Below are 43,109 nucleotides of genomic sequence, written 5' to 3' on the forward strand. Positions count from 1 at the left end.
GGATGTGCTTGTCGGCGAGATCGCCAAGGACCTGACAGGGCATTCGGTGGAAGAAGTCGAGAAGGCGATCGCCGCGGCCTAGGCGACGCCCCGCTTCCCGCACGCGCCTGTGCGGTCGTAAGGAACAGGGTTGCGTACCACACTGCTCGGGGTGCTCCTCGCTGTTTGCCTCGACGCAAAGCGCCTTAGGTAAAGCGTCCGCCTTTCGAGGGTCGCCGAGCCGCAATATTCTTTCCCGAAGCCTATTGCTGTCCGGGCATCTCCGAATTTTGCTGCGGATCTTTATTCACGCCCGGCGAAGGCGAGGTCTCTTCCGGAGCATTGGTGCCCTGGTTCTGTTCGGGGGCTCGCTTCAGCGGCTCGGTACGCCAGGAAGGCGCAAACACAAAGAACGCCAGTAGGCCCAGGAACAACAATGCGACTATCGCTATGCCCCACTTCAGGAGCTTCGCCGTACCTCTTTGTTCCTGGCTGCGCGGGAGGTCTTGAGCCATAACATCGTCTTTCTGTTGTGGATGCCGAAAGTGACACCTCAACTTTGGATCGCGGATGATGTTCCGTCGCACTGTTTAAGCAGAACGCGTGTTCCCTGCGTGGTTCGCTCCTAGGCAAGCAAGCAAGTGGGGCCTCTCCGGGGAGAAGGTGCGCAGATCATCGGCGGGGCTCGCGTCCAGCCCCCGTTGCGCACCCCTCCCGACCAAATCAAGGAACGGCCGCGCGTGCCCGCCATGGGGCGACCTGAAACAGCCAGCGAAAATTTAATCGTCAGCTATGGTCGGCTTTCGTGCCGAACTCATGAAAGGGATTGGATGGTGGGCGTGACAGGGATTGAACCTGTGACCCCTGCAATGTCAATGCAGTGCTCTCCCGCTGAGCTACACGCCCATCCGAAGCCGCGCATACACCATTTTTGGTCCGGCGCGTCAATAGCGGGAAAAGGAAAGAAGGCATCGTCCCGTAGCGGCAGCGAGACGTTCGCTAAAAGGGTGTTCAGGCGGCCTGCAGCATCTTCTCGACCTCGTTGACGAGGTCGCGCAGGTGAAAAGGCTTCGACAGGACTTTGGCGTCTTTCGGCGCTTTGGAATCCGGGTTCAACGCGACAGCGGCAAAACCGGTGATGAACATGACCTTGAGGTCGGGATCGATCTCGGTTGCCCGGCGGGCGAGCTCTATTCCATCCATCTCCGGCATGACGATGTCCGTCAGCAGCAGCGAGAACGGTTCCTCGCGCAGCCGCTCATAAGCGCTGGCGCCATTATCGAAATCGCTGACCTGATAGCCTGCGCGCTCAAGCGCCTTCACGAGGAACCGACGCATATCGTCGTCGTCTTCCGCCAGAAGAATGCGTGCCATGATGTCCCGTCCGAATCACCCGCCCGAGATTGCCGTCGGGCAAGCCCGTTAACCATCCTGTATATGAGGAGGAGAGGGTAAACATCAAGTGAACGCGGGTCGTACGAGGCCCATATTCCGCCACGGACATGGCCGCTGGTCGCTGGACACGCGGCCGGCAAGGTGGCAGTTTCACCTCATGAAGCACTGGTGTTTTCGGGTTCGTTCACATTGAAGACGGCAGCCGAGGATTTTTCGGTTTTTCCGCCCTTCGAAATCCGCTCGGGCGCCGAGCAGCGCGTGCCGTTCCTGTTCAATTCGCCGCATAGCGGCCGCTATTATCCCGAGCGCTTCCTCGCCATGGCGAGGCTCGACCGAAATGCCATCCGCCGCTCCGAGGATTGCTATGTCGACGAACTGTTCGGCGGCGCCGTGGCACTTGGCGCGCCGATGCTGGCGGCGCATTTCCCGCGCGCCTATCTCGACGTCAACCGGGAGCCTTGGGAACTCGACCCGCGCATGTTCGCCGAACCGGTGCCGTCCTTCTGCAACATTCGCTCGGCACGGGTGGCGGGCGGGCTCGGCACTGTCCCGAAGCTGGTCGGCGAGGGGCTCGACATCTATGCCGGGCGGCTGCCGCTGGCCGAGGCGGTGGCTCGCATCGAAGCGGTCTACAAGCCTTATCACGAGACGCTGAAACGGCTTTTGACACGGACCCATGCGCGCTTCGGTTTCGCCGTGTTGATCGACTGCCATTCCATGCCCGCGAGCATCCGTGTCGGTGACAGCGGCCTGCGGCCTGACTTCATCATCGGCGACCGGTTCGGCATTTCGGCGAGCGCGGCCCTGACGGAAACCGCGATCGGGCTGCTCAGCGGCATGGGCTACACCGTGGCTCACAACAAGCCCTATGCGGGCGGCTTCATCACCGAGCATTATGGCCGCCCGGCGCGCCACCTGCACGCGCTGCAGATCGAGGTCAATCGCGGGCTCTACATGAACGAACGGACGTTCGCGAAGGCCGCCGGCTTCGACGCGCTCGCGGACGACCTGACGCGGTTCTCGGCGGATCTGATGGCGATGCCCGACCATCATTTTATGGATCTGCCGTTGGCCGCGGAGTGAGATGGCGTGTCGCGGCGTAAAAAAAGACCGCATCGCTTTCACGACACGGTCGAAGTCTAGGGAGGAAACGCCCAAGGAGGGCATGGACAGGAGAACCTGTCCGAGGTCGAGGGTATTGTGCGCTGCACAAATGTCAAGCGATCTTCAGGCGTTTTTAATTCATAGTGATGTGGAAACTGCGCCTCGAAAGAAACGGCGTGTCATTTGTGCCACGGCTGGCGCACCGGAAAATCGGCAGCCTCTCTTGTTTTGGCGCACAACTGCCGGCAGAGCAGGGGTTTCGAGCGCGCCTCGCACTGCAGGAGAATCAGTTGGACATCAGTATCGATTTCATGCGCCGTATCGCGCAGGCCGCAGCGGCGGAAACCTTGCCGCGCTTTCGCAGCCAGGGCGCGGTGGCAAACAAGGAAAAGGGCAGTTTCGACCCGGTTACGGAAGCCGACCGCGAGGCCGAGCACGCCATCCGGGCCCTGATTTCGGCTGAGTATCCCGACCACGGCATTCTCGGCGAGGAGCATGGCAGCGAAAACGTCACCAGCAGGCATGTCTGGGTAATCGATCCCATCGATGGCACGCGCGCTTTCATTTCCGGATTGCCGGTTTGGGGGACGCTGGTCGGGCTGACGATCGATGGCGACGCCGTCGCCGGCATGATGTCGCAGCCGTTCACAGGCGAACTGTTCTACGCCAACGCATCCGGCGCATTCTATGAAGGACCGGGCGGTCCCCGAAAGCTGGCGGCCCGAAAGACGACCAATCTCGCCGAAGCAACGCTGTTCACCACCACGCCGGCGCTGTTCAAGGGGGAGGCACGCAAGCGCTATGACGGTTTCGAACAGCAGGTGCAACTCGCCCGTTATGGCGTCGATTGCTATGCCTTCGCCATGGTGGCGTCGGGAAGCGTCGACATTGTCGCCGACCCTGGCTTGAAGCCTTATGACATCGTGGCGCTGATCCCGATCATCGAGAAGGCGGGTGGCGTCGTCACCACATTCGATGGCGGTCCGGCGGAGAAGGGCGGCGACGTGCTGGCCGCGGCGACGCCTGAGCTTCACGCCGCGGCCATGGCCGCGCTGCGCGGCTGACCGATCGCGACCGGCGATCCGGCCTTAAGGGCATATCATCATGCCGTCGGATCGTCGCTGCCGGGAATGAAGGCATCGAACGCGGCAAGAAACTGCTCGCGGTAGATGTCGGCTTCCTGAAGGATTTCGTGGCGCGCACCGTCGATCATCAGCAGCGAACCGAGCCGCAACCGTCGGGCGTAGGCTTCCACGGCCTTGGTCGAGACCACTTGATCGGTGCTCGGGGCGATGATCAGCAGGGGAATCTGGATGCCGGCCATGAAGTCGGGGTCGCTCACCGCCTCCGACGCTTTCGCCGCTGCCCGCAGCCAGCTTATCGTCGGGCCGCCCAGGGCCAGTTGCGGATGCTCTTCATAGATCCGGGTGTTGCGCCGGTAGCGTCCCGGGTCGGTTGTCACCTTGTTCGTGTCGAAGGGAGCGGACACTTTCGGCCGCGGACCCCATGCGGCATAGAGCCGGCCGAGGCCTAGAGCACAAAACAAGGTACAGAGACGGCGAACTGTCGATATCGAGACAGGCAGATCCGGCAGAGTGAAGAACGGTGCGATCAGCACCATACGCCGGACGCGGTTTACCAAGGACGGTGAAGCAAGCAGTGCGACCGTCGCGCCGGCCGAATGCGCCAGGATGTAGTATGGTCCCCGGCAGTCGGGCAGCACGATCTCCTCGAAGAATTGATCGAGGTCTGCGGCATAGTCCCGAAAACTCCTGACATAGCCGCGCTGGCGGTCCGCGATGAGCCGGTCGGACGAGCCTTGGCCGCGCCAATCGAAAGTTGCGACGCCAAAGCCGCGATCGGCGAGGTCGCGAATGGTTTCGTAATATTTCTCGATGCACTCGTTGCGGCCCGACAGGACGATGACCGTGCCCTTGATCGGCCGGGTCACCGCGCCGAACAGGCCATAGCGGATCTTCCTGCGATCACGGGTTACGAAGAAGCCGCGGGTGGCGTTCTCCGGCGTCGGATTGCCATCGACTTCGTGGAAAAGGGGCTCGTCGTGGACAGAATCCGGCATTCGGCGTTTCTTGGCTGAGGTCCTTGCGTGCCCGGCCGACATGGCTGGCGTCGCCAAGGTGATAGACGCCAACACGTCAAAAGCAAAGCAAATCACGGTTGCGTGGGGACTCCAACAGGGAAAGCCGGAAGCCGCCTGAAAGCTGCTTCCGGCCCCTGTCGATCCGGGAGGAAGGGACGTTAACACCCGGTCGGCCTCGTCGCGGCACAGGCCAAATGAGGTCCCGTGCCGCCTGTCGTTGATCCTGGAGGTATTTGTAACGCCGGCAGTCTGAACGCACACCGAAGCCGTGGTTCATCCGCCGTTCATCGAGAGCGGGCCGATTGCGTTTTCTGCCGGAGAAAAAATCTTGAAATGCCTGCTTCGGTCCCCCAAATGTTGGGTGCGGTCGCCAATATCGGGGCCGCTGGTCCAGCCGAAACGCCGTTCAGGGTTTCGCACCGACCATACGCGAACCATGTTGCTCAACAGGAGAACACCTATGCGTCACGTTGATTTTTCACCCCTCTATCGCTCGACCGTCGGCTTCGACCGTCTCTTCACCATGCTGGATTCGCTTGCCCAGCCCGATGGCGCGCAGACCTATCCGCCCTACAACATCGAGCGCACCGGTGAGGATTCCTACCGGATCTCGATGGCGGTAGCCGGCTTCTCGGACGACGAAATTTCGATCGAGGCCCACCGCAATGTGCTGACCGTGAAGGGTGAGCGGAAAGACGAAGGCACCGGCGAGGGCTCCGAACTGCTCTATCGTGGCATTGCCTCGAGGGCTTTCGAGCGCCGATTCCAGCTTGCCGACCATGTTGAAGTCGTTGGCGCGGCGTTGAAGAACGGCCTGCTCTTCGTCGATCTCAAGCGCAACATTCCCGAGGAGTTGAAGCCGCGCAAGATCGCGATCACTTCGGCCCCCGCCAGCGCCAAGCAGATCGAGGCAAAGGCCGCGGCCTAATCTCTAGGGTCGTCTCCCGAGACGGAAGCGGCGCTGAAAGGCGCCGCTTTTTTGTTGTCGGTAGATTATCCCGCGAGCAATTGGCCGAAGCGGTCGACCTCATCGGGGGTTGTGGCGAAGCTGGTGACAAAGCGATAAAGCAGCTCGTCCTCGCCGACATGGCCATCGAAACTATGCGGCCTGTGCCAATCATAGAAGGCGGCACCCGCGGCCTGCAGCCTGTCGGCTTCGGTCTTCTTGATGATCGCGAAGACCTCATTGGCCTGAGGCAGCCAGGCGAGCTTCGCCGAGGCCGAATCTTCGATCGCCGCCGCAAGCCGGGCTGCCATGGCGTTGGCGTGGCGGGCGGTGTCGAGCCAAAGCCCATCCTTGAAATAGGCTTCGAACTGCGCAGCCACGAAGCGTGACTTCGAAAGCAGTTGGGCGGCGCGCTTGCGCAGGAAGGCCAGTTCCCGGGCGCGATCAAGGTCGAACAGCACGATCGCCTCTGCGCACCAACAGCCATTCTTGGTGCCTCCAAAGGAGAGAATGTCGACACCGCGCTTCCAGGTCATTTCGGCTGGCGTCGTGTCGAGCGCGACCAGCGCATTGGCAAAGCGTGCGCCGTCCATGTGCACGGGCACGGAATGGTTCTTGGCAATGGTTGAAATCGTCTCGATCTCATCCAATCCATAGATCGTACCGACCTCCGTGGACTGCGTGATCGAAACGGCCATGGGGCGCCCCCAATGGACGATCTCCGGCGCGAAGCGCTCCATCGTCTCCTCGAGATGGTGCGGATCGATCTTGCCAAGCGGGCCATCGATGGCATGAAGGCGCGAGCCACCGGAAAAATATTCAGGCGCTCCACATTCATCCTCGATGACATGCGATTCGCGGTGGCAGAAGGAGATGCCGCCCGGCTTGTTGAACGTTGTCAGCGACAGCGCATTGGCGGCCGTGCCGGTCGCGACGAAGAACACCGCGACCTCGCGTTCGAAAATCTCGTTGAAACGCCGGTAGATGGCCTGGTCGAGCGCACCATCTCCATAAGCGGTCGAAAAGCCGCCGGAGGCGGCCGACAGACCGGCAACGATATCGGGATGGGCGCCTGCCCAATTGTCGGAAGCGAAGAACATGTACCTGCCTGTGTGTGGGGAAATCACCGGGAATATGCGTTGAAGTTGAGCGGTTTCGGCGAGCGACGGCAAGGGCCAGACACCGGAAAACAGCTCGGGCCACCAAGGTCGGCGGGCGCGCGATCTTGAATGAAGCTTACGTTTGCGATGACATACGCGAAATTTTATGTCGTCGAACGCCCAAGTTTTTTGTGAATCAGTCTTGTGCGCAGCAGGGAATTCTGTCATAAAATTTAGGACAGTAGTGCTGTCTTATTTTGTCGCACAAAACAGGCTGGATTGGCGTATCTTGCCTTTCCGGCTGTTGCCGCGAGCGGCAGGTGGACGGCCCTAAGCTGGCCTGTACGAATACGGACCACGCGGAAAACCGCACGGTCCGCAACTATTTCGCAAGACGTGCCGCAAGGATCAAGGGTGAGCCAAGTGCTTGCCGGGGCAAATCGGCGACCGAAGAACTGGCCAGCGCCCGAAGCGCTGGGAACGGAGGACACAATGACGGACATGACGCTCTCTGCGACGAACGGCCAGGCCGCGCAGACGAAAGCGGCAACCGTCAAACACGCCCTGCGAACCAATACCGGCTTTTCCGCCCACGGGCTCTACGATCCGCGCAACGAGCACGATGCCTGCGGCGTCGGCTTCATCGTCAACATGAAGGGCGTGAAGTCCCACCAGATTGTGCTGGACGGGCTTGCCGTGCTCGAGAACCTCACGCATCGCGGCGCCGTCGGCGCCGACCCGCTGATGGGCGACGGGGCGGGCGTGCTGGTTCAGCTGCCGGACCGCTTCTTTCGCGAGGAGATGGCGGCGCAGGGCATCGAATTGCCGAAGCCCGGCCACTATGCCGTCGGCCACGTCTTCATGCCGCGCGATCCGCAATTGCAGGCGCATATCGAGGGCATCATCGCGGAGGTGGCGCAGCTCGAGGGTCAGCCCCTGCTCGGGTTTCGTGACGTGCCGGTCGACAATTCCTCGCTGTCCAAGGCGCCAGACATTGCCGCGTCCGAACCGGTGCAGCGGCAGGTGTTCCTGGGTCGCAACGCCAACATCGAAACCGATGACGAGTATGAGCGCCGCCTGTTCATCCTGCGCAAGGTCATTTCCGGGCGCATCCATGAGGAGACAAAGGGCGTCGACAACGGATTCTATGTCGTGTCGATGTCGTCGCGGACCATCGTCTACAAGGGCATGTTCCTCGCCTATCAGGTCGGCGCCTACTACAAGGATCTGCGCGACCCGCGTTTCGAGACGGCGCTGATCCTTGTTCACCAGCGCTTTTCGACAAATACCTTCCCATCGTGGAAGCTGGCGCATCCCTATCGCATGGTCGCCCATAATGGCGAAATCAACACGCTGCGGGGCAACGTCAACTGGATGGCGGCGCGTCAGGCGTCCGTCGATTCCGAGCTGTTCGGCAACGACATTTCCAAGCTGTGGCCGATCTCCTACGAGGGACAGTCGGACACGGCGTGTTTCGACAACGCGCTCGAATTCCTGACGCAGGGCGGCTATTCGCTGGCCCACGCCATGATGATGCTGATCCCGGAAGCCTGGGCAGGCAACAAGCTCATGGACGCCGACCGCAAGGCCTTCTACGAATATCACGCGGCGCTGATGGAGCCGTGGGACGGACCTGCGGCAGTCGCCTTCACCGATGGCCGCCAAATCGGCGCCACGCTCGACCGCAACGGCCTGCGCCCGGCGCGCTATGTCGTCACTGACGACGACCGCGTCATCATGGCGTCGGAGGCGGGCGTTCTGCCGGTGCCGGAAGAGAGGATCGTCAAGAAGTGGCGGCTGCAGCCTGGCCGCATGCTTCTGATCGACCTCGAAAAGGGTCGCATCGTGTCGGACGAGGAGATCAAGTCCGAGATCGCGACGCGCCATCCCTACAAGACCTGGCTCGCCAACACGCAGCTCATCCTCGAGGACCTCAAGCCGGTGGAGCCGCGCGCGCTGCGCAAGGACGTCAGCCTGCTCGATCGCCAGCAGGCGTTCGGCTACAGCCAGGAGGACACCAAGCTGCTGATGACGCCGATGGCCACGACAGGCCAGGAAGCGGTGGGATCGATGGGCACCGATACGCCGATCTCGGCCATGTCGGACAAGTCCAAGCTGCTCTACACCTATTTCAAGCAGAATTTCGCCCAGGTCACCAACCCGCCTATCGATCCGATCCGCGAGGAATTGGTGATGAGCCTCGTGTCGTTCATCGGGCCGCGGCCGAACATCTTCGACCTGGTCGGCAATTCGCGCCGCAAGCGCCTCGAGGTGCGCCAGCCGATCCTGACCAATGGCGATCTGGAGAAGATCCGGTCGATCGGCCATACCGAGGATCGTTTCGACACCAAGACGATCGACATCACCTACGCCTCAAACGAAGGCGCCTCAGGGATGCAGGGCGCCATCGACCGGTTGTGCGAGCGCTCGGAAGCGGCTGTCGCGGGCGGCTACAACATCATCATCCTTTCGGACCGCCAGGTCGGGCCGGACCGTATCGCCATCCCGGCGCTGCTGGCGACGGCCGCGGTCCATCATCACCTCATCCGCAAGGGTCTGCGCACTTCAGTCGGGCTGGTCGTCGAATCGGGCGAGCCGCGCGAGGTGCATCATTTCTGCTGTCTCGCCGGCTACGGCGCCGAGGCGATCAATCCCTATCTCGCCTTCGACACGCTGACCGACATGCACAAGCGCGGCGAACTGCCGGCGGAGGTCGACGCCTACGAAGTGGTCTCCCGCTATATCAAATCCATCGGCAAGGGCATCCTCAAGGTGATGTCCAAGATGGGCATCTCGACCTATCAGTCCTATTGCGGGGCGCAGATCTTCGACGCAATCGGGCTGAAGAGCGATTTCGTTCAACGTTATTTCACCGGAACCGCGACGCTGATCGAAGGCGTCGGGCTGGAGGAGGTTGCCGGCGAGACGGTCAGCCGCCACACCGACGGTTTCGGCGATGATCCGGTGCTGCGCAACGGCCTCGAGGTGGGCGGCGAATATATGTTCCGCATGCGCGGCGAGGCGCATATGTGGTCGCCCGACGCGGTCGCCACCCTGCAGCACGCCGTGCGCCAGGGATCGTGGGAAACCTTCAAGGATTATTCCGCACAGATCGACAGCGAGACCGCCCGCGCGCAGACCATACGCGGCCTGTTCAAGATCAAGCTGGCGCAGGAGACCGGCCGCGAGAAGGTCGCGCTCGATCAGGTGATGCCGGCGGCCGATATCGTCAAGCGGTTCTCGACCGGGGCGATGTCGTTCGGGTCGATCTCGCGCGAGGCGCACACCACTCTGGCGCGCGCCATGAACCAGATTGGCGGGAAGTCGAACACCGGCGAGGGCGGCGAAGAAGCCGACCGCTATCTGCCGTTGCCCGGCGGCGGCAAGAACCCCGAGCGCTCGGCGATCAAGCAGGTCGCGTCTGGCCGTTTCGGCGTGACGGCTGAGTATCTCGTCAATTCGGACATGATGCAGATCAAGGTCGCGCAGGGCGCCAAGCCCGGCGAGGGTGGCCAACTGCCCGGCCACAAGGTCGATGCGACCATCGCCAAGGTCCGGCATTCGACGCCCGGCGTCGGCCTGATCTCGCCGCCGCCGCATCACGACATCTATTCGATCGAGGATCTGGCGCAGCTGATCTACGATCTGAAGAACGTCAATCCGGCCGCCGACGTGTCGGTCAAGCTGGTCTCGGAAGTGGGTGTCGGCACGGTCGCGGCCGGCGTGGCCAAGGCGCGCGCCGACCACATCACAATCTCGGGCTATGATGGCGGCACCGGCGCGTCGCCGCTGACCTCGCTCAAGCATGCCGGCAGCCCGTGGGAAATGGGCCTTGCCGAGACGCACCAGACACTGGTCCTCAACGGCTTGCGCTCCCGCGTCGCGCTGCAGGTCGATGGCGGGCTACGCACCGGGCGCGACGTCATCATCGGTGCACTGCTCGGGGCCGACGAGTTCGGATTCTCGACCGCGCCGCTGATCGCGGCCGGCTGCATCATGATGCGCAAGTGCCATCTCAACACGTGCCCGGTCGGCGTCGCGACTCAGGATCCGGTGCTGCGCAAGCGCTTCAAGGGTACGCCCGAGCACGTCATCAACTTCTTCTTCTACGTCGCGGAAGAGGTGAGGGAGCTGTTGGCCGAAATGGGCTACACCCATATCGACCAGATCATCGGCGACACCGATCTTCTGGAGAAGCGCGACCTGATCGTGCACTGGAAGGCACGCGGGCTCGATTTCTCGAAGATGTTCTTCAAGCCGGACGCGCCGCATGAAGCGGTGCACTGGACCGAGCGCCAGAAGCATCCGATCGACGACGTGCTCGACCGCAAGCTTATCGAGCTGGCCAAGCCCGCGCTCGAAAGCCGGCAGCCGGTCAGCATCGAACTGCCGATCCGCAATGTCGACCGTTCGACCGGCGCCATGCTGTCGGGCGAAGTGGCCAAGCGCTTCCGGCACAAGGGCCTGCGAGAGGACACGATCTCGGTGAAGCTGACCGGCACGGCCGGCCAGTCCTTCGGCGCTTTCCTGGCGCGTGGCATCTCGTTCGAACTCGTCGGCGCGGGCAACGACTATGTCGGCAAGGGCCTGTCGGGCGGACGCATCGTCATCCGGCCGCCGGAAGAGGCCAGGATCGTGGCGGCCGAATCCATCATCGTCGGCAATACCGTGCTCTATGGGGCAACGGAGGGCGAGGCCTATTTCGCCGGTGTCGCCGGCGAGCGTTTCGCGGTGCGGAATTCCGGCGTCGCGGCAGTCGTCGAAGGTGTCGGCGACCATGGCTGCGAGTACATGACCGGCGGCATCGTCGTCGTCATCGGCCAGACCGGCCGCAACTTCGCCGCCGGCATGTCGGGCGGCGTCGCCTACGTGCTGGACGAGGCCGGCGATTTCGCCGAGCGCTGCAACATGGCGATGGTCGAGCTGGAGCCGGTTCCGGAGGAAGACGACCTCATGGAAAGGCTGCTGCACCATGGCGGCGACCTCGACCACAAGGGCCGTGTCGACGTGTCGGGAGACATGACCAGCCATGATGAAGAGCGGCTCTACCAGCTGATCTCCAACCACGTGCATTATACGGGCTCGGTTCGCGGTCGTGAGATCCTCGACAATTGGACGGTTTTCCGGCCCAAGTTCCGCAAGATCATGCCGGTCGAATATCGCCGCGCGCTGATCGAGATGGAGCGCATGCGCATGGGCGTGGCGGCCGAATAGATTTCTGCCACAGCCGGGACGGCTGGCGTCCCGGCTGGCACATCATCAACAATCCCGACCTCGGGTTGAAGGTTGCCACGGCTGCCTGACGAGGTTACGGGTGCGGCGAAAACCGCACCATCTGGACAGCAGGAACTGGACCATGGGCAAGGTAACGGGCTTTCTCGAAATCGACCGGCAGGTGCACAAGTACCAGCCGGCCTCCGATCGCATCCGGCATTTCCGCGAATTCACGCTGCCGATGTCGGACAAGGAGGTCGAGAAACAGGCCGCGCGCTGCATGGATTGCGGCATCCCGTTCTGCCATGGGCCGACCGGCTGCCCGATCCATAACCAGATCCCCGACTGGAACGACCTCGTCTATGCCGGCGATTGGGACAACGCGATCCGCAACCTGCATTCGACCAACAATTTTCCGGAGTTTACCGGCCGCATCTGCCCGGCGCCCTGCGAGGAGGCGTGCACGCTGAACCTGGAGGACATCCCGGTCGCGATCAAGACGGTGGAGCAGGCGATCGCCGACAAGGCCTATGAAACCGGCCATATCAGGCCTTATCCGCCGGAGAAGAAGACCGGCAAGCGGGTGGCCATCATCGGCTCGGGACCGGCCGGCATGGCGGCCGCCCAGCAACTCGGCCGCGTCGGCCACGATGTGCATGTCTATGAGCGCGAGAGCCGCCCGGGCGGGCTGATGCGCTATGGCATTCCCGACTTCAAGATCGAGAAGCACTATATCGACCGCCGTGTCGAGCAGATGCGGGGCGAGGGCGTGACCTTTCATTGCGGCGTCAATGTCGGCGTCGACAAGCCCGTGACGGAACTGCTCTCGGAGTATGATGCCGTTCTCTATTGCGGTGGCTCGGAAACTCCGCGCGCGGCTGCCATTCCCGGTGACGACCTTGGCGGCGTGCATGATGCAATGCCCTATCTGGTGCAGCAGAACAGGCGGGTTGGAGGCGAGCCTATCCAGTCGGTGGCATGGCCTTCCCACCCGATCATCGCCAGCGGTCAGCATGTGGTCGTCGTCGGCGGCGGCGATACCGCGTCCGACTGTGTCGGCACGGCGTTCCGCCAGGGCGCGGTGCGTGTCACCCAGCTCGACATCCGGCCGCAGCCGCCGGAGAAGGAAGACAAGCTTTCAGTCTGGCCCTACTGGGCAACCAAAATGCGCACGTCGTCCTCGCAGGCCGAGGGCGCGGAACGCGAATTCCAGGTGGCGACGCTCGAGTTCATCGGCGAGGAAGGCCAGTTGACCGGGGTCAAGTGCTGCGAAGTCGACGAAAAGCGCAAGCCCATCCCCGGCAGCGAATTCGTGATCCGCGCCGATCTCGCTTTCATCGCCATCGGTTTTGCCGGCCCGACCACCGCAGGCTTGGTTACGGAGCTCGACGGGCAGATCAAGATCGTCACCGACAGCCGTCGGTCGAAGAATGTCGAGGCCAATGACCGCGACTACAGGACCAGCGTCGACAAGCTCTACGCGGCTGGCGATGTACGCCGCGGCCAGTCGCTCGTCGTCTGGGCAATCCGCGAAGGCCGCCAGGCCGCGCGTTCGATCGACGAAGCGCTGATGGGGTCCAGCGTGCTGCCCCGTTAGGGATTGCTTGCCCTTGTGCCGGTCACGACCGCATTGGCCGTTGGCCGAGGTGTTGGCGGCCAAGTGAAATCGTCGGCGCGGCCGGGTGAAGCTTCGGGCGCCTTGCCCTCCACGACGAGTTTTTCGCCAGGGAGGTCCGGATTGTTGTTTGCCGGCGGTGCCGCACCCATCAGTTCGGAACCGCCGTCGAGCGCGGGATCGCTGAGCAGCATCGGCGCGGTGCGGTCGATGACGATCGGCGCCGCAGCCGGCGCCGGCTCCTTGACGGGAGCGCCGGCCGGAGCGGAGGCGGTGACGGCTCCTCCGGGGGCGGCCAGGCCCAGGATCTTCAACAGCGGCTTTTCGGTATAGAAGGCGAGCTTGCGCTTGCCGGCCTTCGAGACATTGATTCCGTCATCGGTGCGCAGCCGCACGACCTGGCCGTTGGTGTCGGGTCCGCTGGTTATGAAAGCGCCGTTCTCGTCGACGAAGCCATCCCAGACGTCGACGAATTCCGCGCCATGGTTTTCGGCCGCCTGATGGTAGATGTCGTTGAAAGCGAGCATGTCCGAGGTCATTTTCGGCACCTTGAATGCCGGCATGCCGACCCAGAGGAACGGCAGCTTCTCTGCGGAAATGGCCTTGCCGAGTGCGTCGGTGCGGCGCTCATATTCCTTCGTCCAGTTCTCGGATCGGGGCGGTTCGCGCACATCGCCGACTTTCATCGCCTGGCGGTCGTTGGCGCCCAGCATGACAACCACGGCAGCTGGTTTTTCGGTGTCGATCAGCGATTTTATCTGTCCCGGCCAGTCATAGACGTCGTCGCGCACAAAGCCGGACGAACCGTTGCCGCGAAAGATGATCCTCACTGCGGGATTTTCGGCAAAGGCCGCGTCTAGACCCTCGGCGAGCCCCGAGGCCATGAAGTCGCCCACCACCAGAACGATGCGGGCATCGGGCGTCTTTTCGGTTATCGGGACCTGGGGTTCGGCCGGCGCGCGCGGGGCGCGGGGTTTTCGGCGCTTGGGCTTGGGCAGATCCTGCGGCGGCTGAACCCGCTCGAGGCGGCGGGGAAAAAGCAGATCGCGCAACGACCAGCCGCGGCTTTGCTGCGGCTGTTCCTGCGCCAATGCCGGGCCGTGAAAGGCGGCCGCAGCACCAACGGCAAGCAGGATGACGGCCAGAATCACAATTGGCGCGCGACGAACAAGCCCTGCGATGCCCACGGCCGAAGCCATTGCTCCTCCATCTCCATGGCAGATCCCGCAGGCGCAATGATCTGCAGGGCTGCGCCGCCGGATTGCTACAGTGTCGCGAACGCGGCGGAAAGGCCGCGCGGCACCGTCGCTGGCTCTATTTCCGCCGGAGCCATTTCAGCACTTCCAAGCTCGGATAGCCATCCTGGGTGAGGCCGGCCCTGGCCTGGAAGGCCATGATGGCGGTCTTCGACCCGTCGCCGATCTTGCCGTCAAACTTGCCTTCGTAGAGACCGTGCTGGGACAGGCGCTTCTGCAACTCCTGCCTCTCCTCGAAGCTGAGCTTCGTGAAGGGCCGCTTCCAATCCTGCACAAGTCCGTTGGAACCGGCGATTTCGTCAGCAAGAAGACCGACTGCAAGCGCGTATTTGTCGGCGTTATTGTAGGCCTTGATCACCGAGAAGTTCCTGATCATCAGGAAGGCCGGCCCACCGCGACCGTCCGGCACTTTCAGCGTCGCCTTGTCTGTCAGGTTCTTGAACGGCTTGCCGCTGGCCCTGACGACACCGAGCGCCTGCCATTGCGCCAGCGTCTTCGAGCCGGCGGGGAGCTTGCCAGCCGGCAGTGTGACCTCGTAGCCCCAGGTCTTGCCTGCCTGCCAGCCGTTTTTCTTCAACAGATTGGCCGATGTTGCTAGAGCGTCGGGGATCGAGTTCCAGATATCGCGCTTGCCGTTACCGTCCATGTCCACGGCATAATGCTGGTAACTGGTCGGGATGAATTGGGTGTGGCCCATGGCGCCCGCCCAGGAGCCGCTCAGATGGCTCTCGTCGATATCGCCGGTCTGCAGGATCTTGAGCGCCGCGACCAATTGGGTGCGGGCGAATTTTGCCCGCTTCGGATCTGCATAGGCCAAGGTCGCCAGCGAGCGCACAACATTACGCATGATGTCGTCGCGCTTGAGGATTTCGCCATAATTCGATTCCATCGACCAGATGGCCAGCAATATGTTGCGGTCGACGCCGAACCTCGCCTCGATCCTGTCCAGCCACGGCTTCCATTTCCTGGCCATCTGCCGGCCGACGGTGACGGATTGATCGTGGACACGATTGTCAAAATAGTCCCAGGCCGGTGCGGTGAATTCGGGCTGCGTTTGTGCCTTCTCCAGCACCACCGGGTCGATGTCCCTGATGTCCCTGAAAGCCTGGTCATAAACGGCGCCGGAAACCCCGCCCTGAATGGCTGTGGCACGGAAGCCGGAGACCCACTGCCTGAAACCGGAATCGGCGAAAGCCGGGCCGGAGGGCATCAGCAAAGCGAGCGAGAGGCTGGCTGCCGTCACGGCGCCGGCGAAACGCTTTGCGACATTGCGAACGGACATCTTTTCCTCCTTCTCTATAACGGGAAAGACCATTCATCACCGAACCGGGTTAGGAATTGGTTTACCATGGGCCGCATCTGGAACGAAATCTCGCTTCGACGCTTTACGTGTGCGTTTTCCTCCACCGCTCAAGTAATCCTTAATTCCGGCGTCATAATGTCGAGATGGGTGCGGAGCTGGCCAGCAAGCGGGTAACAAGACGATGAAGAGAGTTCGCAAGGCAGTTTTCCCGGTCGCCGGCCTCGGCACGCGGTTTCTTCCGGCCACCAAGGCTGTCCCCAAGGAGATGCTGACCGTCGTCGACAGGCCCGTCATCCAGTATGTCGTGGATGAGGCGCGCGAGGCAGGCATCGAGCATTTCATCTTCGTGACCGGCCGCAACAAGGCGGTCATCGAGGACCATTTCGACATTCAATTCGAACTTTATGACACGCTGGCGCAGCGCGGCAAGAACGATCAGCTTGCCCGGCTGCAGCGGCTGCAACCGGCGCCTGGACAGACCAGTTTCACGCGCCAGCAGGTGCCGATGGGGCTTGGCCACGCCGTATGGTGCGCGCGTGAACTGGTAGGCGACGAGCCCTTCGCCCTTCTGTTGCCAGACATGATCATGCAGTCGGAGAAGAGCTGCATGAAGTCGATGGTCGAACTCTACGAGGAGACCGGCAACAACATCATCGCCGTGCAGGAGTGCGACCCGGCCGAAGCCCATAAATACGGCATTGTCGGACGGGGCGAGGATACGCATCACGGTTTCCGCATCACCGAGATGGTCGAGAAGCCCAAGGCCGGCACGGCGCCGTCCAATCTCTACATCAATGGGCGCTACATCCTGCAGCCGGAGATCTTCAAGATCCTGGAGGGCCAGGAAAAGGGCGCCGGAAACGAGATCCAGCTGACCGACGCCATGCTCAAGCTGGAGAAGCAGCAGTCCTTCTACGGCTACCACTATCAGGGCCGGACCTTCGATTGCGGGTCGCCGGAAGGCTTTGTCGAGGCCAATGTCGCCTTCGCGCTGTGGCGTGGCGACATGAGCGAGAACATGACCGGCGTCATCCGCACGCTTCTCGATGAGATCGAGCCGTCAAAGCATCATGGCGCCGGGTTCTGATCCTAGCAGCGGCCGGCGCTTCCATGGCCGGGCTTGAGCGATTTCATCGCTGCAGCTTGACGCCAAGGAAGATGCTGTTGGCCGTATAGTCGCGGCCTTCCTGGTTGCTGGTCAGCTTCTCGGTCCTTACCCGGGTGACCAGCCCAGCATAGCGGTTCAGCCACCACGTCAAGCCGGCCTCGGCGCTTAGGGTCAAGTCGTGACCGTCAATGCCGCTATAGTCGCGCCAGTCCACGCCCAGTGCGGCGTTGCCGGTCAGGTCGGCACGAATTTTCCGTTCGCCCGTCAGGCGGGCCGAATAGAGGATGTCGCCGCTCTGTCCCGCGGTTGTCGTGCCTTCGACTGTGGTCTGGCCGGTCAAGCCTATGATCGTGCCGCGTTCGGGTGACCATTTGAGGTCCGCACTTACAGTGGCGCCGGAAACTGCCCCCAGCCTGTCGTCATCGATCGCTTCCCGCAGCCAGCCCGCGGAGAATTCACCAGACAATTTCTCGCCCATGTCCAGCTGCAGGCCGGCGCGGGCACCAAGCCGGGTCGCGGACCGTTCGTAGCCGTCGGCGTCGATGCGTTGGTCATAGATCCGGCGGCCCGCCTCGATCTCGGTGAAGGGCGTAATGGCGGGGGAGATTTCGTAGCCGGTGCGCAGGGTCGCCGTGTAGAGCGTCGAGTCGCGGTCCTTCTGCGACAGTGAGGTGCCGTTCGAAAGCTCGGCATCGCCATAGAAATCGTGCTCGACCGCGCCGGTCAGCGCGTAGCGCATCTTGCCGACATCCTTCTCGAGGCTGAGGCTGCCGTTGAGGGTCTGTCGCAGCGGTTGCGACGACACGCCGGCAATGGCATCCGGCGAGGACGCCGATTCAGGCGCGGCCTCATAGCCGAGCTTGGCGATGGCCTTCAGTTCGTTGGTGAGATCGACGTTGAGCTGGCCCTGGATGCGGCCCTGCCCATTGTGGACCGGGTAACCCGACACGCTCTCGCGGAAAAGCCCATTGCCGTCGATGACCGCCGAATTCTCGCGCCAGTCGGAGGCGGCGGAGAAGCGCAGGGCGGTTTCGGAGAGCAGCGCGGACTTGCCGGAACTGCTCGAATCGCCGTTGGATGTGGCGGTCAGGCCCTGTTCAAGCGTCGGCCGGATGACGAAGGAGCCCCATCTGATACCGGTGGCGGCGAATGGATCGTCGTCGATCTTCCGCTGCTGGCCTTCGATGGCCGTCGCGCGTTCGGCATCGAGCTTGAGCCTCTCGGCGCTGTCGATGGTGACGGCGCGACGATTGGCGCCGTCCTGGTCCGTGTCGGTGCTGTTCGGCTCCGTGGTGGGCGCGGTGGCCGCGTTCGTCGTGATCTTTTTCTTCTTTGCCTTGTCGCCTGCCTTGTCCGTGCCGGTGGTGATCTTCGTGGCGGCCGACGTGCGGCGTGGCTTGGGAGCCACGGGCGTGTCGGCAGACGTATCATCCGTTGATGTGGGTGGATCGAAGATACTGCCGGTCGCGGTCTCATCGCCGCTCTTGGTGTCGTCCGGCACCGCTCCTGCGCTGGCCGGCAGATAGGTCCGCGCCGGTGCATTGTCCTGCGTCGCGGCCTGCTGGCCCTGCGCGGCCAGGGCGAGCTGCCTGGCCTTGCGTTGCTGGTCGGAGAGAATCGCCGATTCCGAGACCTCTCCGCGCAGTTCCGTTTCCTGCGCGCAAAGCAAATTCGGGCGCAGCAAGGCAAAAACGCTGGTCGCCAGGAGCAGGGCGCAGACCGCCTTGCCCTTGCGTGCTCTCGATCGTTTTGGCCGGGCCTCGGACATCGCCACCACTGCTCGCGCGACGCACGCGCGCCATACTTACCGAACCGTAAATGGGGATGGTTAACGGAGGGTTGAGGCAAGGCCCGGTGGCAATCGCCAGCACCAGATCCCAATGGATTGTCGACGGCGCGGCCGAAGCCTTGGCTTTGGCCGCCACGCCCGGACCCATGTCAACGCACTCGTCCGGAGCGCCATGCCTTTGCGCCAATTCTGTTGGACAGTCGCATGCCAAAGCGCTAATCGCATCACCCATGCATGCGGGACCACACGATAAGAAACCGTTGGACAGGCAAGCGTCGATCGCGTCGGCGCTGAGAACGGTGGCGACCGAACAGGCAGGAGTCGCGGCGCTTGCAGCGGCACTGGAGAACGGGCTGGCAGGGCCTTTTGCCGAGGCCGTCGACACGATCTCGAGGATCGAAGGCCGGCTGATCATTACCGGCGTCGGCAAGAGCGGTCACATCGGTTCCAAGATCGCGGCGACGCTGGCATCGACCGGCACGCCAGCCTTTTTCGTCCATCCGGCGGAAGCCAATCACGGCGATCTCGGCATGATCGCTAGGGATGACGCCATCATCGCCATGTCCTGGTCAGGTGAGACCAAGGAACTCATGGGCATCGTCGCCTATTCCAGGCGCTTCTCCATCCCGCTGATCGCCATCACCGCCGGAGAGACATCGGCATTGGCGCGGGCCGCCGATGTTGTGCTGCTGTTGCCTCGCGCTCCGGAGGCCTGTCCGCACGGCCTGGCGCCGACGACGTCGACGCTGTTGCAACTGGTCATGGGCGACGCGCTGGCGATCGCGCTGCTGGAGGCGCGCGGCTTCACGCCCGACCATTTCCGCACCTTCCATCCGGGCGGCCAACTCGGCGCGAACCTGACGCAGATCCGCGAGATCATGCATATCGGCGACAGGCTCCCGCTGGTCGCTACAGGCACCAGCATGAAGGACGCGATCCTCGAACTGTCGAGCAAGGGCTTTGGCTGCGTCGCCATCACCGACACCGCCGGCGCGTTGGTCGGCATTATTACCGACGGCGACATCAGGCGCCATATCGGCGGCAATCTGCTGGCAATGACGGTGGACGAGGTCATGACAAGGGGTCCGAAGACGGCGACGCCGGACACGCTGGTGGCCACGGCGCTGCAGACGATCAACAGTTCGGCCATCACCAGCCTGATGGTCGTGGAGGGCAGCCGGCCGGTCGGGCTGGTACATCTGCACGACCTGCTGCGCATCGGCGCCGCATGAAGAGTGACGCTGGTCTGGGTGTTGAATTTCGGCGTGGGCGATCCTTAGGGCCGGCACGCGCCCAAATGCCCTCGGCTCAAACCGCCTCGACCGTCAGTTCCAGGTCGGTGTCCGCGGCGGCCGTGACGCGCACCTGCGTGCCGGCCGGGAGGTCCGGGCCGGCGACGCGCCAGAGCGTGTCTCCGAGCTTGATGCGGCCGCGGCCATCCTTGATCGGCTCAGCCAGGGTGGCCATCTTGCCGATCAATTGCGCCCCCCGTCGGTTCAACAGAGGCTGGTCGGTCGGAGCGTTGCGGCCGCCCGCCAGCGTCTTGCCGACATAGGCCGAGACCAGCGACAGTCCCAGGAAGGCCAGCACCTGGACCTGCCCCGTCCAGAAGCCTGCGTCCCATATCAGCAGCGACACGACCCCGATCAGCAGCGCCGCGATGCCGATCCACAGCATGAAAATGCCTGGGGCAATGACCTCCATCACCAGGAGTGCGAAGCCCAGGATCATCCAGTTCCAGGGACCAAGTTCGGCGATGATACGATCGATCATGGGAGCAGCCTCCTATGAACTCAGTTCTCGCCCGGCCTGACGATTGGGGGGCGCGCGGCCTGCCTCTGCGAACCGGTCGTTCCCTCGCTGCGGAAGACTTCCTTGGCGATCTCGCCAATGCCGCCCAGCGAGCCGATCAGGGACGTCGCCTCGAAGGGCATCAGCACGATCTTGCTGTTGGTCGCGGTGCCGATCCTTCCCAATGCCTCGGTGTATTTGAGCGCAACGAAGTAGTTCAGCGCCTGGACGTCGCCCTTGGAAATTGCTTCGGACACGACCTGCGTGGCTCGGGCTTCCGCCTCGGCGGAGCGTTCGCGGGCTTCGGCGTCGCGGAAAGCGGCTTCCTTGCGGCCCTCGGCCTCGAGGATCTGCGATTGCTTGAGGCCCTCGGCGGCCAGGATCTGCGCGCGCTTGTTGCGCTCCGCCGTCATCTGCCTGCCCATCGATTCGATGAGATTGGCCGGCGGATTGATATCCTTGATCTCGACGCGGGTGATCTTGATACCCCAGGGATGGGCGGCTTCATCGACGACGCGCAGCAAGCGCTCATTGATGGCGTCGCGGTTGGACAGCAATTCGTCCAGATCCATCGAACCCATGACGGTACGGATGTTGGTCATCGTCAGGTTGAGGATCGCGTTCTGCAGGCCGGCGACCTGATAGGCTGCCTGCGCTGCGTTGAGGATCTGGAAGAAGGCAATGCCATCGACGCCGACAATGGCGTTGTCACGGGTGATGATCTCCTGGCTCGGAACGTCGAGCACCTGCTCCATCATGTTCATCTTGGCGCCGATGCGATCGACGAAGGGCACGATGAGGTTGAGGCCGGGGGTCAACGTCTTGGTGTAACGGCCGAACCTCTCGACGGTGTAGTTGTAGCCTTGCGGAATTGTGCGGATGCCCTTGAAAAGGATCAGCACGACAAGAGCGACCAGAACAAGAATTGCAATATCGAAACCACTGAAGTCCATTTGGCTCTCCCTCGTCGCCGGCCACCGGAGCGTTCCCCTCCGACAACTTCACCAAATACTTAAGTGTGTTTCAGGAGCGTTACAATCAGGCGATGGGCTATTGTTTCACGCCGTGGTGTCAACGGTTGAAAGCGAACAGCTTTGCATCCGTATCGTCCGATCCCCGGATCGTGGCTGACACGATCTCCGATGCGATCCTCGAGAAGGTAATGCCGTTGCCGCCATAACCCATGACCGCATGGATGCGCGGATGTCTCGGAACGGCGCCGATATAGGGCAGGCCCGTGGTCGTCGTGCCGAAGGAACCGGTCCACGCGAATTCCGGCTCCACATCGAGATGCGGAAACAATTGGCCAAGCTTTTGCGCGATGCGCGCACTCTTGTCGGCGATCAGTCTATCGCGCCGTACCTCGTCGACAAAATCCTCGTCCTCGCCGCCGCAGATCACCCTGCCATCGGCGGTGGCTCTGAGGTAAAGATAGGGGTGGGATGCCTCCCATATGAACGCCGCTCCCTGCCAGACATTTCGCGGCTGCGGGCGTGTGGCGATCGCCCAGGTCGAAATGATCCGGTGGGCCGCCGCCGGCACGATGTCGGTCAGTTCGTAGCCTGTGGCCAGCATGACACTGCGCGCGGTGATGGTCGGGCCCTCCCTGGTGGCGACGACCACTTCGTCGGCGCTGTCCTCGATCGTCATCGCTTCAGCGGGTGCATAAAGCCGCGCCTTGCGTTCCAGGGCCTTGAGGAGCAGCCCCGACGTAAGCTTGCGCGGGTCGAGGGCGATGTTGTCATGGCTTAGAATGGCGCCGTCGCGACTAATGCCGAATTCCTGGGCCAGGGGTGCTGCCGAAAGATAGGTCGCGGCGATGCCCGCCTGCCGCCGCGCATCGGTTTCGTCGCGCAGTTCCGACGGGCCAAGCGTTGTTCCAGCCAGGTAGAGCGACCGGGTGCGGCTCAGGCGGCAGTTGATGCCGAGTTCTGCGATATGGGCTCCGAGGCTGGAAACGGCGAGCCGCGAGCGCCGCCAGGCCTGCTCCGCAGACGCGCGGCCGATCATCTTCGACAGGGTCGAAAGCGGTTGGTCGATTTCGAACTGCACCAATGCCGTCGTCGCCGACGTCGAGCCTTGCAGCGGGCCGCGCCGGTCGATGCAGATAACGGAATGGCCGTCTGCCGTCAGCGCTTCCGCCATCATGGCGCCGCTCATCCCCATGCCGACGATCAGCACGTCGGCCTTGGTATCGCGCGTCAGCATCGTCGTCGGAACGGTGGGCGACCGATAGGCGGACCAGACGGGCCGGCCAGTCCTGAGGTCGAGTTTGCGGGCCATCAGGCCCAGCCGGACAGTTCCCGCCGCACCATCGCCTCGACCACGGCCATACCCTCCTCGCTGTCGTTGAGACAGGGGATGTGGGCGAAGTTCTCGCCGCCCGCATGATGGAAGGTCTCGGCCGCCTCGCGGCCGATCTCGTCCAGAGTTTCGATGCAATCGACGGAGAAACCGGGATTGACGACCGCGATCGACTTCACGCCCTGCTGCGCCAGATGCTCGACAGTCTTGTCGGTATAGGGTTGCAGCCATTCCTGGGCGCCGAAGCGCGACTGGAAGGTGATCATCAGCTTCTTTTCGCTCCAGCCCAGGCGTTCGCGCAGCAGTCGCGTCGTCTTCTGGCAATGGCAGTGATAGGGGTCGCCCTTCTCGAAATAGGGCTTCGGGATGCCGTGGTAGGAGGTGATGACCACCTCCGGCTCGAAGTCGAGCGTGGCCAGATGCCGCTCGATGGATCGAGCCAGCGCCTCGATATAGACCGGTTCGTCATAATAGGGCGGCACGGTTCGGATGGCGGGCGCGGCGCGCATCTTCATCAGCGCGCGGAAAAGCTGGTCATTGGCGGTCGCCGTCGTGGTGGCCGAATATTGCGGATAGAGCGGGAAGGCGACGATGCGGTCGCAGCCGCGCTCGACAAGACTTCTGGCAACGCTCGCGGTCGAAGGATTGCCATAGCGCATCGCCCAGTCGACAACGACATTGGGCATGTCGGCCAGCGCCTGGCTCAGCTTTTCGGCTTGGGCGCGGGTGTAGGTGCGCAGGGGCGACTCGTTCTTCTCGCGGTTCCAGATGAGGGCATAGTTGGCCCCCGACTTCTTCGGCCGCGTGGTGAGGACGAGCCCATAAAGGATCGGATACCAGATCGCCCTGTTGAGCTCGATGACGCGCGGATCGGACAGGAATTCCCTCAGATACCTCCACATCGGCTTGAAGTCGGTGCCGTCGGGCGTTCCGAGATTGACCAGCATGACGCCGATCTTGCCGATTCTTACCGGCGGATGTCCGGCCGGCAATGGGCCGATTGCCTTCGCGGCCTTGACGTCGATAGGGGTGGAAAGCGTCATGATGGTTCTCCAGGAGACGCGAAGCTAAGCCTCTTGCGCCCGCTTTCAATGCAGCCCGTGGCCGCACCTCGTGACGGGCGACGCCGCGTCGGTCATAGCAATATCCCGAAAACAGACAACCCGCCCGGTTTTCCGGACGGGTCTGTCTTTGGGGTAGGCAGCGCGGCTAGTTCGCTGGGATGGTCAGCGTGGCGCCGACCGGAAGCCGTCGCGGTTCGTAGCCCTTGTTGGCGGCCGAAATGACCTTCCACTTGGTGCCGTCGCCATAGGCTTGCTTGGCCAGGTCCCAGTAGGTGTCGCCGGCGACGACCACATGGCTGGTTTCGGCAGGCGCAGCCTCGGCTGGCTTGGGCGCCGGCGCGGGCTCGACGGGTTTAGCCGGTGCCGCTGGCGCGGGGGCAGGCGCAGGTTCGGCCGGCTTTGCGGGTGCAGGTTCTGCCGGCTTTGCCGGTGCAGGCTCGGCGGGTTTCGCAGGCTCCGCAGTCGCGGGCGCAGGCTGGGCCGGCTTGGCCGGTTCGTTGGGCGCGGGCGCGGCTGCTGGCGCTGGCTCCGTAGACATGGCCGGCGGCGTGTTGGCGATGTCGCCGGAGTTGGCCGGCAGTTCAGGCATTGTGGGGCCCGTTTCCGCAGGTGCGGCTTCCGCCGGCTTGGCGGGTTCAGCCGGTGCGGGGGCCGGGGTCGCCGGCGCCGCTTCGGCGGGCTTTGCGGGCTCGGCGGCTGGCGCAGCAGGTGTGGCGATTTCAGTTATGCGGCCTTCGAGCTTCGGCGTGTAGGGACGGTGCGCGCCGAGATAGTCGGCAACGACCTGTTCGAGACCCGGACCGTAGTCATAGGCATTCTTGGCCTTGTCGGCGAAGACCTTGTAGCCGTCGCCGCCCTGGCGAACGTAATTGTTGGTGGCAACGAGATAGTCCTTGGCCGGATCGATCGGCTTCCAGGCGCCGCCCTGCATGACCTCCACGGATTTGATGCGGCCGGCATTGGGTGCGACCGACTTGTCGAACGAGTATTTCAAGCCGGCGACCTGCGGGAAGCGGCCGGCGCCATCCTCGACCTGGCTGACGCCGCTCTCGAGCCCGGCCACCAGATCCTTGCCGGAAATCTGGAAGGTCGCCAGCGTGTTCTGGAACGGCAGCACCGTCAGCACTTCGCCCATGGTGACGGTGCCCTTGTCGATCGAGGCACGCAGGCCGCCGCCATTCGATATGACGATCTCGACGCCCTGTGCCTTGACGCGGTCGAGGATGGCGTCCGAGACGAGGTTGCCCATCGCGCATTCCTTGACGCGGCAGCTCTCCCGGCTGCCGTCGACGACATCGGTGGTCTCGGCCACTTCCTTGTTTTTCAAGGCTTCGATCGGCGCGCCGAGTTCCTTGATGCGGGCGAGCACGGCCGGATCGGGCGTGATCGACTTGTCGAGATAGATAGGGTCGCCGCTGGCCGATTTGACAATGCCATTGTCGTCGAACACCACCTTGAACTCGCCGAGATATTTCGAATAGGACGCCGCCTGGACGACCGGGACCTTGTAGCCGTCGGGATTGTCGACCATCGTCGGATAGGGCCCCTCCGCCTTCGGATCGGTGTTCGACAGCAGCGAATGGCTATGGCCGCCGACGACGACGTCGATGCCGGGGATCTTGGCGATGACGTCACGCTCGCGCCTGTAGCCGATATGGGTCACGGCGATGATCTTGTTGACGCCTTGCCCTTTCAGCTTCTCGACCTCGGCGGTGATCGATTTGACGTCATCCTCGATGGTGATGTTCGGGCCGGGTGACGCAATCTCCGGCGTTTCGTTGGTAATGGCGCCGATAATACCGATCTTCTGGCCGCCAACCTCGAGGACGATCGACGGTTTGACACGATCGCCGAGCTTGGACTGCGCGTTGGCCTTCACATTGGCGCCGAGGACGGGAAACTTGATCATGTCGAGGAAGGGTGCCAACGCCGCCTCCCCATCGTCGAACTCATGATTGCCCAGCGCCATCGCGTCGAACTTCATGTCGTTGAGGAATTCGCCTTCTGCCTTGCCCTTGTAGGTCGTGTAGAACAGCGAGCCCTGGAAATTGTCACCGGCGCTGAGCAGCAGCAGGTTCTGGCCTTGGAGCTTCTTGCGTTCCTGAGCGATCGCTGTGATCAGCCGGCCTGCGCCGCCGACGCATTCGCCCTTGGTCTCTTCGTCGGCCGAACAGGTCGATTCATATTTGTTGTTGCCCTCGATACGGCTATGCCAGTCGTTGATGTGCAGGATGTTCAGCGTGTAGTCGGCAAAGGATGCGCCGGCCGACAGGCCGAGCGCCGAGGCGGACAAAGCGGCAATGGCGGCGATCTTCTTCATCTTCGTCTCCCGGATCGACAGATCAGACGCGTTTAACGCACGTGCTTGACTGGACTGTTACAGCCAGCTTTCAGCCATGGTCCCATCGTGTTCCGGTCGATGCAAGCAGAAATGCCGCCAGTCCTTGCCGGCATGAAAAAGGACGAAGGGATGGTGGCCTCCGTCCTTGAGCAGGTAAGATAGTGGCGGCGTCAGGTTCGCCGTGTCAGCACGAAATTCTGGCCGGCGGAACTGGTGCAGTTGAGCTGGCTGGTCGAAATCATCAGGCAGTTGAAGCTGACCGGCGTCTGACGGATCAGCGAGGTGCCGCTGATCTGGACGGACGTGGCGCCGGTCATGGTATAGCTGCCGTCGGCGAGCTTCTGGCCGGTGTCGGTGGCGACGGTGGTGAAGGAACCGCCGGCGAAGGTGGAAAGGCCGGTGCCCTTTGCGTCGATCCAGGAGCCTTCGACGCCTTTGGGCGTGGACGCCGCCATCGGCGGCTCATCGGGGCCACTGGTCGCACAGGCGGCCAGCCCGACCACGACCGCCGCAGTCATGCTCATCGAAACAAGCTTGCGCGCAATGTTCATATGAAAATCCTCTCCTCGGTCCGCGTTTCTTCAATCGCCCGATTTACGGGCGATTGCAAGGCAATGTGGCATGGTCGGCCGGGTGCTATCGGACGAGGATGTTGCGGAATTGCCACGGATCGTCGCGGTCGAGGTCTTCCGGGAACAGGCCGGGACGATTATCGAGCGGCGTCCAGTCGGTGTAATAGCCCTTGACCGGTCCGAGATAAGGGGACTGCACGGCGAGGCAGCGCCTGTAGTCCATCTCGTCGGCCTCGACGATGCCGGCTTCCGGGTTCTCCAGAGCCCAGACCATGCCGGACAACACCGCCGAGGTGACCTGCATGCCTGTGGCGTTCTGGTAGGGCGCCAGCTTGCGCGCCTCGGCGAGCGACAGCTGCGAGCCGTACCAATAGGCATTCTTGTCGTGGCCATAGAGCAGCACGCCAAGCTCGTCGACGCCGTCGACAAGTTCATTCTCGTCAAGCACATGGTGAACCGGCTGCGCCTTGCCGGCGGCTCCGAACATCTCGTGCAGCGACAGCACGGCGTCGTTGCAGGGGTGGTAGGCATAGTGGCAGGTCGGACGATAATGAACCTTACCCTTCTTGCCGCGAACGGTGAAGAAATCCGCGATCGAGATCGCCTCGTTGTGCGTCACCAGGAAGCCGTATTGCGGACCCGGCGTCGGACACCAGGAGCGCACGCGCGTGTTGGCGCCGGGCTGTTCCAGATAGATCGCGGCCTTGGAGCCATGCTTGTGCTTCATGGCGTTCTTCGGCATCCATTTCTCGTGCGTTCCCCAGCCGAGCTCCGCCGGCTGCAAGCCCTCGGAGATGAAGCCCTCGACCGACCATGTGTTCCAGAACACGTTCAGGGGCTTCGGCTTCTTGGTGCGCTGGGTGTCGCGCTCGGCGATGTGGATGCCCTTGACGCCGGCCTTCTTCATCAGCTTGGCCCAGCCTTCGCGGTCTTCCTGCGCCGGTTCCGAAAACTCCAGGCCGAGATCGGTGGCAAGGTTGACCAGCGCCTGCTTGACGAACCATGAGACCATGCCCGGATTGGCGCCGCAGGTCGAGACTGCCGTGGCTCCGCCGGGCTTGTCGTGCTTTTCCTTTATCAAGGCTTCGCGCAACGCATAGTTGGTGCGGCTGGCATTGTCGGCCTTGGCGTCGAAATAGAAACCGAGCCATGGCTCGACGACGGTGTCGATGTAGAGCACGCCGAGCTTGCGGCAAAGCCGCATCAGGTCCACCGAGCCGGTGTCGACCGAGAGATTGACGCAAAAACCCTGGCCGCCGCCATTGGTGAGAAGCGGCGTCAGGAGTTTCTTGTAGTTCTTCTCGGTCACCGCGTCCTGGACGAAGGCGATGCCGCGCTCGTCGAGCAGCTTGCGGTCGGTGTCGCGCGGGTCAATGACCGTCATGCGCGACTTGTCGAACTTGAAATGGCGCTCGATCAAAGGCAGCGTTCCCCGTCCGATCGAACCGAAGCCGATCATCACGACAGGGCCGGTGATCTCACCGTAAACGGGCCAGTTTTCAGTCACCATTTTATCGAGCACTCCTTCAAAAAACTCACGAAAGGGGAAAAACGCGCTGAAAACCGGACCTTTTCGCCCGGCGACCATGCGCTACATCACAGATCATTGTCACAAACCAGCGAAAAGCGCCAACCGCCGCCTAGCCGTCATTGGCCATGTGGTTAAGGAGGACGACCAGCCGGTCGCGATCCGAGGTCATGCCCTTGTAGTCGAGCTGGGCGAGATCGAGCGCTTCGAGCTGGGCGGCGAAGGACATCGCCAGCGTCCTACGGTCCGGATGCCGGGCCAGTACGGCCAGCGGGTCGAGATGAATCCGGATGGTGAAGAGGATGTCGCGCGAGACCGGCAGTTTGCGCAGGGTCTGCCGCTCGACGCGGATGAAGGCATGGGCCTCGATATCGCCATCGGGAAAGCGCGACGGGCGGTTGGTGGCGTGGTCGATGCGCTGCAGGTCGGACAGCGGATGGTAAAGCGCGTCGCCGGACTGGATCGACCAGTTGAAGCGTTCGACGGCTTGACCCTGCAGGCCGTCGAACATGCGGTTGATCAAGTCCGCCGGCCTCGTACCCGGGCCGAAGCCGGGCACCGGCGCGTGGATGTCCTGCAATGGGCGGCCGAATTTCTCGACCAGCGACCAGGAGGAGGGGAAGCACAACGAACCGGCGACGAGCCGCCAGCCGCTGTCGCCGCGTCGCATCAGGATGAGGTCTTCTTGGACCAGCAGCGATGCCGCGACGAGCGGCGCCTCCTCGAGGCGGGCGGAGAGGGCGGGGCGCACCGGGGCGCCGATGGGCTCCATGCCGGTAGCGCCATGACCGTAAGTGTCCGGAAATTTCTCCGCCAGATAGGGACGAAGCAGATCGAGCACTTCCTGCTGGGCGTCGCGCGTGCCCTCCTCCTCGACGAAGACCCGCTCGGAGATTTCGGCATAGAGCCGTCGCTTCTCGGCGAGATAAGGCAGCAGGTGGTGGTCAACCTCGATCCAGCCCGCCGGATCGAGCGGCTTCAACCCGATGGTGAAGAGTTTCGACGAGCCGTCATAGGGCGTGTGGGTCGGCAAAGGCGTCATTCAAACCGTTTCACGGGGCAACCAGTCTTACGGGCAAACCAGTCTCGCGGCGATCAAGCCGCGCAGCGAGTTGCCGACGAACAGCGCCTTGGCTGATCTGAGATCGCCCAGGCTGTAGATCGCTTCGCGGGCGCGGCCTTCGTCCAGAAGCTCGGCCCGCAATACACCAGGCAGCAGGCCGCAGTCGAGCCGGGGCGTCGCCAACACTCCGTCGCCGAAATCGGCGAAGACATTGGTGATGGTGCCCTCGCAAATTTCCCCGCCCTCATTGGCGAGCAGGACCTCGTCGGCCTGGGCGAGGGGATATTCGGCGCGGGCATCCGTGTAGAGCTGCCGCCGGCTGGTCTTGTGGCGCAACAGCGTGTCGCGTGAATCGAGCCTGGTGCGTGCCAACCGCAGGATCCAGATCCTGTCGGCGGCAAGCGGTTCGTAGGGCTGGGCCGATGCGGTTGCCTTGCCGTCGCGCGACAGGACGAGGCGCGTGCGCAGGGCCGAGCTGGAGCCGCTGACCGCATCGCGAAGCACCTTGCCGATCCGTCCAGGGTCGCAGGCAAAGCCGAGCTCCGCCGACGAGGCGCTGAGGCGGGCAAGGTGACGGTCGAAGCGCAGGAAGCCAGCGCCGGGCTCCCAACGCAGGGTCTCGATCAGTTGGAAACCGGCGGGGTCCCCGTCGCGAAGCGCGCTTTCAAGAGACACTCCTGATACTCCTCCTCGGCGGTCGAATCGAAGACGACGCCGCCACCGACATTGTAGACGGCCTCGCCGCTGGAAAAGAGCGAGATGGTGCGGATCGCCACCGAAAAGCGCATCGTGCTGTCGGGCGCGATCCAGCCGATGGCGCCGCAATAGGCGTCGCGCGGCGTGCCTTCCAGATCGCGCAGGATTTCCATGGCGCGGATCTTCGGCGCGCCGGTGATCGAGCCGCAAGGAAACAGCGCCGCAAAGATCTGGCGTATCGTAAGCCCCGGCAGCAGTTTCGCCCTGACATCGCTCACCAGCTGGTGGACCGTCGGATAGGTCTCGACGCGGAACAGCGCCGGCACCTCCAGCGTGCCGACCTCGCTGATGAGCGAGATGTCGTTGCGCAGGAGATCGACGATCATCCGGTTCTCGGCCTGGTTCTTCTCGTCATTGCGCAGGAAATCCTTCTGCCTCTCATCCTCCGCCCCGTTCGCGCCACGCGGAGCCGTTCCCTTCATCGGATGCGTCTCGATCATGCCCTCTCTGTCGATCTCGAAGAACAGTTCGGGCGAGCGGGACAGCACAATGGGATCGCCAAGCGTGATCAACGCGCCGTATTTCACCGGTTGGCGTTCGGTCAGGGCGTCGAATGCCGCCAGCGGATCGCCCGACCATTGCGCATGCACCGGGAAGGTCAGATTGCCTTGGTAGCAGTCGCCTTGCCTGATGTGCTGGTGGAGCCGGGAGAAGCGCCTGGCGTAGTCCCTGGCCGACCAGGTGGCCCTGGCGTCGAAGATAGGCCCGTTGAGCGCTGCCCCGTCGCGGGCCGGCACCGCCTCTTCGACCGGAGCATCGAAGATCCCCAGACACAGAAGCGGGACGCGGCGTCCGCTCGGAAGCAAGGGGGCGAGTTTCGGCTCGAGCAGGTAGCCAGCTTCATAAGAGAAATAGCCGGCCAGCCATTTGCCGGCGTCGTGGGCGGCTTGCGCCGCCGCCAGGGCGGGCAGGAAATCCTCGGCTTCATGCGCGAGGATGACATCGGCCGGCCGATCGAAAACGAGCTGGCGCGCGCTTTCGTCGTTACGGAAAATGGCGGCGGGCAAGGACATGGGACTCGGGCGATGCTGGGTTCGATGAAGCCGTTGACCGCTCTATATGGGGGGCCGGTTGCGCGCAATCGAACGAACGGCACGAAGCCACCCATAGCCGACCTTGGCTGACTTTGCGCCAACTCGATGGTTCGTCGTCCCAGCAAGAAGATATTTCCGACCAGCTCTGTTGCTCAAGGCAACCGGCGGCGCGTGTCCCGCCGCCGGCCGATCCTATGGGATATGCCTGTCGCTCAGCTGTTGTTCGTGGTTCCCGCCGTCGGAAACTGTTTCGCGAAGGCCGTCTCGTCGCCTGCGGCCAACAGCCTGGCCTGCTCGATCCAGCGTTCACGCGCGATGCGGCCATCGAAATTCATCACGTCCTCGATCCGCTTGATGTCGGCCGCGGTCCAAGCGGCGATCTGGGCGAAGCTGGTGACGCCTTGCGCCATGAGCAGCTTCTCATTGACCGGGCCGATGCCGATGAGCCGGCGAAGAATGTCGGGCTTCGCGGCCGGCGCCTTCGCCGTCGGCGCCGCCTTCCTGGCGGCGGACTTGGGTGTCACCGGACTCTTCTTGAGCGGACCTGAGGTGGACTCCGCCGTGCTTGCAGGCGGGTTCGACGCAGCCGACGTCGGCGTCGCCGATTTCGCGGCCGGTGCCTTTGCGACTGGTACCTTGGCGACGGATGCCTTGGCGACGGATGCCTTAGCGGCAGATGCCTTCGCGGCGGGCACATTGGGTACCCTTGCGGAAGCTGCCTTGGCAGGTGCTGCCTTGGCGACGGCGGGCTTGGCCCTTACGTCCCGTGCGGAGGTGGATTTCACCTTGGCGGGCGTCGCCAGCAGAGCAGCCGGCGCCTGGCCTTCCGGTTTGGCCGCGCCTGATACGGCGGCGGGCGTTGTCTCGTTCAGCCTGCGCTCTAGATCCGCGCGGGCCTTGCCCGATGCATCGAGTTCGCCGGTCAGCCGTTCGCTGGCGGCCTGCAGCTTGTCGCGTTCGCCGCGCGTACGGCCGAGATCGCCGCGCAGGCTGTCGAGTTCGCCACGCAGACGGCCCCAGATGAACCAACCAACCAACACGCCTACCAGGAACGCCAGGACCACATAAAAATAAGTGTCCATTGTCTCTCTCCAGTCGGATCCGCTCGCCGTGGTCGTGACCTTTGGCGAAGGACCTCTCGATGGTATTCCGCGTCTCGCGGAACAGCCGGCTTCCGTTCGAGCTGTCGACGCCAAGCTGTGTGTGCCGTGGCCAACGGCTGTTGTCGCCTGCACCGACATGACAGGGTCGTACGAGACTTTTCCCGCCGACCCGCATGCGACGGCCGAGCTTGGAATAAAGGCTATCATAGAGCTTGCGGAAAGCTATGGTGGAAACTTCCGCGTAAAGCTGTTCAAGTACAAATATTGCCTCAAGAACAGTTTCATGCCGACATGGGTGCCGGATAAACTGTTCTCGCCGCTGAAAGACGCCTCAGCCCTCGAGCGCTTCCAGCTCGTCGATCAGGCCGCTGATCACGCCAAGGCCGATCTGCCAGAAGGCGGGGTCGGTGGCGTCGAGCCCAAAGGGCGCCAGAAGTTCGGAATGATGTTTGGTGCCGCCCGCACGCAGCATCTCGAAATACTTGTCCTGGAAGCCGCGTTCGGCATTCTGGTAGACCGCGTAGAGCGAGTTTACCAGACAGTCACCGAAAGCATAGGCGTAGACGTAGAAGGGCGAATGGATGAAATGCGGGATGTAGGTCCAGAACACCTCGTAGCCGTCGCGAAGCTTGATCGCCGGGCCAAGGCTCTCTGCCTGCACTTCGAGCCAGAACTGACCGATCCTGTCGGAGGTAAGCTCGCCATTCTTGCGCTCGGCATGTACCTTTCGCTCGAACTCGTAGAAGGCGATCTGGCGCACGACGGTGTTGATCATGTCCTCGACCTTCTGGGCGAGCATGGCCTTGCGCTCGCGCCTGTCGGTTGTCTGGTCGAGCAGCGAGCGAAAGGTCAGCATCTCGCCGAACACCGACGCCGTCTCGGCCAGCGTCAGCGGGGTCGATGCCATCAGCGCGCCCTGGCCGCTGGCCAACACCTGATGCACCCCATGTCCGAGCTCATGCGCCAGCGTCATCACATCGCGCGGCTTGCCCATGTAGTTTAGCAGTACATATGGATGCGCCGACGGCACGGTCGGATGCGCGAAGGCGCCGGGAGACTTGCCCGGACGAACCGGCGCGTCGATCCAATTGCGGTCGAAGAAGGTCCGCGCGATCTCCGCCATGTCGGGCGAAAAACGCTGATAGGCGGACAGCACCGTGTTCCTGGCCTCGTCCCAGCCGATGACCGCCTGCGGCGTGTCCGGCAATGGCGCGTTGCGGTCCCAGTGGTTCATGACATCCATGCCCAGCCAGCGCGCCTTCATCGCGTAGTAGCGATGCGACAGGCGCGGATAGGCTTCGCGCACGGCCGAGGCCAGCGCATCCACCACGCCCCGCTCAACGCGGTTGGCGAGATGGCGTGAATCGGCGATATCCTCGAAGCCGCGCCAGCGGTCGGAAATCTCCTTGTCCTTGGCCAGCGTGTTGGTGATCAGCGTGAACGTGCGGACATTCTCGCGGAAGGTCGCGGCCAGCGCCTCGGACGCCCGGCGACGCACTTCGCCATCGGCATCCTGCAAGCGGTTCAGCGCCGGTTCGAGCGACAGCTCCTCGCCGTCGACGTCGAAGCGAAGGTCGGTCATCGTCTCGTCGAACAAACGGTTCCAGGCGCCACGGCTGGTGATCGATTTCTCGTGGAAGAGCTGTTCGACACGGTCCTCGAGCTGGTAGGGCTTGTCCTTGCGCAGATCGAGCACCCATGGGCGGTAATGGCCGAAGGTGGGGTCGGCGGCCAGCGCGCTTTCGATCGCGGTATCGTCGATGAGATTGAGTTCGAGCGCGAAGAACAAGAGGTGCGCGCCTGCGTCGGTCATCTTCTCCTGAACGTCACCATAGAGCTTGGCGCGCGCCGGATCGGCGGTGTTTCCGGCGTAGACCAGGCCGGCATAGGAGACGATGCGGCCGATCAGTTCCTCGAGGGCCTCGTAGGCGACCAACGCTTCGCCCAGCTTGCCCGCTTCGCCTCGCCCGGCCTCGGCGGCCAGCGTGCCTTTCCAGCGGCTCTCGAAGGCGATCGCTTCACTGACGGCCCTGGCGATATCGCGCCTCAGTTCCGGTGCGTCCATGCCGGCATAGAGATCGGCAAGGTTCCATTCCGGCAAATTGCCAAGCTCGGCGGCGCCCTGGCCAGACGTCGGCGCCATAAGGTGGCGAGCGGAAGCCGGATGCTCAGGAAGCATGTGCCCAAAAACCATGTGAATTACCGTTACCTTCCGTGGCCAATGTTCAGGGCGAACGAGAAGCCAATCAAATCCTAAGGAATTCGTTCACCGGGTTTTTTGAAAGCTTATTTAGAACCCTGTGCCAAGATGGTCCACAGGCCAGAGTTCCTCGGGCGGCACAGTCACATCAGTCATGACAGGTTCCATACTTATAGTCGATGACGATCCCGTGCAGCGCCGGCTGCTCGAGGCGGCGGTGACGCGGTTCGGACATGTCGCGACTGTCGTCGATGGCGGCGCGGCCGCCCTCGACGCCCTGGAGGGGCAAGGCGCCGGCGAGGTGTCGCTGGTTATCCTCGACCTTGTCATGCCCGGTCTCGACGGGATCGGCGTGTTGAAAGCGATGCGCGAACGCGGCATCAACGTCCCTGTTATCGTACAGACCGCCCAGGGTGGCATCGAGACGGTGGTTTCCGCGATGCGCCACGGCGCCTTCGACTTCGTCGTCAAGCCGGCGTCGCCCGAAAGGCTGCGCTCTTCGATCGCCGACGCGCTCAAGGTGGAAGCCGTCGAAGGCGAGGTCAAGCGCACGTCGCGGCGGCGCGGCGGGCTCCTGACCTTCAAGGACATGATCACGCACAGCCCGGCCATGGACAGGGTGATCCGTCTTGGCCAGAAAGCGGCGGCATCGAATATACCGATCCTGATCGAGGGTGAATCCGGGGTCGGCAAGGAACTGGTGGCACGCGCCATTCAAGGCAGCGGTGACCGCCGCTCCAAACCCTTCGTCACCGTCAATTGCGGCGCCATTCCCGACAATCTGGTCGAATCCATCCTGTTCGGGCACGAAAAGGGGTCGTTCACCGGTGCCACCGACAAGCACACCGGCAAATTCGTGGAGGCGCATTCGGGAACCTTGTTCCTGGACGAGATCGGCGACTTGCCGCTCGACGTGCAGGTCAAGCTGCTGCGCGCCGTGCAGGACGGCGAGGTCGATCCGGTCGGCGGGCGCGGCACCGTCAGGGTCGATATCCGGCTGATCTCGGCGACGCACCGCAACCTCCTGGAACAGGTCAAGGACGGCAAGTTCCGCGAGGATCTGTTCTATCGGCTTAATGTCTACCCGATCTTCGTGCCACCGCTGCGCGACCGCCGCGACGATATTCCTTATTTGGTCGCGCATTTCATGGACAAGGTGGCGCCGGTCGGCCAGCGTCATCGGCTGCAGGGCATCTCGGCCGCGGCCCTTGCCGTGTTGGAGGCCTATGACTGGCCCGGAAACATCCGGCAGCTCGAGAACGCCGTTTTCCGAGCCTCGGTGCTGTGCGAAGGCGATGTGTTGACGATCGAGGACTTCCCCCAGATCCGGGCTCAGGTGGAAGGGACAATCAACCTCGACGCCGACAGCGTCGCTTCCTTGCCGTCCCCGCCCGTGGATGCACGGCCGCGCCTCGGGGCAGGACTGTCCGATATCGGGGCGCCCGAGCCCGAATCGGATGCACCGACCAGATTGCTGCCACGCCTCGGAACGCTGCGGGCGCTCGACGAACGCGGAAATGTGCGCGCGCTGGCCGAGGTCGAACTGGAGATGATCAAGCTCGCCATCGATCATTATAACGGCCAGATGAGCGAGGTGGCCCGCCGGCTCGGCATCGGCCGCTCGACCCTCTACCGCAAGCTTAAGGAATACGGGATCGATCCGGAGACCGGCCGAATCGATCGCCTCGCCTCCTGACTCCCAGGCGCTTCTGCGCGATGGCCCCGGAAGAACCCCGCGTTTTTACGGCTTTAGGCCGAATTGAGGCAAACTGATGGACACCTCTCTTCACGCATTGAGGCTATCGGTAACAGATCGTGTTCCGGCAAACGCTGAAATCTGATCTAAACCAGCGGTTTACCAAGAAACCCTGTGGACAAATTTTGACGGGATATCGCCATGGTGTTACCGTATTTCAGCTTCAATAAGCGATGATTAACCATTAGGATCGATATTCGGATGTGTCATTCCACGTCCGTTTGTGCAAATCCGGGGACAAACGGCAGCCTGCAGGGCCTTTTGATTTGAACAGAATCGAACGACACACGAACGGGCGGCACCATCATTTGAACGTCTGGCCGAGATGGTTGGCGGCATTGATCGTTGCGTGTGGTTTCGTAGCCGCGGCCGCCACCGGCGCCAGCGCAGAGACGCGTTCGCTGAAGCTCTATCATCTCCATACGCATGAGAAGGCCGAGATCGTCTATAAGCGCAATGGCCGCTATGACGCCGCTGGCCTCAGGAAAATCAACATCATCCTGCGCGACTGGCGTCGCAACGAACCGACCAAGATGGATCCGCGCCTGCTCGACCTCGTTTGGGAAGCGTATCGCGAAAGCGGCGCGACCGACTATATCCAGGTCGTCTGCGGCTATCGCTCTCCGTCGACCAATTCGATGCTGCGCAGCCGTAGCCGGGGCGTGGCCGAGAAAAGCCAGCACATGCTCGGCAAGGCTATGGATTTCTACATTCCCGGCGTGCCGCTGAAGAAGCTGCGTAACATCGGCCTGAAGATGCAGGGCGGCGGTGTCGGCTTTTATCCGACCTCCGGCTCGCCTTTCGTCCATATGGATGTCGGCAATGTGCGCCACTGGCCCGGCATCAGCCGCCAGGAACTGGTCAGCCTGTTCCCCAACGGCAAGACGCTGCATGTGCCGAGCGACGGCCGGCCTTTGCCCGGCTATGAGCAGGCCCTCGCTTCCTACAAGGCCCGCAAGGGTTCGGGTGCTCCGGCCATCGAGATGGCCAGCGCCGGGCGCAGCGGCAAGAAATCCGGCGGCTTCCTGGCTGCCTTCTTCGGCGGTGGCGGCGACGACGAGGCTGACGACAGCGCCGATGTCGAGGTCGCTTCAGCCGCTCCCGCGCCCAGGTTGAAGAGCGTGAAACCCGCGCTGGCGACGGCCAAGAGCAGCAAACTGCCGGGCATTGCAATCGTGGCGCCGGAGGATGCGCAACGCGCAGACATCCCGCAGATTGCCGAAGATCAGGACGCGGAGCCGGCAAGGGATACGCCGGAGACCATCATCGCGGCACTGCCTTCGCGCAGCATTCCGTTGCCTGATTTCGCGCCGCGGCCCAAGACAGATGTCGGCGCGCAATCGCCTCAGGACGTACCGTTCGCGATGGCGGAGGCGTCCACGACCGAGCAGGCCGTGGCGACTGCGCAGGCTCCGGCGAGCGTGCCCTTCGGCAACACCGATCCTGCAGCGGCAGCTGTAGCTGCCGATCCGGCCCGTGTCGCCCTGAACAACATACCATTGCCGACCTGGCGTCCGACGCGTTCCTTGCCAGCGGATCTGGCACCGCCCCCCAGCAAGGATGTGCTGATGGCGCTTGCCGATACGGCTGAACAAGGCAAGGCCGCGGCCGATGCATTCTCGGTGCTGCCAACGGCACGACCGGAGATGGCGCGGCCGGACGAGGTCAAGGCCGTGCTCGACAAGGCCAATGCCGAGGTGGCAGCCGCCGACGAATACCGGGTCGCTTCCTTGTCCGAACCGGTTCCGGTTATGAACGATCAATCCGATTCGGATGCGGCGTCCCCTCGTGAAGTCGTGGCCGCTCGCCCCGCAGGCTCCGATCCGATCGCCGCGATCGGCGCCGGTGTGAAGACCACGCGCAAGGAACCGAGGGCCACGGCCCGCGATCTGAAGCCGGGTCCCAAGGCCATGGTGGTTGCCGCCGCGCCGCAGGCCGCTCGCTGGGCATTGACCAGCGGCGAGACCGTCACCGCCGTGTCGAGCGCGACGACAGCGCCGGGCTATGCCTACAGCATCGTGCACACGCCACCGAGCGAAGTTTACACGACCGGATTCGAGCCGGGCAATCAGGTGGCCGATGCCAATCGCTTCACCGGCAACGCCGTCAAGTTTCTTTCGGTTGCCCGTTTCCAGACCAAGTAACGCATCGGGCGATCAAGAAGCCGCGCCGGGTAACCAGCGCGGTTTTTTGCTGCGTCGCGGGTAGTCCCCTGCCAACGGTCTTCACGCCTGTCTGACATTGCCGTGATGACGGAACGGCCCGTTCATTCAAGGGTTTCTCGTCGGTAGTTTCCAACCCTCGGGGATATCATGAAGAACATACTATTGGCATCGGTCATAGCACTCGCAACCGCTTCTGCGGTCATCGCTCCAACCCAGGCGGCGACCGTTGTCGTCAAGACGGACAATCATATGCATCACATGCACATGATGAAGAAGCATTGCCGCACCAAGGTGGTGACGACCTGGAAGCACCATCACAGGGTGACCAAGGAGATCAAGGTCTGTAGCTAACCGCTCAGGATCGATCTGACTATCCCGGTCGGCGCAAGCCGGCCGGGATTTTTCCAGGCGTGGCCAAGCTATTTCCCAAGCTGGCTTGCAGCGCGCGCGAGCGCCTCGATCTCATCCCATTTGCCTGCTTTCACCAGCTCATCTGGCGCTACCCAGGAGCCGCCGACGCAGACCACATTGGCCAGATTGAGATAGTCGGCCGCATTCTTTCCCGTGATGCCGCCGGTCGGGCAGAATTTCACGTCGGCGAGCGGCGAGGCGAAAGCCTTCAGCGAGGCGATGCCTCCGGACTGTTCGGCCGGGAAGAACTTCAGGAACCGCAGGCCCGCCTCGCGCGCGGCCATGATCTCGCCGGGCGTGATGGCACCGGGCAGCAGCGGAACCTCGCTGTCGGCTGCCGCGGCAAGAAGCTCGCGAGTGATGCCTGGGCTGACGATGAATCGCGAACCGGCGCTGGCAGCCTGTTCGAACTGGTGGGCATCCAGAATGGTGCCGGCGCCGACGATGGCTTCCCCGACTTCGGCGGCCACGAGCCGGATTGCTTCCAATGCATCTGCGGTCCTCAGAGTAATCTCGATCGCCGGCAGGCCGCCACGCGCCAGCGCGCGGGCCAGTGGCACGGCGTCGGCTACATTGGCGATCCTGAGCACCGGAATGACAGGCTGGCCGTTGAGGAGCGACAGGATGTTTTCGGTCTTGCTCGGCACTGTGGCTCTCCGCTTCGATAGCTATTTCAACCGATTAGCAGACGAGTGTTTTTCTGTCCACGAAACGAAGCGTATCACGATGTCACACGGAGCCGGGCATCGGTCCGGCCACCAACTCACAAGCAATGGTGTACGGATGTCGACAACGCCAGCCTTGAACCGGCGGACGCGAGCGGCTAGTTGCTGCCTTGCCATGACATCGTCACTGCAAACAGACGCTATCCGTGTCGCCGCGCTCTACCGCTTCGCCCGGCTCGACGCGCTTGAAACTCTGCGCGCGCCGCTTGCCGCCTTCTGTTGCGCGCGCGGCATCAAGGGAACGCTGCTCCTGGCGCGCGAGGGCATCAACGGCACGGTCGCCGGCAGCATTGACGACATCGCCGCTTTGATTTCCCATATCGAATCCATCGACGGCCTGGCCGGCCTCGAGGTCAAGTACAGCAGCGCCACCGAAATGCCTTTTCACCGGATGAAGGTTCGGTTGAAGCGTGAGATCGTCACGATGGGTATCGAGACGATCGACCCGACGACAGGAGCCGGCGCCTATGTCGCTCCGGCCGACTGGAACGAGCTGATTTCAAGGCCGGACACGATCGTCATCGACACGCGCAACGCCTACGAAGTGTCGCTCGGCACCTTCAAGGGCGCCGTAGATCCGGAAACGGCGAGCTTCCGGGAGTTCCCCGCCTGGGTGGAAGCGCACCGGGATGAGCTGCAGGGCCGCAAGGTCGCGATGTTCTGCACCGGCGGGATACGCTGCGAAAAGGCGACGGCCTACGTAAGATCGCTCGGCTTCGAGGACGTGTTCCACCTGAAGGGCGGTATTCTGCGATATCTCGAGGAGGTTCCGGCCGGAGAGAGCCTCTGGGAAGGTGAATGCTTTGTTTTCGACGAGCGGGTCTCGGTGTCGCACGGTCTCGCCGAAGGCGATGCGGAGCTTTGCCGCGCCTGCCGCCACCCGCTGACCGCGGAGGAACGGAATTCGCCAAAATTCGCTACCGGGGTTTCCTGCCCGCATTGCTTCGATGCCCGTTCCGACGAGGACCGCCGACGCTATGCCGAACGCCAGCGGCAGGTGGAGCTGGCGCAGGCGCGGGGCAAGGGGCCTCATATCGGGTCCTGAAGGTACATCGGCCGCTCGCGGTGCGGCCATTATCATTGTAATGTCAGGAAGCGGGACCTACCTCAGCGACGTTCGAAACCGCCCGTTCGGCCGGGCAATCCTGGAGGCACTGAATGTTCGACCCCAAGAAGCTTCTCGACGATCTGCTCGGCTCGCAAGTTCCCGGCAGCGGCGGCACCGTTCGCGACAGAGCGGATCAGGCCGTGCAGATGGCCAAGGATAATCCGCTTGCCGCGGGCGCGCTTGCTGCCGTGCTGCTGGGCACCGGGGCGGGTCGTGAAGTAACTGGGGCCGCAGTCAGGCTTGGAGGATTGGCCGCGATCGGTGGCCTCGCCTACAAGGCCTACCAGAACTACAAGTCCGGGAATGCACCTGAGCAGCAGGCACCCACGACGGGGGAGCCTGAACTTCTGCCGCCGCCACAAGACACCGCCTTCCATCCGTCGCAGGCGCCGCAGGGCGAAGACGAATTCACGTTGACCCTGATCCGCGCCATGATCTCTGCCGCGAAGGCCGACGGCCATATCGACGACGAGGAACGCCAGAAGATCGCCGGCAAGCTCAGCCTTTCCGGGATCGATACGGAGGCCGAGAGCTTCCTGATGGCGGAGCTGGAGAGCCCGCTCGATCTCGACACGCTGGTGGCCGGCGCCACGACAGACGCGCAGAAGCTCGAACTCTATACCGCGTCGCGCCTGACGATCGATCCCGACACGCGCGCCGAACGCGGCTATCTCGACCTGCTTGCCGGACGGCTCGGCCTGCCGGACGCACTGGTCGACCATGTCGAGGCGACCGTTTCGGCTGCCAAGGTGCCTGCCGAGCCGACGGGCACATCGCCCAATCCGCGCTGGTAAGTCAAAACGGCACAACAGGCCGACGCTCTGTTAACCGTTCGTTAACCGAGCAGGCGCATGATTCCTGGCAGTCGGACCGGCTTTCCTCCTCCCAAGCGCGGTTCAGATCGGGGCGGTCGCAAATGGCCGCCCTTTTTCGTGGCGGGCATGTTATCCGCCTGTCCGGCTTGTCACGGCGCCGATCATTTGCGATGGCTGCCTTCTGCGGAGGATGCCCAATGACAGATCAACGAACCGCCATCGTCACCGGAGCCGGTACCGGCATCGGCAAGAGCGTCGCCACGGCACTGCTGAAAAACGGCTGGAACACGGTGTTCTGCGGGCGGCGCAAGGCCCTGCTCGAGCAAGCGATCACCGAGGCCGGCCCGACAGATGCAAAGGCCTTGGCCGTTGCCTGCGACATCAGCAAGGCCGACGAGGTCGGCGCTATGTTCGAGGCCGTCGTTGCGACTTTCGGCCGGGTCGACCTGCTCTTCAACAATGCCGGCATGGGATACAAATCGACGCCCATCGACGAGATCCCGGTCGAGGTCTGGCACGACGTGGTCGGTGTCAATCTCACGGGCTCGTTCCTGTGCGCCCGGGCCGCTTTCGGCGCGATGCGCCGGCAAAGCCCGATGGGCGGCCGGATCATCAATAACGGCTCCGTCTCCGCTTACGCGCCAAGGCCAGGTTCGGTGCCCTATACCGCGACCAAACACGCCATTACCGGACTCACCAAGACGCTGGCGCTCGATGGCCGTCCCTATGACATCGCCTGCGGCCAGATCGACATCGGCAATGCTCTCACCGACATGGCGCAGCCGATGACCGTGGGCGTCCCGCAAGCCAACGGCACGATATCAGCCGAGGCGGTGATGGATGTGCGGCATGTCGCCGACGCGGTCCTGCACATGGCCAGCCTGCCGCTCGACGCCAACGTGCTGTTCATGACGGTGATGGCAACCAAGATGCCGTTCGTCGGCAGGGGCTGAGCGGCACGAGCCGAGAGGCTGTCGCGGCTCATTTGCCCGCCAGCGGCACGCCGGGTTTGAAAAGCAGAATGGGCCTGATCTCGTAGACGGCCGTCGTATTGACGCGGCGAAGTTCTCTGGCGATGGCAATGGCGTCGTCCCTTATGGCACAGTCGACGACATAGAGACCGAGCAACTGTTCCTTGGTCTCGGCGAAGGGGCCGTCGATGACCACGCCGTCGCCGGGACCCCGCAGGGTGCATGCGTCCTGGGTCGCCCCCAGGCGCGCGGACGGGCCAAGCGTACCTTCCTCATGCAGCCTGGTGCCGATCCGCAACAACTCGGCCATCAGGTCGGCGTCCTCTTGCGGCGTCAGCGCCTTGACCGAGCTTTCCACGTGATAGGCAAGAATTGCGTAAAACATCCGGGCACCCATTTCGATCGTTTCGGCGAGACCCTAGAGCGTTTCACGTTTTGACGGAAGCGTATCCTGCGTTTTCAAAGTAGTTCCTGCATTCGGTTGCCTCGATG

The 43,109-nt window shown here is 63.1% G+C and carries 35 protein-coding genes and 1 tRNA gene (1 of these 36 running past the window's edge); 14 read left to right on the forward strand and 22 right to left on the reverse strand.

Annotated elements, in window-relative coordinates:
* A protein-coding gene (locus tag LB513_RS17380) for a host attachment family protein (protein ID WP_224664732.1) crosses the window boundary here: on the forward strand, positions 1–82 show its 3' portion. It extends 323 nt beyond the left edge of the window; only the last 82 of its 405 coding nucleotides appear in the window; its start codon lies beyond the left edge, outside the window; it ends in the stop codon at positions 80–82.
* A 160-nt stretch (positions 83–242) separates the two neighbouring features.
* On the opposite strand, the gene LB513_RS17385 is transcribed toward LB513_RS17380, so the two are convergent.
* The 3 genes from LB513_RS17385 to cpdR form a co-directional block, all read right to left on the reverse strand.
* Positions 243–494, reverse strand: a complete 252-nt coding sequence (locus LB513_RS17385; RefSeq protein WP_224664733.1) for a hypothetical protein — start codon at positions 492–494, stop codon at positions 243–245.
* Positions 495–810: 316 nt separating this feature from the next.
* Positions 811–885 (reverse strand) — tRNA-Val (locus LB513_RS17390).
* Positions 886–990: 105 nt separating this feature from the next.
* Complete coding sequence (gene cpdR / locus LB513_RS17395; RefSeq protein WP_006199474.1) at positions 991–1,353, reverse strand: cell cycle two-component system response regulator CpdR; 363 nt, start codon at positions 1,351–1,353, stop codon at positions 991–993.
* Positions 1,354–1,515: 162 nt separating this feature from the next.
* Between cpdR and LB513_RS17400 the strand changes: the two genes are divergently transcribed.
* The gene (locus LB513_RS17400; RefSeq protein ID WP_224664734.1) at positions 1,516–2,457 is read left to right on the forward strand and encodes an N-formylglutamate amidohydrolase; all 942 of its coding nucleotides are present in this window, start codon (positions 1,516–1,518) and stop codon (positions 2,455–2,457) included.
* A gap of 311 nt (positions 2,458–2,768) precedes the next feature.
* Positions 2,769–3,542, forward strand: a complete 774-nt coding sequence (gene hisN / locus LB513_RS17405; protein WP_224664735.1) for a histidinol-phosphatase — start codon at positions 2,769–2,771, stop codon at positions 3,540–3,542.
* A gap of 38 nt (positions 3,543–3,580) precedes the next feature.
* On the opposite strand, the gene LB513_RS17410 is transcribed toward hisN, so the two are convergent.
* Positions 3,581–4,558: an alpha/beta fold hydrolase gene (locus tag LB513_RS17410; RefSeq protein WP_224664736.1), complete on the reverse strand. Its 978-nt coding sequence runs from the start codon at positions 4,556–4,558 to the stop codon at positions 3,581–3,583.
* 481 nt (positions 4,559–5,039) lie between these two features.
* Between LB513_RS17410 and LB513_RS17415 the strand changes: the two genes are divergently transcribed.
* Positions 5,040–5,507, forward strand: coding sequence for an Hsp20 family protein (locus tag LB513_RS17415; protein WP_224664737.1), 468 nt, complete (start codon positions 5,040–5,042; stop codon positions 5,505–5,507).
* 65 nt (positions 5,508–5,572) lie between these two features.
* Here LB513_RS17415 and LB513_RS17420 read toward each other — a convergent pair whose 3' ends face one another.
* Positions 5,573–6,625: a threonine aldolase family protein gene (locus LB513_RS17420; protein ID WP_224664738.1), complete on the reverse strand. Its 1,053-nt coding sequence runs from the start codon at positions 6,623–6,625 to the stop codon at positions 5,573–5,575.
* 492 nt (positions 6,626–7,117) lie between these two features.
* Here LB513_RS17420 and gltB point away from each other — a divergent pair, with 492 nt between their 5' ends.
* Entirely contained in the window at positions 7,118–11,839 is a 4,722-nt protein-coding gene (gene gltB, locus LB513_RS17425) for a glutamate synthase large subunit (RefSeq protein ID WP_224664739.1), read from the forward strand.
* A gap of 142 nt (positions 11,840–11,981) precedes the next feature.
* A complete protein-coding gene (locus LB513_RS17430) occupies positions 11,982–13,436 on the forward strand; it encodes a glutamate synthase subunit beta (RefSeq protein ID WP_224664740.1) in 1,455 nt (484 codons plus the stop codon).
* Here LB513_RS17430 and LB513_RS17435 read toward each other — a convergent pair.
* Together LB513_RS17435 and LB513_RS17440 are read right to left on the reverse strand one after the other, a co-directional pair.
* A complete protein-coding gene (locus tag LB513_RS17435) occupies positions 13,433–14,653 on the reverse strand; it encodes a DUF459 domain-containing protein (RefSeq protein ID WP_224664741.1) in 1,221 nt (406 codons plus the stop codon). The two genes, LB513_RS17430 and LB513_RS17435, sit on opposite strands and share 4 nt — an antisense overlap.
* Before the next feature lie 115 nt (positions 14,654–14,768).
* The gene (locus LB513_RS17440; protein ID WP_224664742.1) at positions 14,769–15,992 is read right to left on the reverse strand and encodes a lytic murein transglycosylase; all 1,224 of its coding nucleotides are present in this window, start codon (positions 15,990–15,992) and stop codon (positions 14,769–14,771) included.
* Between the two features lie 202 nt (positions 15,993–16,194).
* On the opposite strand from LB513_RS17440, the gene galU reads away from it, so the two are divergent.
* Complete coding sequence (galU, locus tag LB513_RS17445) at positions 16,195–17,100, forward strand: UTP--glucose-1-phosphate uridylyltransferase GalU (RefSeq protein ID WP_224664743.1); 906 nt, start codon at positions 16,195–16,197, stop codon at positions 17,098–17,100.
* 43 nt (positions 17,101–17,143) lie between these two features.
* On the opposite strand, the gene LB513_RS17450 is transcribed toward galU, so the two are convergent.
* A complete protein-coding gene (locus LB513_RS17450; protein WP_224664744.1) occupies positions 17,144–18,889 on the reverse strand; it encodes an outer membrane beta-barrel protein in 1,746 nt (581 codons plus the stop codon).
* A 251-nt stretch (positions 18,890–19,140) separates the two neighbouring features.
* Between LB513_RS17450 and LB513_RS17455 the strand changes: the two genes are divergently transcribed.
* Complete coding sequence (locus tag LB513_RS17455; protein ID WP_224664745.1) at positions 19,141–20,142, forward strand: SIS domain-containing protein; 1,002 nt, start codon at positions 19,141–19,143, stop codon at positions 20,140–20,142.
* A 76-nt stretch (positions 20,143–20,218) separates the two neighbouring features.
* Here LB513_RS17455 and LB513_RS17460 read toward each other — a convergent pair whose 3' ends face one another.
* The 12 genes from LB513_RS17460 to LB513_RS17515 form a co-directional block, all read right to left on the reverse strand.
* Complete coding sequence (locus tag LB513_RS17460) at positions 20,219–20,683, reverse strand: NfeD family protein (protein ID WP_224664746.1); 465 nt, start codon at positions 20,681–20,683, stop codon at positions 20,219–20,221.
* Between the two features lie 20 nt (positions 20,684–20,703).
* On the reverse strand, positions 20,704–21,654 hold the full coding sequence (locus LB513_RS17465) for an SPFH domain-containing protein (protein ID WP_224664747.1): 951 nt from the start codon (positions 21,652–21,654) through the stop codon (positions 20,704–20,706).
* Positions 21,655–21,772: 118 nt separating this feature from the next.
* Positions 21,773–22,984 (reverse strand): NAD(P)/FAD-dependent oxidoreductase, encoded by a 1,212-nt coding sequence (locus tag LB513_RS17470; RefSeq protein ID WP_224664748.1) that lies wholly within the window; start codon positions 22,982–22,984, stop codon positions 21,773–21,775.
* Entirely contained in the window at positions 22,984–24,048 is a 1,065-nt protein-coding gene (gene hemH, locus LB513_RS17475) for a ferrochelatase (protein ID WP_224664749.1), read from the reverse strand. The genes LB513_RS17470 and hemH overlap by 1 nt, the downstream gene beginning before the upstream one ends.
* Positions 24,049–24,214: 166 nt before the next feature.
* The gene (locus LB513_RS17480; RefSeq protein WP_224664750.1) at positions 24,215–26,389 is read right to left on the reverse strand and encodes a bifunctional metallophosphatase/5'-nucleotidase; all 2,175 of its coding nucleotides are present in this window, start codon (positions 26,387–26,389) and stop codon (positions 24,215–24,217) included.
* Positions 26,390–26,580: 191 nt separating this feature from the next.
* On the reverse strand, positions 26,581–26,961 hold the full coding sequence (locus LB513_RS17485; protein ID WP_224664751.1) for a hypothetical protein: 381 nt from the start codon (positions 26,959–26,961) through the stop codon (positions 26,581–26,583).
* 85 nt (positions 26,962–27,046) lie between these two features.
* Positions 27,047–28,492 (reverse strand): homospermidine synthase, encoded by a 1,446-nt coding sequence (locus LB513_RS17490; RefSeq protein WP_224664752.1) that lies wholly within the window; start codon positions 28,490–28,492, stop codon positions 27,047–27,049.
* A gap of 130 nt (positions 28,493–28,622) precedes the next feature.
* Entirely contained in the window at positions 28,623–29,552 is a 930-nt protein-coding gene (locus LB513_RS17495) for a heme-dependent oxidative N-demethylase family protein (RefSeq protein WP_224664753.1), read from the reverse strand.
* A gap of 27 nt (positions 29,553–29,579) precedes the next feature.
* Positions 29,580–30,248: an aminotransferase class IV family protein gene (locus LB513_RS17500; RefSeq protein ID WP_224664754.1), complete on the reverse strand. Its 669-nt coding sequence runs from the start codon at positions 30,246–30,248 to the stop codon at positions 29,580–29,582.
* Entirely contained in the window at positions 30,197–31,342 is a 1,146-nt protein-coding gene (locus tag LB513_RS17505) for an aminodeoxychorismate synthase component I (protein ID WP_224664755.1), read from the reverse strand. The genes LB513_RS17500 and LB513_RS17505 overlap by 52 nt, the downstream gene beginning before the upstream one ends.
* Positions 31,343–31,575: 233 nt before the next feature.
* Positions 31,576–32,445, reverse strand: coding sequence for a proton-conducting membrane transporter (locus tag LB513_RS17510; RefSeq protein ID WP_224664756.1), 870 nt, complete (start codon positions 32,443–32,445; stop codon positions 31,576–31,578).
* A gap of 352 nt (positions 32,446–32,797) precedes the next feature.
* Complete coding sequence (locus LB513_RS17515) at positions 32,798–34,609, reverse strand: M3 family oligoendopeptidase (protein ID WP_224664757.1); 1,812 nt, start codon at positions 34,607–34,609, stop codon at positions 32,798–32,800.
* A 211-nt stretch (positions 34,610–34,820) separates the two neighbouring features.
* Between LB513_RS17515 and LB513_RS17520 the strand changes: the two genes are divergently transcribed.
* The 3 genes from LB513_RS17520 to LB513_RS17530 all read left to right on the forward strand — a co-directional run bounded on the left by LB513_RS17520 (position 34,821) and on the right by LB513_RS17530 (position 38,938).
* Complete coding sequence (locus tag LB513_RS17520; RefSeq protein ID WP_224664758.1) at positions 34,821–36,362, forward strand: sigma-54-dependent transcriptional regulator; 1,542 nt, start codon at positions 34,821–34,823, stop codon at positions 36,360–36,362.
* A gap of 368 nt (positions 36,363–36,730) precedes the next feature.
* The gene (locus tag LB513_RS17525) at positions 36,731–38,566 is read left to right on the forward strand and encodes a DUF882 domain-containing protein (protein ID WP_411962715.1); all 1,836 of its coding nucleotides are present in this window, start codon (positions 36,731–36,733) and stop codon (positions 38,564–38,566) included.
* Between the two features lie 168 nt (positions 38,567–38,734).
* Entirely contained in the window at positions 38,735–38,938 is a 204-nt protein-coding gene (locus LB513_RS17530; RefSeq protein ID WP_224664760.1) for a hypothetical protein, read from the forward strand.
* A 68-nt stretch (positions 38,939–39,006) separates the two neighbouring features.
* Here the strand turns inward: LB513_RS17530 and LB513_RS17535 are convergent, their stop codons facing one another.
* A complete protein-coding gene (locus LB513_RS17535; RefSeq protein WP_224664761.1) occupies positions 39,007–39,645 on the reverse strand; it encodes a 2-dehydro-3-deoxy-phosphogluconate aldolase in 639 nt (212 codons plus the stop codon).
* 193 nt (positions 39,646–39,838) lie between these two features.
* Between LB513_RS17535 and LB513_RS17540 the strand changes: the two genes are divergently transcribed.
* The 3 genes from LB513_RS17540 to LB513_RS17550 all read left to right on the forward strand — a co-directional run bounded on the left by LB513_RS17540 (position 39,839) and on the right by LB513_RS17550 (position 42,599).
* The gene (locus LB513_RS17540) at positions 39,839–40,768 is read left to right on the forward strand and encodes a rhodanese-related sulfurtransferase (protein WP_224664762.1); all 930 of its coding nucleotides are present in this window, start codon (positions 39,839–39,841) and stop codon (positions 40,766–40,768) included.
* Positions 40,769–40,881: 113 nt separating this feature from the next.
* Complete coding sequence (locus tag LB513_RS17545) at positions 40,882–41,625, forward strand: tellurite resistance TerB family protein (protein WP_224664763.1); 744 nt, start codon at positions 40,882–40,884, stop codon at positions 41,623–41,625.
* A gap of 218 nt (positions 41,626–41,843) precedes the next feature.
* A complete protein-coding gene (locus tag LB513_RS17550) occupies positions 41,844–42,599 on the forward strand; it encodes an SDR family oxidoreductase (RefSeq protein ID WP_224664764.1) in 756 nt (251 codons plus the stop codon).
* A 28-nt stretch (positions 42,600–42,627) separates the two neighbouring features.
* Here the strand turns inward: LB513_RS17550 and LB513_RS17555 are convergent, their stop codons facing one another.
* Entirely contained in the window at positions 42,628–43,002 is a 375-nt protein-coding gene (locus LB513_RS17555; RefSeq protein ID WP_224664765.1) for a YciI family protein, read from the reverse strand.
* Positions 43,003–43,109: the final 107 nt, after the last annotated feature.

The organism is Mesorhizobium sp. ES1-1 (assembly GCF_020164785.1).
Taxonomy (GTDB): Bacteria; Pseudomonadota; Alphaproteobacteria; order Rhizobiales; family Rhizobiaceae; genus Mesorhizobium.

Coding starts and splice junctions, on each gene's coding strand:
- LB513_RS17420 (WP_224664738.1), bottom strand. CDS start 6,625: ATGTTCTTCGCTTCCGACAATTGGGCAGGCGCCCATCCCGATATCGTT.
- LB513_RS17520 (WP_224664758.1), top strand. CDS start 34,821: ATGACAGGTTCCATACTTATAGTCGATGACGATCCCGTGCAGCGCCGG.
- LB513_RS17430 (WP_224664740.1), top strand. CDS start 11,982: ATGGGCAAGGTAACGGGCTTTCTCGAAATCGACCGGCAGGTGCACAAG.
- galU (WP_224664743.1), top strand. CDS start 16,195: ATGAAGAGAGTTCGCAAGGCAGTTTTCCCGGTCGCCGGCCTCGGCACG.
- LB513_RS17510 (WP_224664756.1), bottom strand. CDS start 32,445: ATGGACACTTATTTTTATGTGGTCCTGGCGTTCCTGGTAGGCGTGTTG.
- LB513_RS17485 (WP_224664751.1), bottom strand. CDS start 26,961: ATGAACATTGCGCGCAAGCTTGTTTCGATGAGCATGACTGCGGCGGTC.
- LB513_RS17505 (WP_224664755.1), bottom strand. CDS start 31,342: ATGTCCTTGCCCGCCGCCATTTTCCGTAACGACGAAAGCGCGCGCCAG.
- LB513_RS17440 (WP_224664742.1), bottom strand. CDS start 15,992: ATGTCCGTTCGCAATGTCGCAAAGCGTTTCGCCGGCGCCGTGACGGCA.
- LB513_RS17490 (WP_224664752.1), bottom strand. CDS start 28,492: ATGGTGACTGAAAACTGGCCCGTTTACGGTGAGATCACCGGCCCTGTC.
- LB513_RS17410 (WP_224664736.1), bottom strand. CDS start 4,558: ATGCCGGATTCTGTCCACGACGAGCCCCTTTTCCACGAAGTCGATGGC.
- LB513_RS17470 (WP_224664748.1), bottom strand. CDS start 22,984: ATGGCCCGCAAACTCGACCTCAGGACTGGCCGGCCCGTCTGGTCCGCC.
- LB513_RS17385 (WP_224664733.1), bottom strand. CDS start 494: ATGGCTCAAGACCTCCCGCGCAGCCAGGAACAAAGAGGTACGGCGAAG.
- LB513_RS17540 (WP_224664762.1), top strand. CDS start 39,839: ATGACATCGTCACTGCAAACAGACGCTATCCGTGTCGCCGCGCTCTAC.
- hemH (WP_224664749.1), bottom strand. CDS start 24,048: ATGACGCTTTCCACCCCTATCGACGTCAAGGCCGCGAAGGCAATCGGC.
- gltB (WP_224664739.1), top strand. CDS start 7,118: ATGACGGACATGACGCTCTCTGCGACGAACGGCCAGGCCGCGCAGACG.
- LB513_RS17455 (WP_224664745.1), top strand. CDS start 19,141: ATGCATGCGGGACCACACGATAAGAAACCGTTGGACAGGCAAGCGTCG.
- LB513_RS17415 (WP_224664737.1), top strand. CDS start 5,040: ATGCGTCACGTTGATTTTTCACCCCTCTATCGCTCGACCGTCGGCTTC.
- LB513_RS17480 (WP_224664750.1), bottom strand. CDS start 26,389: ATGAAGAAGATCGCCGCCATTGCCGCTTTGTCCGCCTCGGCGCTCGGC.
- LB513_RS17495 (WP_224664753.1), bottom strand. CDS start 29,552: ATGACGCCTTTGCCGACCCACACGCCCTATGACGGCTCGTCGAAACTC.
- cpdR (WP_006199474.1), bottom strand. CDS start 1,353: ATGGCACGCATTCTTCTGGCGGAAGACGACGACGATATGCGTCGGTTC.
- LB513_RS17545 (WP_224664763.1), top strand. CDS start 40,882: ATGTTCGACCCCAAGAAGCTTCTCGACGATCTGCTCGGCTCGCAAGTT.
- LB513_RS17435 (WP_224664741.1), bottom strand. CDS start 14,653: ATGGCTTCGGCCGTGGGCATCGCAGGGCTTGTTCGTCGCGCGCCAATT.
- LB513_RS17515 (WP_224664757.1), bottom strand. CDS start 34,609: ATGGCGCCGACGTCTGGCCAGGGCGCCGCCGAGCTTGGCAATTTGCCG.
- LB513_RS17450 (WP_224664744.1), bottom strand. CDS start 18,889: ATGTCCGAGGCCCGGCCAAAACGATCGAGAGCACGCAAGGGCAAGGCG.
- LB513_RS17555 (WP_224664765.1), bottom strand. CDS start 43,002: ATGTTTTACGCAATTCTTGCCTATCACGTGGAAAGCTCGGTCAAGGCG.
- LB513_RS17465 (WP_224664747.1), bottom strand. CDS start 21,654: ATGGACTTCAGTGGTTTCGATATTGCAATTCTTGTTCTGGTCGCTCTT.
- LB513_RS17460 (WP_224664746.1), bottom strand. CDS start 20,683: ATGATCGATCGTATCATCGCCGAACTTGGTCCCTGGAACTGGATGATC.
- LB513_RS17530 (WP_224664760.1), top strand. CDS start 38,735: ATGAAGAACATACTATTGGCATCGGTCATAGCACTCGCAACCGCTTCT.
- LB513_RS17550 (WP_224664764.1), top strand. CDS start 41,844: ATGACAGATCAACGAACCGCCATCGTCACCGGAGCCGGTACCGGCATC.